Genomic DNA, 56,100 nt, shown 5'->3' with positions numbered 1-56,100 from the left:
AGTTTTGTTAATATTTATTTATAATGAATAGTTAAGATGTATGGCATTATATTTAATTATTCATTCTCGAAAATTCCATAGCTAACCGCATTCACGTCGTGCTTGCTGTTAAGTCCAGTCTATGGGATTAGCTGATCACACGTAAACGGTGCCGGAGTGGTCGCTGGAGGCTCTCGCGCTGCAATGTGCTGTTGATGGTGGAATGGCAAGCGATGAGCAACTTAATCTAAACGACTGATATTAAATAAATCTTATATTTTACAATTATGTAAAAATTCTGATAGTATACCCCCCTATAGTATCTGGAGGGCGCATGCCACATTCACCTGAAGATAAGAAACGCATTCTCACCCGTGTACGCCGTATCCGCGGCCAGGTTGATGCACTTGAGCGCGCGCTGGAGTCCGGTGAGCCGTGTCTGGCAATCCTGCAACAAATTGCCGCCGTGCGCGGTGCATCCAATGGCCTGATGGGCGAAATGGTTGAGATCCACCTGAAAGATGAACTGGTCAGCGGGGATACAACCCCAGACCAGCGTGCTGTGCGCATGGCTGAAATCGGCCATCTTCTGCGCGCTTATCTAAAATAACACCATCACCTCGCAATAATGGGAAGAGACAAATGAAATCACGTGCAGCAGTTGCATTCGGCCCCGGTCAGCCGTTAAAAATTGTCGAAATCGACGTCGCACCGCCAAAGAAAGGTGAAGTGCTGGTTAAAATTACCCACACAGGCGTGTGCCATACTGACGCTTTTACGCTCTCTGGCGACGATCCGGAAGGTGTGTTTCCGGCGGTACTCGGCCATGAAGGCGGGGGTATCGTGGTTGAAGTGGGTGAGGGCGTCACCAGTCTGAAACCGGGTGACCATGTCATCCCGCTGTACACGGCAGAATGTGGTGAGTGTAAGTTCTGTAAGTCTGGCAAAACTAACTTGTGTCAGGCCGTACGTGCTACCCAGGGCAAAGGCCTGATGCCGGATGGCACTACGCGTTTCTCATATAATGGCGAACCTATCTATCACTATATGGGTACCAGTACCTTCAGTGAATACACCGTTTGCGCAGAGATCTCGCTGGCGAAGGTTAACCCGCAAGCGCCGCTGGATAAAGTGTGTCTGCTGGGCTGTGGCGTAACCACCGGGATCGGGGCAGTACATAACACGGCGAAAGTGAAAGAAGGCGATACTGTGGCCGTATTTGGCCTGGGCGGCATTGGTCTGGCAGTGATCCAGGGGGCAGTACAGGCGAAAGCTGGGCGTATTCTGGCGGTTGATACTAACCCGGAAAAATTCAAGCTGGCGGGTGAAATGGGCGCGACCGACTTCATCAACCCGAATGATTACGATAAACCGATTCAGGATGTGATTGTTGAGCTTACCGACGGTGGTGTGGACTTCAGCTTTGAATGCACTGGTAACGTAAATGTAATGCGTGCGGCGCTGGAATGCTGTCATAAAGGATGGGGTGAAAGCATCATCATTGGTGTGGCCGGTGCGGGACAGGAAATAAAAACCCGTCCGTTCCAACTGGTAACCGGACGCGTGTGGCGCGGGTCGGCGTTTGGTGGTGTGAAAGGGCGTACGCAGCTGCCTGGAATGGTTGAAGATGCGATGAGCGGGAAAATCCAGTTGGACCCGTTTATTACCCATCGCTTACCGCTGGAGCAGATCAACGAAGCGTTTGATTTAATGCATCAGGGTAAGTCCATTCGTACCGTTATCCACTTTGGCGATAACTGATTCATTGGCCAGCGGAATTTACCGCTGGCACTTTCCTGAATTTCTTTGAATGATGTTGTGAAAGTGTGACGAATCTTGCGCTTTTCACGGTAAGCAAACTTTATGAATTGCCGATGACTATCTAATGGGCGTGTTTTCACGCATAAACCCTACAAGAGAGTCGACGGTCATGGACAATACAATATCGATGCAAGCCCAGAATAAACTGGGCTTTCTGCATCAAATCAGACTGGTTCCGCTGTTTTCCTCCATTCTCGGTGGCATCCTTCTGCTGTTTGCTTTGAGTTCCGGGCTGGCAAGCTATTTTCTTATGCAGGCCGATCGCGATCAGCGCGATGTGACCGATGAGATTCAGGTCAGGATGGGGTTATCTAACAGTTCTAATCACCTACGTACAGCCCGTATCAATATGATCCACGCCGGCGCAGCGAGTCGCATTGCTGAAATGGACGATATGAAGGCCAATATTGCAGAAGCGGAAAAACGCATTAAGCAATCTCAGGATGGTTTCACTGCCTATATGTCTCGCGTGGTGAAAACGTCGGAGGACGAAGCCTTAGACGCTGAACTGAGCGCCAGTTTCAAAGCATACATCGACGGTCTGCAGCCGATGCTGAAATATGCCAGAAACGGGATGTTTGAAGCGATTATCAACCATGAAAATGAGCACGCCAGGCCGCTGGATACGGCTTACAACAAGGTGCTGCTGAAGGCCATAGAAATTCGTACTTCAAGAGCCAACCAGCTCAGCGAGCAGGCCCACCATCGTACCCAAATCGGCATGGCCTTTATGCTGGGTGCATTTATTCTGGCACTGGTGCTAACCGTGATGACGTTTGTTGTCCTGCGTCGTACCGTGATTCATCCACTGTTGCGCGCGGCCCAGCGTATTGAGCAAATTTCTGTGGGCGATCTGACCATGCAGGATGAACCAACCGGGCGCAGTGAGATTGGTCGTCTGAGTCGCCATCTTCAGACGATGCAACATTCACTGGAGAAAACCGTAGGCACGGTACGTCAGGGGGCGGAAGAAATCTATCGCGGCACCAGTGAAATCTCGGCGGGTAATACGGATCTGTCATCACGTACCGAAGAACAGGCCGCGGCGATTGAACAAACGGCGGCCAGTATGGAAGAACTGACTGCTACGGTGAAACAAAACGCGGACAACGCACACCATGCCAGTAAACTGGCGGAAGATGCCTCCGGCAAAGCCAGTCGCGGTGGGCAGATGGTCTCTGGCGTGGTGAAAACCATGGGGAATATCTCGACCAGCTCGAAAAAAATCTCTGAAATTACCGCTGTCATCAATAGCATTGCCTTTCAGACCAATATTCTGGCGCTGAATGCGGCGGTGGAAGCGGCGCGAGCAGGAGAGCAAGGGCGTGGATTTGCCGTCGTCGCCAGTGAAGTTCGCACGTTGGCAAGCCGCAGCGCCCAGGCAGCGAAAGAGATTGAAGGATTGATCAGTGAGTCAGTGCGGTTGATTGACCAGGGGTCCGGTGAGGTTGTGGCTGCGGGTAATACCATGACGGATATTGTCGATGCGGTAAAACGTGTCACCGATATTATGCTGGAAATTGCAGCGGCCTCTGATGAACAGAGCCGGGGTATCGTGCAGGTAAGCCAGGCGATTTCAGAGATGGATAAAGTGACGCAGCAGAACGCCTCACTGGTCGAAGAAGCCTCGGCTGCAGCGGCCTCCCTGGAAGAACAGGCTGCGCGTTTAACGGAGGCGGTCGGTATATTCCGCTTACAGGGTGCCAGTGCTGTAAAGCGCGTGCCATTTGCCAAAAACTCGGGACATGCGCTGCCGCAGACTGCGGGAACCAGCGGTGATAACTGGGAAACATTTTAATGAAATAAGGGACCGAATGGTCCCTTATTTTTTACCTCAGAATGGTACGGTTTTGCGTATTGCGGCAATGAGGACTTGCGCTGCGGAGGGTAATTGCACGTCCACGCGGGTAAGTATCCCAATGGGCTCTCCCGCACCATGCGTAGGTACCGGTAATGACACCAGCGTTGCCTGGCGTAAATCTTCCCGCACTGCGCCTGAAGGCACAAACCAAACATAGTCGTAATCCACCGTCAGTTGCCGGGAAAGCGATGCTGACAGCGTTTCGATACATCCAGAGGGCATTTTACAGCCCTGGCTTTGCAGCAAGGCTTCCGCGTGCTGTCGTGGGGCTGTCCCTTTGGGGGACACCACGACAGGCCATTCCATTACCCGACTCAGTGTGATGGTCTCTTGCAACAGCGGGTGATTAGGTCGCACAACCAGCTTGAGCGATTCGAGAAATAACAGTTCGTAGTTCAGACCAACCATCAATTCCGGATCGGCCATACGGCCAATACCGAGGTCGATCTCCCCGGATTTTAAGCCAGCCAGAATCATGGGATTACTCATGGTGGCAACCTGCAACGTTGTTTCCATTTGCTGCTTGTGATACTGACCAATTACTGCAGGCAGAATACCCAATGCAGCTGTTGGCAAGGCACCAATACGAACAACATCAGTCTGCGACTCTTCACGATGATTTAACGCCTGGCCGGCAGTGTTGAGTGCATCAAGCACTCTTACCGCATGGGTAAGAAACTGTTCGCCGGGCAAGGTTAACTGTGCACCAAGACGACCGCGTTCAAAGAGTCGGGTTCCGGTCAGTTGCTCCAGTTCGTTCAGCGTTTTGGAGAGGGCTGGTTGACTCAGGTTAAGGGTTTCGGCCGCGCGCCCCAAAGTTCCCTGTTGGGCAACGGCGACAAAAGTATGAAGATGGCGCAAGCGAATGCGCTGATTGAACAGAACATTTTTTTCCATAAGCGATGTTAAAAACAGAGCCGTATCGGTGACAAGTGAAGTTGTTTGTTTTTGATAACTTGATAGCAAAATATTATTAACATTTAACGCCTTTTACTTACAACTGATTTATTTTGCTTATGTTTTGTACAGTGTGACCGCGTGGTGGGATCATGGAAGGGAATGTAGCCAGTCGTTATACTCTGACAATTGTTCGCTTTTTCATCATTCATCATCACAGGGCACTGACCAATGATCCATGTAATAGGACACCTTAACCCCGATAGCGATGCCATTTGCACCGCGGCAATGACAGCTCGCTGGCTTACGTTACGAGGCCAGCAGGCGACGGCATGGCGTGCGGGGGAACCTAACCGTGAAACGCAATTTATCTTTGCGCATGCAGGATTGGACATGCCCGAACGACTCACGTTTCCGCTGACCGATCTGGATGTTTGGGTGGTAGATTTCACCGAACCGACACAAGGACCAGAATCGCTGTCTGAGAGCAATGTCGTCGGTATCATCGACCATCATCGACTCGGCGGATTAGTGACACGTCTTCCTCCGGAGGTTTGGGTTAAGCCTGTTGGCAGCAGTGCGACGCTGTTGTGGCAATTGATGACGGATGACGAGCGCAGCCAGGTGTCGTCTGCGGAGGCTGTTTTGCTACTGGGGGCTATTTTAAGTGACACTGTCACGCTTCGTTCGCCTACTACCACGCCGGATGACAGCCAGGCGGTGGGGGCTCTGGCCCAAAAAACGGGTGTGGATCTGGACGCTTTCAGCCGTGATCTTCTGTCGGCCAAAACCAGCGTCGAAGGCATGAGTGCCCGTGAACTGCTGCATAAAGACATTAAAACGTTCACCATTCATGGGCATAAAGTCTGCGTGGCGCAACTCGAGCTGTATGCACTGCGCCAGGTTGACGGTGTGCTGGACGATCTCCGCGAGGAGATGACCCGTTATGCTGAGGAAAATCAAGCTGCTCTGGTGGTACTGATGCTGACGGACATCAATCTTGGCGATACCAGTCTGTGGTTCGCTGGCTCTGAGTTGTCAGAGTTACCGCAACCCTGCAAGGTCGAAGGCATGCTCAGTCGTAAAAAACAGATGCTGCCATGGCTGGAAAGCCATTTAAAAGCACGTCAGTAAGTTTCGGTTCACTGTCCTGGTGGGAGGGGGAATTTATGCGGGATCACAGTTTGTAAATTCTTCCCACCGGACTCACCGGTGTTTTCTACACTCCAGGTAATATTCACTGGAGGCATGACATTATGGCGAACACCATCACGGCAGATGAGATTCGGGAACAATTTTCGCAGGCAATGTCAGCAATGTACCAGCAGGAAGTCCCGCAGTATGGCACGTTGCTGGAACTTGTCGCTGATGTGAATCTGGCGGTACTGGAAAATAATCCGACGCTGCATGAAAAACTGGCCAATGCGGATGAACTGGCACGGCTCAATGTTGAACGCCATGGGGCTATCCGGGTCGGTACTGCGCAGGAGTTGTCTACACTGCGACGGATGTTTGCCATTATGGGCATGTATCCGGTCAGCTATTATGATCTTTCCCAGGCGGGCGTCCCCGTCCATTCCACGGCGTTTCGTCCCATCGACGATGCCTCGCTTTCGCGCAACCCGTTTCGGGTATTTACGTCACTATTACGCCTCGAATTAATCGAGAACGTGGTATTGCGCCAGCAGGCAGCGGACATCCTCGCAAAGCGTGATATTTTCACGCGTCGTTGTCACGAATTGCTGGATGAGTTTGATGCACAGGGCAGTTTCACACCCGCACAAGCCCAGGAGTTTGTGAATGAAGCACTGGAAACGTTCCGTTGGCATCAACACGCCACCGTAGATGAGCAAACGTATCATGCCTTGCATAACGAACATCGACTGATTGCAGATGTGGTCTGTTTTCCTGGGTGCCATATCAACCACCTGACGCCGCGCACGCTGGATATTGATCGGGTACAGTCGATGATGCCGGAGTGCGGGATTACACCGAAAATTCTCATTGAAGGCCCACCACGGCGTGAGGTGCCCATCTTGCTTCGCCAGACCAGCTTTAAGGCGCTGGAAGAACCGGTGTTGTTTGCCGGCGAAATGCGTGGAACACACACAGCGCGTTTTGGAGAAATCGAGCAACGTGGTGTGGCGCTGACGCCAAAGGGCCGGGCGTTGTACGACGAACTGTTGAGTAAAGCGGGGACGGGGAAAGATAACCTGACGCACCAACTGCATCTTCAGGACGTGTTTAAGGCGTTCCCGGACAGCGAGTTTCTGCTGCGCCAACAGGGACTGGCTTGGTTCCGTTATCGCCTGACGCCGTCGGGCGAAGCGCATCGCCAGGCTATTCGCCCGGATGACGATCCACAACCGCTCATTGAGCGGGGCTGGCTGGTTGCTCAGCCTATCACCTACGAAGATTTCTTGCCGGTGAGCGCCGCAGGGATTTTCCAGTCTAATCTGGGTAATGAAACACAGGCGCGCAGCCACGGTAATTCCAGCCGCGATGCCTTTGAACAGGCGCTGGGCTGCGCGGTATATGATGAGTTTGCGTTGTATCAGGATGCAGAAGAGCGCAGTAAACGGCGGTGTGGTTTGCTTTAACGGAATTTACACGGGATTCGGTCTGTTCTCATCGACATAAAATATTTTCGATTTTGTACAGATAATCGGCGACCAACAATTGGATTATTAATGAATTTTGTCTAGAGTGAGCGGTCAGAAATGTGCACTCTCTTGCCGCAGATTTTGACCGGCGCGGGACCATTTACACGACCAGAAGGACTCACTTTCAGGCATGAATCGCAGACGATTTATTAAAGGTTCAATGGCAGTGGCCGCCGTGTGCGGAACCAGTGGTATTGCATCACTCTTTTCCCGCGCCGCTTATGCGGCAGAGTCTGACATTGCAGACGGAAAAACCGTACGTTTTGATTTTTCCGTTCTGCAGTCGATGGCCCATGATTTAGCACAGAAGCCGTGGGGCGGTGCGCCGCGCGCATTGCCGGATACGCTGGCGAAACTGACGCCGCAGGCTTACAACAGTATTCAGTACGACGCAGAACAGTCACTGTGGAACAACGTTGAAAATCGTCAGCTTGACGCACAGTTCTTCCATGTGGGAATGGGCTTCCGTCGCCGCGTACGCATGTTCTCGGTTGATGACAGTACGCATATGGCGCGTGAGATCCACTTCCGCCCGGAGCTTTTCAAGTACAACGATGCCGGTGTGGATACCAAACAGCTGGAAGGGCAAACTGACCTCGGTTTCGCCGGTTTTCGCGTGTTCAAAGCGCCTGAACTGGCCCGTCGTGATGTCGTGTCCTTCCTGGGAGCCAGCTATTTTCGCGCCGTAGATGACACCTATCAGTACGGTTTGTCGGCGCGCGGTCTGGCGGTTGATACGTATACCGACAGCAAAGAAGAGTTTCCTGACTTCACCGCATTCTGGTTCGAAACGGTTAAACCGGGCGCCACTTCATTTACTGTTTATGCACTGCTCGATAGCCCAAGTGTGACTGGCGCGTTTAAGTTTGTGATCCACTGTGAGAAAACGCAGGTGATCATGGATGTGCAAAATCATGTCTATGCGCGTAAAGACATCAAGCAACTCGGCATTGCGCCGATGACCAGCATGTTCAGCTGTGGTAACAATGAGCGCCGGATGTGTGACACCATTCACCCGCAAATTCATGACTCCGACCGTCTGGCTATGTGGCGAGGCAATGGTGAGTGGATCTGCCGTCCGCTGAATAACCCGCAAAAACTGCAGTTCAATGCCTACACCGATAACAACCCGCGAGGGTTCGGCTTACTGCAGCTCGATCGTGACTTCTCTCATTACCAGGACATCATGGGTTGGTACAACAAGCGGCCAAGCCTGTGGGTTGAACCACGAAACCAGTGGGGTAAGGGGACCATTGGTTTAATGGAGATCCCGACTACCGGTGAAACGTTGGATAACGTCGTCTGCTTCTGGCAGCCGGATAAAGCAATCAAAGCCGGTGACGATCTGGAATTCAAATATCGCCTGTACTGGAGCGCACAACCACCGGTACGTTCGCCGCTGGCCCGTGTGATGGCAACCCGCACCGGTATGGGTGGCTTCCCGGAAGGATGGGCTCCGGGCGAACATTATCCAGAAAAATGGGCACGTCGTTTTGCCGTTGATTTCGTGGGGGGGGACCTGAAAGCGGCAGCGCCGAAGGGAATTGAACCGGTCATTACGCTCTCCAGCGGCGAAGCGAAGCAGATTGAAATTCTCTACGTGGAGCCTATCGACGGCTACCGAATCCAGTTTGACTGGTATCCAACGTCTGATTCAACCGACCCGGTCGATATGCGCATGTTCCTGCGCTGCCAGGGCGATGCTATCAGTGAAACCTGGCTGTATCAGTACTTCCCGCCTGCACCGGATAAACGTCATTACGTTGACGACCGGGAAATGCGTTAATTGCTCTTCTGATGGCTCTCCTTCCGGGGAGCCATTACTGAAACCTCTACCGTAACAATCTGTACACTATTTACTCGATCCTGTTCGCATTTTTCCCTGACCTAACCGGGTAAGCTGATCATGTGTATTTCTTATACACATTCTTTACCACTAACAGGGAGAAAGTATGTTTCCAGAATATAGAGACCTTATTTCCCGACTGAAATCCGAGAATCCTCGTTTTCTGTCCTTATTCGAAAAACACAACAGCCTTGATCATGAGATTTCCAGACTGGAAGGTTCGGATGGTCGGGGATACAGTTTGGACATTGTTCGTCTTAAGAAACAGAAACTCCACCTGAAGGAAGATTTGCTCAAAATTTTGCAAAGAGAGAGTGTCAGTGAGAGCTAAATAGTACTGTGCTCACTGTGTAAAAGGGCTTCCAGCGAGAAAAGGAAGCCCTTCCTGTTTCAGGCGTTAATCGACCATCACACGTTTGTTTGTCGCCCCCCAGAGGATCGACATTTCAGTGAACAGCGCGCCGCTAATTTCTTCGACCTCTTCTGCGCTCACCTGCGCATTTCCCTGTTTTCCGAATAACACCACTTCATCGCCGGATGTAACCTGCGGTAGATCGGTCACATCAACAATCACGGTATTCATGGATGTTTTACCCAGCACAGGAACCCGCTGGCCGTGGATCAGTACGTGCCCCGCGTTACTGAACACACGACGATATCCATCAGCATAACCCGTCGGAATATTGGCAAGAACGGAATTACGTTTAAGGGTATAGGTTCTGTCATACCCGACGGTATTTCCTTTGGGGTAATGGTTTACCGACGCGATTGCGGATTTAAACGTCATGACGCGTTTATATTCGGTGCTGGCAATGGTATCGCCATAAAAAATACCGCCAACACGCACCATGTCGAGCCAGGATTCAGGGACGGTCAGGGTGGCGAACGTATTCGCGACATGCAGGGTGACATTTTCGCGCTTAAGCCCGGTAATGTTGAGTACCTGGGCCGATTGCGTATTGAAACGGGCCAGATCGCGTTTCACCACCGCCGCATCTTCTTCCGGGAAATGCGACATGATGCCAACAATTTTCAGACCGGGTAACGCGGAAATGGCGCGGGCCTCTTCCAGACCTGACGCGGTGCTGACTTCCAGACCGTTTCGTGACACACCGCCAGAGTTCAGAGCGAGATGGATACGAATCGTTTTCCCTTTCTCCAGGGCAATTGCACTCAGACGTTTAGCCATATCCAGATTACCAATCAGCTCTTCGGTATCAAAATCCGCCGCCTGGCGCATCTCTTTTTCCGTTGCGTTGCGAACGCGCATTAGCTGCGATGTATAACCTGACTGACGAACGGTGCTAATTTCCTCGTTGCTGGCGATGCCAATACACTGCACACCGTTTTGCATCATCACCGGCGTAACCAGTGAGAGATCGTGGCCATACGCATCGCCTTTAAGAATGGCGCACATCCGGGTTTTGTCTCCCAGCAGTTGCTGAACTTTATGAATGTTATATTCCAGCGCGCTACGAGAAATTTCCAGCGTGGTATTATCCACAACCTGCTGTTTGTTTACGGCAAAGGGGACAGGACCCGCTTGCGTGGTGGGGGCGGGTTGGTGACAGGCGGTAATCAGTAAAAGCGGAATAAGTGCTAAACGACCCAAAGGTGCTGCCATGCTTGCTCCTTAGCAATAGAATGAAAGTGTTGTTGTCATCATTACGGCCTATCCATGCATCGGATAACCGGACATCCAGAGTAACGGCTTCCGCACCAGAGATTGTTTCTAAGTGATTGCTGTGACAGCATAAAAATATGACCTCCCCGGCGATAAACAGATTAATATCGGCTAGTGCCAGTCAGAAATTCCCCGTTTACAATCGCAAAGGAGATAAACATGTCAGAAATTATTACCGTCAGTGACACGCTGGAACTGCGGGCAGTGGAAGAACAACACGTCACGCCTTTGCATCAGTTGGTGCTCAAAAATAAAGTTTGGCTCCAGCGGTCGCTGAACTGGCCGCAGTTTGTCGAATCTGAGGACGATACGCGTAAGAATGTGCAGGGGAATATGATGTTGCACCAGCGTGGCTACGCCAAAATGTTCCTTATCTTCAAACAAGGTGAAGTGGTTGGTGTTATCTCGTTTAACCAAATAGAACCGTTGAACAAAGCGGCTTATATCGGCTACTGGTTGGATGAAGGTCATCAGGGACAGGGCATGATGTCCCGGTCGCTACAGGCATTGATTCATCATTATGCCCAGCGTGGCGAGATCCGTCGGTTCATTATTAAATGCCGCGTGGATAACCTGGAAAGCAACCAGGTGGCGCTGCGCAACGGTTTTCAGCTGGAAGGATGTTTAAAGCAGGCGGAGTTTCTCAATGATGGCTATCACGATGTGAATCTCTATGCCCGTATCATTGATAGCGTTTCAGAATAAACCGGCGAGGGGGGTGCGCGTAATACGCTGTTCGCCGTTGATAACTTTTGGCCCGCGCAGATGGATTGCATCGCCATCAAAGGCTTCAACGTGGGCCTGACCGGTTATCTCAATATGATGCTCGATCAGCACTTCCCCCAGAATACAGGCGTGACCTTCAATCAGGATGTGACCATCCAGCAAGAGTGGCCCGCCGCGTAATTTTGCATGCCCCCCGACCAGCACATGGTGTTTCAGGACACAGTTACCTTCAACCACCGCATGCTCAGCCACTTGTGAGCTATAGCGCAGGGTCGGTATCGCATCTTCATCGGTGCCAGCGATGATGCGGGCGTTACCGTATACCTTCGCACAATCGCAGATCCAAACGTTATTTTCCTCATTACCCTCGATGCGAGCACAATCAAAAACTTCGGCGCGGTGTTCAATAAAGGCGTAGTCAATGGTCGCATCGCCATAGATCTGCACCTGATGCACAATGCGTGAGTGGTTTACGGTTGCGCGATCATATATTTGTAGGGGCTGGTCACTTTCACGGGTTAACCCTTTGGCGGCGATGACTTCGGAGCCTCCCAGAACACGTGCATCACCCGACAGAAGACACTCGCCACGTACAACAGAGTCCTGAATGGTGACGTTGTCACGTATTTGTGCGCCATGGCTAATTTCAGCCCGATCTATCCATACGGCACCGCCAATCTGTGCGCCTTCTCTGACCACGCTGGCCTGCGTAATACGGGCATTTCCTGAAATGGTTGCCCCCGCAAATGCCATCGCATTCACATCGTAAATCCAGCAATTACCGCACTGCGCCAGTACGGCTTCATCATCAATCCAGCCTCCAGGCGTGCCAGCCGGAACATCATTAAAATCAATCAGTGCAATTATCTGGCGTAGTAATACGCTTCTTTTGTTGCCATTATCCTGATAGCTGAAGGAGCGAGGCTCGTCGCTCAGACGGTATTTGGTCATAGCTCATTTCCGTGTTGCGCACCTTAGTTAAACGTAGCAAAGTTTTCTGTACTGGCTAAATCGCCATAATTTCCATAAAATGCATTTCAAATATACTTTAAAAAATAAACAAAATGAGTAATAACAAGCATAGTGATCGGGTCCTTAATCTTCCGGCCGGTTATTTTGGCATGGTACTGGGCACCATAGGCATGGGATTCGCCTGGCGATATGCCAGTCAGGTATGGTCGGTGAGCCACTGGATTGGCGATGGGTTAGTCATCCTGGCGATGGTTATTTGGGGTCTGTTAACGTTGGCTTTTCTGACCCGTTTAGTCCGTTTTCCCCAGAGTGTGCTGGCAGAAATTCGCCATCCGGTGATGAGCAGTTTTGTCAGCCTTTTTCCGGCAACCACAATGCTGGTCGCGATTGGTTTTGTTCCCTGGTTTCGCCCGTTAGCCGTCGGGCTATTTAGCATTGGCGTGGTGATACAGCTATCGTACGCGGCCTGGCAAACGGCAGGCCTGTGGCGAGGTTCGCATCCCGAGGAGGCAACCACGCCGGGGTTGTATCTGCCAACCGTCGCCAATAACTTTATCAGCGCGATGGCCTGCGGTGCACTCGGCTATAACGATGCCGGACTGGTATTTTTAGGGGCAGGGGTTTTCTCCTGGCTTAGTCTTGAACCGGTGATCCTGCAGCGTTTACGCAGTTCTGGTGAGTTGCCCGCGGTATTACGTACGTCGCTGGGTATTCAATTGGCACCCGCGTTAGTGGCCTGTAGCGCATGGCTTAGCGTCAACGGCGGGGAAGGCGATACGCTGGCGAAAATGCTGTTCGGCTATGGCCTGCTGCAACTGCTGTTTATGCTTCGGCTGATGCCGTGGTATCTGTCCCAGCCGTTTAATGCGTCTTTCTGGAGCTTCTCGTTCGGTGTGTCGGCACTGGCAACCACAGGGCTACATCTGGGACATGCCAGTGAATCGGGATTTTTCCATACGCTGTCAATTCCACTGTTTATTTTTACCAATTTTATCATTGCGTTATTACTGGTACGTACGTTTGCATTGCTGATGCAGGGGAAACTGCTCATCCGCACGGAGCGTGCTGCATTACTGAAATCTGAGGATAAATAATGACCCTTTGCGACGAAAACTACTTTACTGAAAAATACGATCTCACCCGGACCCATTCCGAGGTTGTTGAAGCGGCCAACATTGTCCCGCCAGGTAAAACACTGGATCTGGGCTGTGGCAATGGCCGTAACAGTCTGTATCTGGCGGCAAACGGCTATGACGTCACTGCGTGGGATAAAAATCCCATGAGCATCGCTAATCTTGAGCGCATCAAAGCGGCTGAAGGGTTGACCAATTTGCAGACGAACGTCGCAGATCTGAATGCACTCAGCTTTGATGGCGAATATGACTTTATTCTGTCTACCGTGGTGCTGATGTTCCTGGAAGCGAAAACGATCCCAGGGCTTATCGAAAATATGCAACGTTGCACGAAACCGGGTGGATATAATTTAATCGTAGCGGCAATGGATACCGAGGATTTCCCGTGCACCGTTGGTTTCCCGTTTGCATTTAAAGCAGGTGAATTACGTCACTATTACAGTGGATGGGATCTGCTGAAATACAATGAAGACGTGGGTGAACTTCATCGTACAGATGAAAATGGCAACCGCATTAAACTGCGCTTTGCCACCATGCTGGCGCGTAAAACTGCCTGAACATCCCGTCTGGCTTAACTCTTTCTGCGTTCAGCATTTTTTTGTGCTGAGCGCAGAGAAAAAATTGTGCGGTCGTTACCATTTTTAGTACATCCAAAATGAAACTGTTTTGCTATCCTTTTTATGCATCATTGCGAAAACTAAAGGGATCGTTTCATGCGTACTCAAACTTTATTTAAAGTTGCAGTGCTTACTGGTCTGTTGGCATTATCGGGCTGTGCGTCAAAAGTGACGCAGCCGGATAAATATTCTGGGTTTTTAAAAAATTATTCTGACCTGAAGGAAACAAAATCAGCAACGGGACAACCGGTACTTCGTTGGGTTGACCCGAACTATAATGAATCCAAATATGACAGTATCGTGTATAACCCGATAACGTATTACCCGGTTCCTAAACCTACTACGCAGGTAGGACAGAAGGTTCTTGACCAACTGTTGAACTACACCAACACGCAGATGAAAACGGCCATCAGCAAGCGTAAACCTCTGGTGGCAACGCCAGGGCCACGCAGTCTGATTTTCCGCGGGGCAATCACCGGTGTTGCGACCAGTAAAGAAGGTCTGCAATTCTATGAAGTGATCCCGGTTGCGTTGCTCGTTGCAGGAACACAAATGGCGACGGGTCACCGTACCATGGATACCCACCTTTATTTCGAAGGTGAGCTGATCGATCCGGCAACCAATAAACCTGTGATTAAAGTTGTGCGTCAGGGTGAAGGTAAAGACCTGAACAACGAAAGCACGCCAATGGCGTTCGAAACGTTGAAGAAAGTTGTTGATGACATGGCGACAGATGCCTCCATGTTTGATGTGAACAAAAAATAATAATGAAGAACGCACCATCTGCGGATGGTGCGTTTTTTTATGCCACTCGCCGACGGTACAACAGTTTTCCCATCAAGGCTTCCGGCCGTGCAAACATCACCAGATTTCCCAGTAAAATCAGCACTAAACCGGCAATTGCGTTAGCCTGCCAGACATACCCTTCATACAGAGTTGACAGCGTGAGCGCCACCAGAGGGAAAAGCAACGTACTGTAAGCGGCCTTACTTGGACCGATGCGTCCTACCAGTGTGAAATAAGCGCCGAAGGCAATCACAGAGCCAAAAATAGCCAGATACAACAGTGCGCTAAGGTAGCTAAACGTCCACTGCGGTGTGAAGTCATCACCGCGAACCAGTGCAATGGTGGCAATCAGCAAGGTACCGTACAGCATGGCCCAACTGTTGGTGGTCATCACCTCCAGTCCTTTTTTCTGATGACGCAGGCTTATCATATTGCCCAGGGAAAAACCAAACGTTCCCAGAGCGCTTAAACCAATACCCAGCAGAAGCGAGTGATTCAGGCCGCTATTGACCAAATCCTGCCAGAACAGGGTGATGATACCCGTCAGCCCCAGCGCCGCGGCGAAATAAAAGCGTACCGGTGGTTTTTGACCAAAAAATACAAAACTATTCACCGCATTGAACAGCACGGCCATCGAGAAAATTACTGACTCCAGACCGGTGTTAATCCAGGCCGCTGCCGTGTAAAAACACCAGAAATTGAAGCAAAAAACACATCCGCCCTGTAGCAGACAAAACAGATGGTCGCGTCCGGAGAGTTTACGCAATTTGCCGCTGAACAGCAGGAGAAGAATCATCACCGAGCTGGCGACCGCAAAGCGCCAAAAGATAGAGACCGGAGCAGCAACTGGCCCTTGCTGCAGGTAAATGGCAATCCATGTCGTTCCCCATATCACGACTACCAGGCAGTACAACAATGCGTTCATACATCTCTCTCATTTTTGTATTTAATTGCACACAGTGTCATGACTGGCCGGGGTTGGCTTTCATCTGATTGCGGTCGACTTGCAAAATCTTGCGCTTTTTTTCTCGCAAACATGAAAAGGAGGCTGTTAACAACATGTAGCTGATATAGACTGAAAGCCTGCTAACTTATTCTGAATGTGATGGTATGTCTCAGCCCTATGGCGCCTTTGAAAACTTACGCAAACATAATGCCGTGCTGCATGAGTCGGTTGCGTTACATTCAGGTATCCAACTGGCGGCGTGGTCAAACAAACGCGACACCATTACCCAATATTGCGATCACCACACACTCAGCTTATATGTCGCGGATGGCTACGAGAGCTATCACAAGACGGCTGGGGGCTGGAAAAACGGCGGCGGCCCGGATCGCTTCTGCCTGATGCCGAAAGACAGCGAATCCAGTTGGGATATTCGTGACGATCTCTCCTTTGTACATCTTTATTGTACCGACGCGCATCTACGGGAAGTGGGTGAGAAAGTGTGGGACAAAAGCCCTTATAGCTTCACGCTGGACGAACACACGTTCGGCAGCGATCCGGGGATCACGGCGGTTTATCGTCAGTTTTTACTGGGTAATGACTGGCAGCAACCGGCTAATCACCTGACGCTTAGCGCGGCATCTTCGCTGTTACTGACGCATCTGATTCAGCATTACAGCAATGTTCAATGGCGGCCGCCGGTGGTAACCGGTGGGCTTGCGCCAGCCACATTGCGCAACGTGCTGGCCTATATTGACGCGCATCTGGCCTACCCAATGACCCTCAGCGATTTGGCAACTGAAGCGGCACTGAGTGATTTCCACTTTGCCAGAATGTTTCGCCAGTCGATGAATATGGCCCCGCATCAGTATGTTATGCAGCGTCGTATGGCGCTGGCGCAGCAACTGGTCCGTTATTCTTCACGTAGTTTGTCAGATATCGCAATGGCTTGCGGATTCAGTTCAGCAAGCCATTTTAGCAACCGGTTTAAGCAGGTGACGGGCAAGACGCCAACGCAATTACGTGCGTCGCGATAACCTCAGCACGGCATAACATATCCCTCCGGCGATTAATCCCCAGAACGCAGAACCGATCCCCAATAAAGTCAAACCACTGGCAGTAACCAGAAAGGTGACGATGGCAGCATCTCGCTCCGCTTCATGGAGCAATGCCTGATACAGACTACCGCTAATCGTACCGAGCAAGGCCAGCCCAGCCAGCATCTGGATCCAGCTTGCCGGTAGAGCGGCCATCAATCCGGTTACCGACCCACCAAACACGCCGGCCAGAAGGTAGAACATCCCGGCAGCGGCAGCGGCTAACCAACGTCGTTGGGCATCCGGATGCGCATCCGGGCTTTGGCAAATTGCAGCGGTAATGGCGGCAATACAGATCGAGTAGACGCCAAAGGGAGAAAACAGTAACGCCAGCAGCCCCGTGAAAATAATCAGCGGTGAAACGGGCAAGGAGTAACCTGACGCTTTCATGGTGGCAATGCCGGGGGCATTTTGTGACGCCATGGTGACCAGGAAGAACGGCACTGCGATGCTGATACTGTGTGCAAGAGAAAAGTGAGGGGCAATGAATTCAGGCATCACCGGAGATAAGTTAATGTTATTGGTGACAACGTCACCTTTTAGCAATGCGATGGCAATACCCACCAGCATGGCAGCAATGACGGCGTACCTGGGGGCGACAACTTTTAACACCAGCCACGCCAGCAGCATGCTGGCGCACAGGAGAAGCTCATTATTAAGGCTATTGAATGCCTGCAAACCAAAACGCAGCAGGATCCCGGCCAGCATTGCCGACGCCAGTGAGTGTGGGATTATCTGCATCAGACGTGCAAACAACCCCGTCACACCACACAGGACTATCAACGCGTTAGCAACAATAAAAACGCCGACAGCATCCTGAATGGTCACGCCTTGCAGACCCGTAACCAGCAGCGCAGCACCAGGCGTAGACCAGGCGGTCAGGATGGGAGCACGATACCACACTGATAATGCCAGCGTACTCACGCCCATCGCGATTCCCAGTGCGGTCATCCAGCCAGCAATCTGCCCGGTCGTTGCGCCTGCGGCTATCGCCGCTTGCCAGATGATGGCTGCTGAACTGGCATAGCCGACCAGCACGGCAACAAAACCGGATAAAACGGTGGGCAAAGGGATTGATAATGTGCGCATAGCGACTCCGCGTGCGTTATAACGGTCATTCACTGTAGCACTGTGCGTTATAGCGTACAAGTGATAAGCTGATGGACAGAAACAGGAGATAGAGGAAGGTGACAATGGACAATTTAACCCACTATCTGGCTACCACGCTCCGGACATTACGTCACCAGCGGGAATGGAGTCTGTCGCGTCTGGCAGAAGAAACGGGTGTATCTAAGGCCATGTTGGGACAGATAGAACGCAATGAATCCAGTCCAACAGTGGCGACGCTATGGAAAATTGCCACCGGACTGAACGTGCCGTTTTCGACGTTTATTTCACCACCAGAGTCAGCAGTCACAGCGACGTTTGATCCCCAACAGCAGGCAATGATAGTGACACCGCTGTTTCCATGGGACCCACAACTCTGCTTTGACCATTTTTCAATATTGCTGGCACCGGGGGCGTTGAGTGAATCTACACCGCATGAAACCGGTGTGATTGAGCACGTAGTGGTGATTAGTGGCCTGCTGGATATGTGCATTGATGGGCAGTGGCGAACCATCAAATCAGGTGAGGGTGTCCGTTTTGCGGGTGATACTGCACATAGTTACCGTAACAGTGGAGAACAGACGGTTCACTTTCATTCCCTGATCCATTACCCACGCGGTTAATCGGGAAAACTATTCCGAAATGCCGCGCTTCTGACTACAATAGCCGCCATTTTTACCGCTTGTGGATGGTAACAACTGTATGCGCCAGCAACCTCATCACCTTGAATTGTTAAGCCCGGCTCGTGATACCGCAATTGCGCGCGAAGCCATTTTGCACGGCGCGGATGCCGTATACATTGGCGGCCCCGGTTTTGGTGCGCGTCACAACGCCAGCAACAGCCTGAAAGACATCGCTGAACTGGTGCCATTCGCTCATCGATATGGGGCGAAAATCTTTGTGACGTTAAACACGATTTTGCATGATGATGAGCTGGAACCTGCTCAGCGGTTAATTACCGATTTGTATCAGACGGGTGTTGATGCGCTGATTGTGCAGGATATGGGGATTATGGAACTGGATATCCCGCCGATTGAACTGCATGCCAGTACCCAGTGTGATATTCGCAGCGTTGAGAAGGCGAAGTTTCTTTCTGACGTCGGATTCACGCAGATTGTACTGGCGCGCGAACTGAGTCTTGAGCAGATTCACGCGATTCATCAGGCGACGGACGCGACGATCGAGTTTTTCATCCACGGTGCGTTATGCGTTGCTTATTCAGGCCAGTGTTATATCTCTCATGCGCAAACCGGGCGCAGCGCTAACCGCGGCGACTGTTCACAAGCCTGCCGACTACCGTATACCCTGAAAGACGATCAGGGCCGGGTGGTGTCGTATGAAAAACACCTGCTGTCGATGAAAGATAATGATCAGACCGCCAACCTCGGTGCGTTGATTGATGCCGGAGTACGTTCCTTCAAAATTGAAGGTCGCTACAAAGACATGAGCTATGTGAAGAACATCACTGCACATTATCGGCAGATGCTGGATGCCATCATCGAAGAACGCGGCGATCTGGCACGTTCATCAGCAGGTCGCACTGAGCATTTCTTCACACCATCTACAGAGAAAACGTTCCACCGCGGCAGCACTGACTATTTTGTCAATGCCCGTAAGGGCGACATCGGCGCATTCGACTCACCTAAATTCATTGGCTTGCCAGTGGGTGAGGTACTGAAGGTGGCGAAGGATTATCTTGATGTCGAGGTGACGGAGCCACTGGCAAACGGGGATGGCCTGAACGTATTGATTAAGCGTGATGTGGTTGGATTCCGTGCCAATACTGTAGAAAAAACGGGGAATAACCGTTATCGGGTATGGCCGAATGAAATGCCATCGGACCTGCACAAAGTGCGGCCGCACCATCCGCTCAATCGCAATCTCGATCATAACTGGCAGCAAGCGTTAACCAAGACATCCAGCGAACGCCGTGTCGCGGTTGATATTGAATTAGGTGGCTGGCAGGAACAGTTGATCCTGACGTTGACCAGTGAAGACGGCGTGAGTATCACCCATACGCTGGATGGCCAGTTTGAAGAAGCGAACCATGCCGAAAAAGCGTTGAGTAATTTGCAGGATGGTCTGGCAAAACTTGGACAGACGCTGTACTACGCCCGTGATATTCAGGTGAATCTGCCGGGGGCGCTGTTTGTTCCGAATGGTCAACTCAATCAACTTCGCCGCGAAGCCATCGACATGCTGGATACCGCGCGTCTGGAAAACTACCAGCGTGGCAGTCGTAAGCCTGTTGCCCAGCCGGCACCGGTCTATCCGCAGACGCATCTGAGTTTTCTGGCAAACGTCTATAACCATAAAGCGCGTGAGTTTTACCACCGTTATGGTGTCCAGTTGATTGATGCAGCATATGAAGCGCATGAAGAAAAGGGCGATGTTCCGGTGATGATTACCAAGCATTGCCTGCGTTTTGCATTCAATCTGTGTCCGAAACAGGCAAAAGGGAATATCAAAAGCTGGAAAGCCACACCGATGCAATTGGTGAATGGTGATGAAGTGCTGACGCTGAAATTTGATTGCCGACCGTGCGAAATGCACGTTATCGGCAAGATGAAACACCACATTCTGAAAATGCCGTTGCCGGGCAGCGTAATGGCTTCTGTCAGCCCTGATGAGCTGATGAAAACACTGCCGAAGCGGAAAGGCTAACTCAGATGTGTATCTGGCTTGCGTGATTTTTGCCAGTGATGGTGTTCGCGTAGATCGGCGGCGGATTCTTCCGCCGTCACTCTTAGCTCATCGCTGTCTGCCGTGTGGCGTAATAAATGATCGGCATCCTGTACCTGAAGATATTCATGTCCCTGATGAGTAGCGAAAAGCTGGCCGGAGAAAAGCGCGCTGGCAAGCAATAACACCGTTAACCCTTTCTTAAACATCATGCACCCTCTGGCACGTTAGCTGTGGACGTGGCGATAATTTCGCCGGGTGACTATTCAATAATTTAATCGCTGTAAAGGCAATCGTCCGTTGCATAAAATCGAGAGCTATTGCGCGTTTGTTTAATTAACGTGGGCAGTGAGTTCGCCGGGAAGTGCAGGCACCGCCCGGCTTTTATTCATGTTTATCAGGATTTAAAGCCTGCCGCGGTCATCAGCAGGCGAAAGAACATACCGACGGCGGCCAGCGCTAATACGCTTCCCCCCCACAGGATCACCAACCACATCAGACGTTTCCAGATTGATTGTTCCATCAATGATACCCCTCACCATGTTGAACTTTGCCGCGAAAGACGTAGTAGCTCCAGAAGGTGTACACCAGAATGATTGGGATAATCAGTAGCGCTCCCACCAACATAAAGCCCTGGCTTTGCGTCGGCGCCGCGGCCTGCCAAAGGGTAATAGACGGCGGAATAATATGTGGCCAGATACTGATCCCCAGACCGCTGAAACCGAGGAAAATTAAACCCAGCGTCAATATAAATGGCAGGGCATGACTATGTTGCTGACCCAGAGAACGCCACAGCCACAGGCTGATGAGTGCGACCAGCAGCGGAACCGGCATCAGGAACCACAGATTTGGCAGGCTAAACCAACGATCGGCAATCGCACTGTGTGCCAGTGGTGTCCACAAACTGATAATGGCAATGACGACCAGCAGCGCCAGCAGCAGTTTTTTTGCCACATTGCGCATTTTATCCTGTAGCGGGTTTTCGCTTTTCATTACCAGCCATGTTGCGCCAAGCAGCGCGTAGGCCACGACCAGCCCCAGCCCGCAAAACAGCGTGAAAGGCGTTAGCCAGTCAAACGGTCCACCGCTGTAGCTGCGGCCAGTAACGGAAAATCCATTGAGGACCGCCCCCACGACCACACCCTGGGTAAACGTGGCAAGAATTGAACCGCCCAGAAAGGCTTTATCCCAGAACGGTCGGTGTGCAGGCGTGGCTTTGAAACGAAACTCAAAGGCAACGCCGCGAAAAATCAGGCCGATCAGCATCAGGGTGAGTGGGATCGTCAGTGCATCGACAATGACCGCATAGGCCAGAGGAAATGCGCCAAATAATCCTGCGCCGCCCAGTACCAGCCAGGTTTCATTCCCATCCCATACTGGTGCGACACTGTTGACCATCACGTCGCGGTCATCAGCATCCTGAATGGCGGGGAATAAGATGCCGATCCCAAGATCAAAGCCGTCCATCACGATATACATCAGCGTGGCGAACACGATAATAACAAACCAGATAACTGATAAATCAATACCCATTAGCGATGAGCCTCAGTTTGAGAATCAAGGACGGCAGCGGAAAGTGGCCGTGCAGGTGTGCCAGTTGGCGGAAGGGTCGGATCATCTTCCTGTGGCCCTTTACGGATCAGGCGAATCATGTAGCTATAGCCCACACCGAAGACCGAACTGTAAACCACAAAGAAGGCCAGCAGACTGATGCTCATATGCAAATCACCATGTGCGGAAACCGCGTCCGCTGTGCGTTGCAAACCGTAAACTACCCACGGCTGACGACCAACTTCAGTGGTGACCCAACCGGCCAGAATAGCGATCAGACCAGAAGGTCCCATCCACAGCGCGAAACGCAGGAAGGGACGTGAGGTATACAGGCGTTGCTTGTAACGTAACCACAAGGCGAATGTGCCCAACAGGATCATCAGCATGCCAAGCCCCGCCATGATGCGGAACGACCAAAACACCATGGTGGAATTGGGTCGGTCTTCTTTAGGAAACTCTTTTAGCGCCGGGACCTGTTTATCCAGACTGTGGGTCAGGATTAGGCTTCCCAGCGCCGGAATTTCCAGCCCATAGTGGGTACGCTCTTGCTCCATATCTGGCCAACCGAACAGTAGCAACGGAGTGGGTTCGCCGGGCGGGTTTTCCCAGTGCCCCTCGATGGCGGCAATTTTGGCAGGCTGATGCTTAAGCGTATTCAACCCGTGCATATCGCCAATCAACGCCTGCAACGGGGCGACGATTAACGTCATCCACAGCGCCATAGAAAACATGGCGCGAATAGCCGGGGTGTTATTCCCGCGTAATAAATGCCATGCCCCTGACGCTGCGACAAACAGCGCGCTGCTCAGGAAGGCGGCGACCGACATATGCAGCAGGCGATAAGGGAATGACGGGTTGAAAATAACGGCAAACCAATCCACAGGAACGACCTGTCCATTGACGATTTCATAGCCCTGTGGGGTCTGCATCCAACTGTTGGAGGCCAGTATCCAGAAGGTCGATATAATTGTCCCCAGCGCAACCATGCAAGTCGCGAAGAAGTGCAGGCCTGGCCCCACACGGTTCCAGCCAAACAGCATTACCCCGAGGAAGCCTGCTTCGAGGAAGAAAGCGGTTAACACTTCATAGGTCAGTAGTGGCCCGGTGATGCTCCCGGCAAACTCGGAAAAACCGCTCCAGTTAGTACCGAACTGATAAGCCATCACCAGCCCGGACACGACGCCCATACCAAAGTTTACGGCGAAGATTTTGGACCAGAAATGATACAGCGAACGCCAGGTTGGATTTTTGGTTTTCAACCAGAGACCTTCCAGCACCGCCAGATAGCTGGCAAGACCGATAGTAATGGCCGGAAAAATGATGTGAAAGGATACCGTAAACGCGAACTGGATCCTCGCCAGGTGAAACGCGTCAAGACCGAACATGCTTAACTCCGCAGGCAAAATTGATTTGGCGCAATTCTAAGCCGCGCCACATCTGGGTTGCAGAAACAGAACCAGTCTTTTTTCCCATAACAGTTACCCGACTGTTATGGGCCTTCCCCAAAATCTCCCCAAAACTCCGCCCCAATAATGGCTAAAATTAAATCGCCAAAATCACCCAACCATCATTCCTTTCATCGTGATATTTCTCGGTCATTTTGGCCGATTTATGCCCCAGCAATTCCTGAGTATTGATCCCCTGAGCAGAGTAGAGGCGTTCTGCCAGGGAACGCTGTTTGTGAAACGAAACAGGCGTTTTGCCTTCTGGCGGAGTAATGCCTGCTGCGTCCCGGCATCGGGCGAACATGGTGCTGGCGGTAGCCTTGTTTATTGTCGCGCCAGATTTAATCGTCGCAGTCGTCCTGGAGTGATGAACCAGATAGGGGCTTAACGCACGATCATGGCACTGATTTATGACGTCCTCCAGGGAAAGCCCGACTGCATCACAATGAAGCGTTAAGGGAAGGGCAATTTTGTTGCCAGTTTTACCCTGAACAACCCATAAATATCCGTCTCTGACATCCCTGAATTTCATGCTCAGAATGTCGGAAAGACGCTGACCAGTGACGAGGGCGAGTTGCAGTGCGTTCACAGCCCACGGTGAGTATCGTTCTCGGGCCACTTCCGTAATTTTTCTCCAGTCATCGTGTTGCAGTCGGGCGCGGGTGACTTCAACTTTTGGCTTGCGGGTAGATAATGCCGGGTTGAACCCCGGGGGAACCTCACCAGCAAATTGAGCCTCTTTAAACAAATCTATCCAGTTTGAACGCACGTGTTTAGCCATAGTGTTTTTGCCTTCATCTACGTATTCTTCAAGAATTGCAGCCATTTCACGAGAACCAACGGATGCCAGCGGCGTATTAGCTATGCGGTCGCAAAGCACGCTCGCAGCATGCCGCCGTTCATACAGCGTTGAGCTTGAAATAACGCCTTTGTCTTGTCGCTTCTCCAGCATTGATATGCATCTCTTTACCCAATCTTTGAACCTCAATTCTTCGGCTTGCTGCGGTTGATGCCTTTTTTTAGCAATGTCAACGAGCTTGTAGCTTTGCTCAACCTGCTGTACAGCAAAAAGGCGGTTTAACTCAATGGCTGCAGCTTTCGCAGCAGCTTCATCTGAACCAAAACTTTGCCATTTTTGAGTAAGGGGATCTTTATATTGCCAGTAGACTTTGTTGTTACGCTTATCCAGCTTTATATATAGGTTTTCGATATCGATATTATGTTTGCGTGGAGCGCTCATTGATTGCTCTCTCAACCAGTAATTTTGCTTTTTCCGGCAGATTTCGGGAAATAAGTCTTTGTCCGCCGCAACCAATAAAAGTGGCATCTTCATCGACAACCCATTTTTTTCCGTCTTTTATAGGGCGTGGGTATATCTGTCCGGTTTTTGCCAGGTGATTAAGGCGAGATCGCTTCTGCGGGTAGCTGGTGACAAATGAAATTAAACGCCCCGGATTTCCCCGTCTGTTTTGCGAATTTTTCGTAAACGGGATTTATCGTTATTTCGACGTTCTGAGCGGCTGGCGCCAGCAGGTCATACATGATCTCGGCAAATTTCTGGCGCTGCTCTGTGTTGAATAGGAGGTGCTGTTTAGCAAAGTTAGTGAACGATTCGGACCAGCGGAGGATCTCTTCATGGACAATTGCCAGGGCTTCTTCATCTCTGGTTTCTGGTGTGATGCGCTCTTTAACGGCAGGGATAACAGGGCCAGCCACCATCTTCAGGTGCTTCATCATTTTTTCCAGCCCGGCAGAGTTATCAGCATCGTGCTGCGCGATCATCTCCAACGCTTCGGTGTGGTCCGCTTCTAACATTGCTGCAGTAATACGAGCAATAACCGGGGCTGTGTAGAGCTGGTGGAATGAATACCCGGCACGCACATAAAAGCGCATTTCACCAGTTGAAAGCATTACCGCCTTGTACACATTGCCCTTGTTACTAATTAATTTTTCCATTTTTAGAATCCCCATCGTGGCCTTATCGCGCTATGCGAAAGACAAGCAGGTTGCGCGATGTGGTAACGCGGTGCCGCCTCCATTCGCTGAGGCGCTTGTGAGAGCTAACTTGCCTGAGCTTTGCATCTCTCGGGAGTTCGATCTGACGTTCAAATACCAGACGCAGATTTGCGAGGCAGTGTGGAACACCTACGCCTCTGATCTTCCGCGAGGGTTACTGAGGAAAACCCAAAAACGCCTGATTTCGCTTGTCTGGCTCGCGGTGCAAGAGGTGGCAGTACAACACCTGGCAGTACAACACCTGGCAGTACAACACCTGAATGATACCTATAAAACGCATGCTGGCGCGCTGCTCGCCTCTCGTTTGGGCGTATCGCGATCTACCTGGTGCGAGGTTTACGCAGAGCACTGGCAGGGATTGAAAGCTGTCGTTGAATCACTGGATATGTGCGCGCTTGGGGAGGTTTTAAAGCGAAAGCAATGTAGCAATTTTGACGATGATGGTGGCGAACTATTACAAAACCGAACAAAATAGGCCATATTTGACGCTAATTTGATATGTTGTCAAAACTGTAAAACCCGCTTAACTGCGGGTTTTTGCTTTCCGGCGATCCGACAGGGGTATTCGCGAACGTGCTACGGCACAGTACCCCTGTCAGATCGTCGCTTGGTTAAATTTGCCCCGCTACAGATTGCGCGTGAATTGCAAGCTAGTGACGGATTGCACTTTCCATGAGCCGTTTTCCTTAACCATGCAGTCGCTGACGATGTGGTTTTGTTTCTCCCCAAATGCCACGTAGACATTCACACAAATGGGGTCTGTATCTCCTGCAATAGCGGTCACATGGCCTGGCCAATCCTCGCCGATATCCTGCGCTTTGAGGAAAAAATCTGCAGAATAGAAAACGCCGTCGTAATCAGGATCTTGAGTTCGTCTAAGTTTCTGCATGGTCGCGGCGGTGACGTATTTATCAATAGTCTTGTCGTCTGTGATCGGAAAATTGTTCTTATCAATTTGATCCACATACCACTTGTTGAATGCGACAGCTTGGCTGACGGGGTCGGAACCACCCGCCATCGCTGAAGTCGCTATTAATAACAAAAGCAGTAATTTTTTCATCAATTATGCCTGTATATAGTAATTGCGGGCTGTAGTTCTCTGTATTGAGGGCCGGGATATAGACTGCGTTGCACAAAATCTGAATACCAGGTACCCGTTCCGTCGTAAATACATGCGTGTCCATACTGGTTTGGCCCTGGCAGGGCTTCGATGACCGCCACGTCACCTTCCAGCAGGGTGCCGTATGCTCTGGTAAAACCGGCATTCTCAAGTGATCTAGCGAAATTGTTGGCGTTAGCGCCTTCTATTCTTATTCCACCAGCTCGAATTGCTGCCGCTACTGCCCGGGCACAATAGCCTCGGCTTTGTTGGCTTGCGTGAGTTCTTGCGTAAGACACCGCGGCGTGCTTGTTCCATGACATAAGATTTCCTTATTATTAGAGCGAGGTAAAAGGAAAACATTACGCCGACAGTTAATTAAAAATTGTATCTTATGGTGAGGTTTAATTAACCAACATAAATATCAATGATATTAATTTCGAATTAATAAATATGACAGTGCATTGTATTAGCAATATTTCCCGCAAATCCCATAGTTAACCTTATTCACTCTGTGCCTGTTGTTAAATCCAGTCTGTGGGATTTGCAGAAAAGCATTGCTATTGCTCCGTTTCCCCGGTCACTTCCGGGGTTTTTTATTCGAATACGCGCCCGCCCAATCAATCGCACCTGTCGCTGTGGGCGAGGCGCTAACTATCAATGGATTGTCCATGAAATTACCAGAACTTAACTGGCCGCTGGTGGCCTACCTGTGGGGCGGTTGTATCTGGCTGGGCTCTATCGCTCACTCGGCGTTTCGTTCTCTGTGTGGAGACGACGTGACTATCGTTAGTGTCGTGCTCCAGCTCATAGTTGCCTCGTTTGCTGGTCTGCTGGTTATTTTGATTGCTGTTCGCTGCAGCTGGGGTGCTGAGACAACCGGAATTGTCTGTTCCGTGGCCGGTTAGGCTGGTGGTCGATTCGTCCAGGTAATTGAGCGTCGTGTGATGAGTGGCATTGCCGAAAAGTGATTTTATAAAATTCTACAAAACGACGCTGTCCAACCTGCAAAACTAGTGAATTATGCTGATTTAGCAACTGAGCAGTCGGCCGTTTTTCGGGGTGAATATTTTCCTACGCAACATAAAACTCTGATTGAGGTAGTCCCAATGAAAAAATCTCTACTCGCAATTATCGCGGGGGCTTCGCTGTGCGCGTTGTCTGCCTGTTCCCACTATACCGAAGCAACCGGCCCTAACGGCACCACTGTAAAGCACGTCGCTATCGCTCCAGGTACCAGCGTCACTACGCAGAACGGCTGTATTAACTCCGCTGGCAGCACTTGCACCCAGCAGACCACCACCAGCGATGATGCAACGCAGTAACCACTACAGAGCGTCATTGCAATGGCGCTCGATAGTGAGCACTTGAACATAAAAAAAATTGTTAAATTAAGGAGATACTTATCTGGCGGAATAATCCGCTATAAAGTAAGGCATTGCAATGTTGGAAAATTATTACGGTAAAGGTGCTGCAGATAAAGCAACCCCAGAACAACGTCAGCGCTTAATCGCTGTAGAGGCGGCTCTGGCTATAGCAATTGCTGCCGCACCTAAAAGCGGCGTGCACGAATCATTCGTCGGCCTGGAAAATCTGCTTGATAAAGCTGCTGATGCGATACAAGGCGCTTTAAAAAAATAAAATGAATGGGAACATTCTGCAGGGTCGCTAAGGCGACCTTTTTTATTGCCAGTAATCAGCACTCAGCGCTATCGCTGTGTAGTGATTATTAGGAAGGTGGGCGACCGCCGCCAGTTACGACCTGGCGACAGCCATTCATACCCACACCACGCCGTGAATACGAACCGAGGCCCACTTGCTCGCGCGAGCGGGGCTAAATATAGGTTGAAACATTCGTGGCTGCAAAGATAAAGATCATTTTTAAAGCACTAACCGAGATTTTCGGTTACGTGAAGAACACCCGAACCCATTCAGAAAGCCAGATCGCGCAAATCGCTGCCAGTATTCAGGAATACGGCTGGACTATGCGGCTCAGGCCGCGCTGAATATAACCACTCTACAGGCAGGGATCGCCAGTAATCGCACCTATGACGGCGACAGTGACGCGCTGACGGAGTGGCAAAAATATCTCTGTGATCTGCGAGATATGACCCTGGAGCAATTGCAACAATCGCCAGCAGTTTTCCCGGTAATTCCAGCACCTATTCTTTAAAATCGTTCCCCAAAACACTTTCTATCTACCTGAGATTTAAGGAGATTATCTAAGCCATTTAAGCGAGTAAAAACATGTTTGATTATCACCTAACTTACTGATTTTAAATAAATTCCTATATGCGTGTCTTATCTGGATCCTCGCCAGGTGAAACGCGTCAAGACCGAACATGCTTAACTCCGCAGGCAAAATTGATTTGGCGCAATTCTAAGCCTCTGGCGAAATGTGGGGCAGAAACAGAACAGTTCTTTTTAACCATAACAGTTGTGCTGCTGTTATAGGTCGCACGATCTGATATGCAATCTGGTCACCGCATTTGAATGTTACTTCGACGATAATGAGTTTATCCCGTGGCCTGCGGTGGTTGACGGTGCTGATGACTCTGTGAACATCACCTGTTTATTCGCCTTAAAGCACACCCCGAAAATTGATGCTGTACAGATAGCTGCCCGGGCCTTAGGCAAAGAGCTCTCGCTAACGATGTTGTAAAATTGTTAACTATAACAGTTCTTAAAATATCGTTATTTATGTAGACTGATATATACAGAGGTTGTCACCGATACCGAATATCAGGACGAAAAATGAAGAAGTACCAGCGACTGGCGGAGCAAATTCGCGATCAAATCGCGTCTGGCGTATGGCAACCAGGCGATCGGTTGCCCTCTTTGCGTGAGCAGGTGGCAAGCAGCGGGATGAGTTTTATGACCGTGGGGCATGCCTACCAACTGCTGGAAAGTCAGGGGCGGATCATCGCCCGGCCGCAGTCGGGCTATTATGTTGCCGCACGCCCCGAACGCGAAGCCGCCGTGCCGCAGGTACAGGTCATGCGCGATGAAGCCGTGGATATCAACACCTACATCTTTGACATGCTGCAGGCCAGTCGTGATGCTTCCGTGATGCCGTTTGCATCCGCTTTCCCCGATCCGCGCTTATTTCCGCTTCAGCAGCTTAATCGTTCGCTGGCTCAGGTGAGTAAAACGGCTACCGCCATGAGTGTTATCGAAAACCTGCCGCCCGGAAATGATGAACTGCGTCATGCGATTGCCCGTCGATATGCACAACAGGGAATGGCCCTTTCTCCGGATGAAATTGTAATCACCACCGGCGCGCTTGAAGCGCTTAACCTGAGCCTGCAGGCCGTCACTGAGCCGGGGGACTGGGTGATTGTCGAAAACCCGTGTTTTTACGGCGCATTGCAGGCTCTGGAGCGATTGCGCCTGAAGGCGTTGTCCGTTGCCACCGACGTGAAGGAAGGAATCGACCTTGTCGCACTGGAGCAGACGCTACAGGAGTACCCGGTCAAAGCCTGCTGGCTGATGACCAACAGCCAAAACCCACTGGGTTTTACGCTCAGCGCAGAGAAAAAAGCCCATCTGGTCGCATTATTGGAAAAATACAATGTGATGCTGATTGAGGATGATGTTTACAGCGAACTCTATTTTGGCCGGGAGAAACCGCTGCCGGCTAAAGCCTGGGATCGAGGGGACAGGGTGTTGCACTGTTCATCGTTCTCGAAATGTCTGGTCCCCGGCTTTCGCATTGGTTGGGTTGCTGCCGGGACACATGCCCGTCGAGTTCAGCGGCTCCAGTTGATGAGCACCTTATCCACCAGTTCCCCCATGCAGCTTGCGCTGGTGGACTACCTGTCGACCCGGCGTTATGACGCGCATTTGCGACGGCTGCGTCGTCAGCTGGCGGAACGCAAACAGCAGGCCTGGCAAACGTTGCTGCGTCATCTTCCGGCAGAGGTCAAAATACACCATAACGACAGCGGTTATTTTCTGTGGCTCGAACTGCCAGAACCGCTGGATGCGGGAGAGCTCAGCACCCAGGCACTGGCACACCACATCAGCATTGCGCCAGGTAAGATGTTTTCAACCTCAGGGACATGGTCACGTTTCTTTCGTTTTAATACCGCATGGCACTGGGGTGAACGCGAAGAACAGGCGGTTAAGCAGCTTGGAAAATTAATTCGCGAGATGATGAAATAAAACGGAATGTGCTATTCAATATAAAAGAATAGCGCATTCTTATTTTAGAAATAGTGAATGTTAAACCCTGATGTTATTTATATCAGGTGCCACCATACGAAATATCAATAGTTCTTCCAGGTGCCACCCTGGCACCTAACTCCTTGTCTATACTCCAGAAGATTAAATCACCTTGCTAAACCCGTGGCGTAATGAGCGTTAGCTCACAACCTGATTAAATTTCCTTGCGCCAGCAGGAACGCTTTTAACACCCCGACTATTTTTAGGAAAGGACATATATTTACGGCAAGGCTGCCGCTCAATATTTTTTCGACAGGAGTAAGACGTTATGAGCAAGCAATTTGCCCTCAGTAGCTTGTGTGCACTCAGTATGACGCTGATGACAGCCCAGGCAGCCGAACCCCCAACATCATTAGATAAACCGGAAGGGCGCCTGGATATTATTGCCTGGCCGGGTTATATCGAACGTGGACAAACCGATAAACAATATGACTGGGTTTCACAGTTTGAGAAGGAAACCGGTTGTGCCGTCAATGTTAAAACAGCGGCCACATCAGACGAAATGGTGAGCCTGATGGCGAAAGGCGGCTATGACCTGGTGACGGCGTCTGGCGATGCGTCACTGCGCCTGATTATGGGCAAACGTGTCCAGCCTATAAATCCTGCGCTTATCCCAAACTGGAAAATTATCGATCCGCGTGTGGTTAAAGGGGAATGGTTTAACGTCGGGGGGAAAGTTTACGGCACTCCGTATCAATGGGGCCCCAACTTGCTGATGTATAACACCAAAATTTTCCCAACACCGCCAGATAGTTGGAACGTGGTGTTCGTCGAGCAAAAACTTGAGGACGGAAAAAGCAATAAAGGGCGAGTCCAGGCGTACGATGGCCCGATCTATATCGCCGATGCGGCGCTGTTCGTCAAAGCCACTCAGCCGCAGTTGGGTATCACCGATCCCTATCAGCTCACCGAGAAACAGTATCAGGCGGTCATCAAAGTCCTGAGCGATCAGCACGCACTGATCCATCGCTACTGGCATGACACCACTGTACAAATGAGTGACTTTAAAAACGAAGGTGTGGTGGCATCAAGCGCCTGGCCTTATCAGGCTAACGCCCTGAAAGCAGAAGGCCAGCCAATCGCCACGGTTTTCCCGAAAGAGGGCGTCACCGGTTGGGCTGACACCACCATGCTGCATAGCGAAGCAAAACATCCTGTTTGTGCTTACAAATGGATGAACTGGTCCTTAACCCCGAAAGTTCAGGGCGATGTCGCTGCCTGGTTTGGTTCTCTGCCGGTAGTCCCTGAAGGTTGTAAAGCCAGCCCGCTGCTGGGTGAAAAAGGCTGTGAAACCAACGGCTATAGCTATTTCGACAAAATTGCTTTCTGGAAAACGCCAATCGCAGAAGGTGGAAAATTCGTTCCTTACAGTCGCTGGACGCAGGATTACATCGCCATTATGGGCGGTCGTTAATTCCGCTGGGGGTTTTATGACGTACGCAGTGGAGTTTCATAATGTCTCGCGTCTGTACGGGGATGTTCGTGCAGTTGATGGGGTAAGTATTGCAATTAATGATGGTGAGTTTTTCTCTATGCTGGGGCCATCCGGCTCCGGCAAAACGACCTGTCTGCGCATGATTGCAGGGTTTGAACAGCTTTCGGGCGGTTCAATTAAAATTTTTGGTAAGCAAGCCAGTGAATTACCGCCCTGGGAACGGGACGTCAATACGGTGTTTCAGGATTACGCACTATTCCCGCATATGTCGATTCTCGACAACGTGGCTTATGGGCTGATGGTGAAAGGCATTGATAAAAAGCAGCGGCATGCCAGGGCGCGAGAAGCGTTAGATAAGGTTGCGCTCGGCTTTGTCCATGAGCGCAAGCCATCACAACTCTCTGGTGGACAGCGTCAGCGTGTAGCGATTGCCCGTGCGTTGGTCAATGAGCCTCGCGTTTTACTGTTGGATGAGCCACTCGGTGCGTTGGATCTCAAGCTACGTGAACAGATGCAGTTGGAGCTGAAAAAACTCCAGCAGTCTCTCGGCATCACCTTTATCTTTGTCACCCACGATCAGGGTGAGGCGCTGTCGATGTCCGATCGTGTAGCGGTATTTAACAATGGTCGTATCGAGCAGGTGGATTCACCACGCGAACTCTACATGCGTCCGCGTACGCCGTTTGTGGCGAGTTTTGTGGGGACGTCAAACGTCTTTGACGAAGCGATGTCGGCAAACGTCTGTGGGTTACAGGGGATGTTCTCGCTGCGCCCGGAACACATTCGGTTAAATGATATGGCGGGCGAGGTTCAGGCTCGGGGTGTCATTCAGGCGGTGCAGTACCAGGGGGCGGCGACGCGTTTTGAGCTGAAACTTGCGGGCGGTGAAAAATTGCTGGTGAGCCAGGCGAACCTGACGGGAGAAATGCTGCCGTCGACGCTGTCGCCGGGTCAGCAGGTGATGGCATCGTGGTCACGCGATGTCATGGTTCCGCTTATAGAGGAGAGGTGAATGGCTATGAACGTCATACATTCGCCCGCACAGCCGACAAAGCTGAACCGTATCTCGGGGTTCTTCTGGCGTAATCCAGGGCTTGGGTTGTTTTTGCTGCTGCTCGGGCCGTTGATGTGGTTTGGCATCGTCTACTTTGGATCGTTGCTGACGCTGTTGTGGCAAGGTTTTTACACCTTCGACGATTTCACCATGTCGGTGACGCCAGACCTGACGCTGGCGAATCTGCAGGCGCTGTTTAATCCGGCCAATTACGACATCATTGTACGAACGTTGACAATGGCAGTGGCGGTGACGATTGCCAGCGCCATTCTGGCGTTCCCGATGGCATGGTATATGGCGCGCTATACCAGTGGCAAAATGAAAGCCTTTTTTTACATTGCCGTCATGCTGCCGATGTGGGCGAGCTATATCGTCAAAGCCTATGCGTGGACGCTGTTGTTAGCGAAAGACGGCGTGGCGCAGTGGTTTTTAACCCATCTCGGGCTGGAGCCACTGTTGACCGCTTTCCTCACTTTGCCTGCTGTCGGCGGTAATACGCTGTCAACATCGGGATTAGGGCGCTTTTTGGTTTTTGTCTACATCTGGCTTCCCTTTATGATCCTGCCGGTTCAGGCTGCTCTGGAACGGCTTCCACCCTCGCTTTTGCAGGCATCGGCTGATTTGGGCGCGCGCCCTCGTCAAACCTTCCGCTATGTGGTTTTCCCACTGGCAATACCCGGTATAGCCGCTGGTTCTATCTTTACGTTCTCACTGACGCTGGGTGACTTTATTGTGCCGCAACTGGTGGGACCGCCGGGATATTTCATCGGCAACATGGTGTATTCGCAACAAGGGGCTATCGGCAATATGCCAATGGCGGCGGCATTCACTCTGGTGCCCATTGTCTTAATTGCACTGTATCTGGCGTTCGTGAAGCGTCTGGGAGCTTTCGATGCACTCTGAACGCGCACCCTGGTTACTCAAACTGGCAGCATGGGGAGGGGTTCTTTTTCTGCACTTTCCCATCCTCATCATTGGCACCTATGCTTTTAATACAGAGGAGGCTGCTTTTAGTTTTCCGCCGCAGGGACTGACACTGCGTTGGTTTAGCGTGGCGGCGCAGCGTAGCGATATTCTTGAATCAGTGACGTTGTCACTTAAAATCGCTGCGTTGTCGACAGCAATCGCTCTGGTACTGGGTACGCTGGCGGCGGCTGCGCTATGGCGCAGGGATTTTTTCGGTAAAAGCGCAATATCGCTGTTGCTGCTGTTGCCGATTGCGCTGCCGGGCATTATTACCGGCCTGGCACTGCTGACGGCATTTAAGACCATCAACCTGGAGCCGGGTTTTCTCACGATCGTGGTGGGCCATGCGACGTTTTGCGTGGTGGTTGTCTTTAACAACGTCGTGGCGCGTTTTCGCCGCACCTCATGGAGTCTGGTTGAAGCGTCTATGGATCTTGGCGCCAACGGCTGGCAAACCTTTCGTTATGTCGTGCTGCCCAATCTGGCATCAGCACTGCTGGCGGGCGGTATGCTGGCGTTTGCCTTGTCGTTTGATGAAATCATCGTGACAACGTTCACCGCCGGACATGAAAGAACACTTCCTCTGTGGCTGCTCAATCAACTGGGCCGTCCACGGGATGTGCCTGTTACCAACGTTGTGGCATTGCTGGTAATGCTGGTAACAACACTGCCAATTTTAGGGGCCTGGTGGCTAACGCGTGAAGGCGACACCGTCGCCGGAAACGGTAAATAAACGACGATATGGGAAATTGCTATGCAACATCAATTACTGATTAACGGTGAGCTGGTCAGCGGTGAAGGTGAAAAGCAACCAGTTTATAACCCTGCCACTGGTGAACTTATTCTGGAAATTGCTGAGGCGTCAGCCATGCAGGTTGATGCCGCAGTGCGCGCGGCAGACAACGCGTTTGCCGCCTGGGGCCAAACCACGCCGAAAGTGCGTTCGGAGCTGTTGTTAAAGCTGGCGGATACCATTGCAGATAATGCACAGACCTTCGCGGAGCTGGAATCGCTCAACTGCGGTAAACCGCTACATTGTGTGCTTAATGATGAAATTCCGGCCATCGTGGATGTTTTCCGTTTCTTTGCGGGGGCAGCGCGCACCCTGCAAGGACAGGCCGCCGGGGAGTATCTGGAAGGGCATACTTCCATGATTCGTCGCGATCCGCTGGGTGTGGTGGCTTCCATCGCGCCCTGGAACTATCCGCTCATGATGGCGGCATGGAAGCTGGCTCCTGCGCTGGCCGCCGGCAACTGTGTGGTGATTAAACCTTCAGAAATTACCCCGCTGACGGCGCTTAAACTGGCGGAATATGCGAAAGATATTTACCCGGCAGGCGTGATTAACGTCCTGTTTGGCCGGGGTAAAACGGTGGGCGATCCGCTGACTGGCCATGAAAAAGTCCGTATGGTTTCACTGACCGGCTCAATTGTGACCGGAGAACATATTATCCAGCATACTGCGCCTTCGATTAAACGCACGCATATGGAACTGGGCGGAAAAGCCCCGGTGATTATTTTTGATGATGCCGACCTTGATGCGGTGGTCAGTGGTGTACGGACCTTTGGGTACTACAACGCTGGACAGGATTGCACTGCGGCGTGTCGAATCTACGCGCAAAAAGGCATCTATGATGCGTTGGTCGAAAAACTCGGCGCCGCCGTTGCCAGCCTGAAAATTGGCGCACCGAATGATGAAACGACAGAACTGGGACCGTTAAGCTCACAGGCGCATCTTGACAGGGTAGCTAAAGCGGTCGATGACGCGAAAGCGCTCGGACACATCAAGGTCATCACCGGCGGCAAAAAAGTGGAGGGTTCTGGCTACTATTTTGCGCCAACGTTGCTGGCGGGCGCGAAACAGGAAGATGCTATTGTGCAGCGTGAGGTCTTTGGTCCGGTGGTCAGTGTTACCGTCTTTGATGATGAAGATCAGGTCCTGGCGTGGGCCAATGATTCGAAGTATGGACTGGCATCGTCAGTCTGGACGCGGGATGTTGGTCGCGCGCACCGACTGAGCGCCCGCCTGCAGTATGGCTGTACCTGGGTCAACACCCACTTCACGCTGGTGAGTGAAATGCCGCATGGGGGACAAAAACAATCAGGCTATGGCAAGGATATGTCGGTCTACGGACTGGAAGATTACACGGTGATTCGCCATGTCATGATCAAGCATGAGTAATATCTTAAACCGCTGACGGTAAAAGGGGCACGGATAGCTAAATATCGTCAAACGTGTCTCTATACTATGCGCGCCACTGGCCTCGTCGCCATCGGACGGCGGTAAGTTGGAAATATCCGCGAGGTCAGGCTAATTTGCACATAATCAGGCCCCGGCACAATGTCGGGGCCTGAATATTTAGGTGAGTGTTCTAACGACGGCACAGGCTACATAGCCAGGCGATGAACGCACAGACAGTCAGAACCAGTCCCAGTTGCTGCACGATACCCGCTAACCCTAACATCATTCCCAATAACAGGTAGTAGCATAATCCGAACAGAGCCCCCGCGGCCCCGGCCTGTTCACGATAGTGATGCAGAGCCTGACTCAGCACATTGGGGATCGCAATGCCATAGGCAACAACAACCCCAACCACAGGCAGCAGAATCCAGACTGAATGCTGTAGCCACCATGCTGCGAGACCAGACAGCAGAGCTAAAGCACAGGCATGGCGCACCAGATATTCCGATGACAAACCGATCATTAACAGCTTGCGATTCAGCAGGCTGCCTGAGAGTGACGCGAGGGCAAGCAAGAATCCCGTCCATCCAAATGCTCTGGAACTCCATCCTAACTGTCCGAAAAGAAACGGGGCCAGGCTGTAATAGCTGAATAGCATGGTATTCAACAGTGCAACCAGCATGGCATTTTTCCACAGTGTACTGTCCCTGACCATGCGGGAGACCAGTCCCGTTAATTGCGGTCGGCGCGTCGTCTCCGGCCGTGTTTCCGGCAATAAGGCTGCGGTTAGCATTAGCAACAGTATCGCCAGCAATACCAGCGCAGTAAAAACGCCCGTATGACCGTATAGACTGACTAACCAACCTCCGCTCACCAGACCAAAAACCGGGCTGATTGCCAGTGCTGCGCCCATAATGGAAAAAATGCGGGACAGTGTTGTTGATTCATAACTGTCCCTCAACATAGTCTGCACCACCACAGACCCGGCGGCCGCGCCAATGGCTGATACCATACGGGCCAGCAGCAAGATGCTGAAATCAGTGGCAATAACCGCCATTACGGAGCCTGTCCCGTAACAGAGGAGTCCAGCCATCATTGCCCTGCGCCGTCCAATGCAGTCGCTAAGCCAGCCCCACAGTGCAACCCCCACGGCAAAGGCGACAAAATAAACGGAAAGTGTTTGAGCAGCACGTTCACTGCTTATTTGAAAAAACGTGGCGATATTTGGCAATGCCGGGCTGTAAATGGTTTCCACCAGTTGTGGAAACATAATCAGTAATGTGAGAAGCCATAAGGGCGGTCGATGAGTCATATTCATAGCAATATCCAGAGAAACAAAAAACTTGGGGGGATTATTGCTGAATAGAAAATGTCTAATTACCATTATCAGGACTTTATATATCAAATATCGGACAGATGATGAAAATTGCGCCTGATGATGTCTTCGACCCGGATGGTTTTAAGGAAACAGTCGTCGGTATTGCCTCTGATATGGGCGTACATGATTCAGGTCGGCACAGTCATCTTCGCCATCAGTTACTCTTTTCGGCGGCGGGGTGCATCACCATTGAACTGGAAAATACCCTGTGTCTTCTTCCGCCTCGCCGTGCGGTCTGGATCCCCGCGGGTACGGTTCACCGGGCCATCATGCGAGGGGTGATGGCTTATCGGTCATTATATTTTTCAACCATTCTGCCGACGTTATCCGCCTTGCCCCTACAGGTTGTCGAAGTGAACCCGCTCTTTTTTGAAGTCATAGAACGGATGGCATTCTGGCCCTGGCAGATGACAGAAACGCAGCAGGCCAGCCTCATCACTGTTTTTTGTGAAGAAATCAAGGCCGCACGTCGTGAAAACTGGACGTTGCCGTTTCCCTCAGATATCCGGCTGAATCTGTGGCTGGAAGGGGTTCGAATGGGGGCGTTACCGCCCCGACTGAATCAGTTGTCCCGCCAGGTCGGTGCTTGCGAACGAACAATCAGCCGCATCTTTATCAGGGATACCGGGATGAACTATCAGACCTGGCGGCAGCAATTCAGGTTGTTAAAAGCGATGGAGATGTTGGCGGAGGGGGACTCAATCAGCCAGGTGGCGCAACAGCTGGAATTTGTTAGCGACAGTGCTTTCATCGTGTTTTTTCGGCAGCTAACAGGTACAACACCGACCCGCTATCACGGGGGAATAATGCCGCAGAAGGATTAGGGGTATTACATATTAAGGATAATTTACCGGGCAGTGGCGGAGTGGGAAGATCGTTTACTAATGGCAGAGAGAAGATTTTCTCTCTGCCAGCAGGCGCTGCAATTCATCAAAAAGAGTCACATCAAGCAAACCAGCCGAACCTTACGGATATCAGGCTGAAAAGTCCTACAGCAGCAAATATATTTATCAGCACCACAGTCTTACTGGAAACATTCATTTTTGCCACCTTTCGTTTTAACCCCTTTGGGTATAGTACGGCTTATAACTATCCGCAATAGTACGAAATCTGAACATATTGAAAGTGGGCTGTTATTTAGGCGGTTTTCTTAAATAAATGAATAAAACTTGATGTGGGTCATAAAAGAGAGCATATTGCGCGCGATTTTCCCTTCTGGCCTGGATGCCCTAAATGTCTCTGTACCAAAAAATGTTGATTTTTTATGCGGTGATGGCCGCTATTGCGGCAATCATCACCTGGTTTCTGTCGCGTGATAAAAAACGTATTCGCTTTCTGAGCGCGGTATTAGTCGGGGCGACATGGCCGATGAGCTTTCCTGTCGCACTCCTGTTTTCTCTTTTCTGATGGCGCGGTCAATGCCGTATCAGGGGGTTAGCAGAGCGACTAAGCGCAGTCTGTCGTCTTTGGTTACGTCCAGAGGATGCTGGTATCCCACGTTTTCATTTGCACGAGTGTACAAAGCAACCAGCCAGTCGTAAACGTGTCGGCTTGCACCGTGCTGCGGCTGCTCATCCAACTGAGTCAGGCGCGACATCGGTTGTTGTACTGGCGCACTGAAAATAGCCGCGCCCTTGAGGACTCTGCTGGCAGGGCGTTGATCCTCTGCAACGTTGGCGTAGCCAAGCCAGGTAATAAAATCACCGATATCGGCGTGTAACTGCGCCCCGCAGACATTCTCTCGCTGCATAATCTGCTGAAGCCGCTGAGGCATCTCGAGCCGATAGCTGGTAGTGATAAGAATATCGGCTACCTGCCTAAGCGTTCGCGGATCAAGCCGCAATCGGCGCGCATTATTGTCATCACGACACCACTGACGCACATGGTTGATCCACATTTTGTGCGCTTGATACCCGGTCTCTTTGCTTTCGGATGAGTGCAATGGCTCCCGGATATCGGCAAACAGGTCAATCTCTTCATTAAAGAGTCCACTGACTTGTTCTTCGCGTGGCTGCTGGATACGCAGCAACGACTCAAAGCAGCGCATCGGTGGTAGTAACCCCTCCAGAAGTTCACCATGCTTTGCTGCCTGGGCCTGAAGCTGGCGGATCACTGTCTCGCTGGAGTCTGGCACGCTTTCGCTGTCGTTAAGCCAACTCATCAGCGTTTCCCGAACATGCTGTTGATGCTGTTCATGCAGGGACGTTAGCCGAGACTGGCGTTGTTGCGCTGATGTCGCCTGCGACAACCATTCAGCAAGGCGCAACAAGCTGTGTTTATCCAGTGCCTGCAATGTCCCCCAGCGCAACCCGGGCTTGCCCATTAATTGCTGCACGGCCTCATCAAGGTTTTGCTGTGTGCTAAAACGAGCATCTTGTGGCGTAATGGCCCACACAACCCCCGGTAATGCCGCATCATGTACGGGTTGGGTATCGTTGGCCCAGCTCATTAATTTGCGCGTGATGGCCGGTGTCTGCGAGCGTGAAGACACTGCGTTGCAGATCAGCAGGACATCGGGTTGCAGATGCTGGCGGTAATGTTCCAGCATCCAGCCTAATTTGGCCCGCCACAGCGGGTTGGGGTGAGCATCAGGTGCGAGGGGGATATCGAGCAGGTCGACGTTTTCCAAAACTGAGTCTTCAACAGTCAGCACCAGTTCACGCGTCAGCAGTGCCAGCGATTCCAGCGACAGACTGACCGCGTTAAGCAACTGATGGTTTTCAACAGGATGAACCACCACATCGCTTTGCGCGTCGTTCCCGGTTAATGCGACCTGGGTCAGGAAGCTTTCGGCAGGCAAGCCAAAATGATCGACCAGCAAACTCAGCGGTGCGGCTAGCTCGTGTGCCTGTCCGGTTTGTTGCAAAGTGTGCGCTAATGCCAGCCATTGCTGCGTTAACTCTGGTTGTTCTCCCCACAACAGCGCCCAGGCGTGAGCGCGGGTGGTCAGATCCAGTGCCGGCAGCAACGTAGCAAACTGATGCCATAGCGCATCATCAATTTGCTGCTGGTTCGCAGGAACGCAAGAGCGCCAGAAACGGCCGATGGCGGCTACGTCATCTGCCGTGACGCCCTGAACCGGATGACGCTGACGCAGCGTTTGCCATTTTTCTAACCGGGCTTCAATAATCGATTTTTCAACCTGGCGGCTGTCAGGCATTGCGCAAAACTGTGTGATAAACAGCTGTACCAGTTCCGCTTCACTCAGTAAGCGCAGACGCAGAGGCCACTCGCTATCAACGGGATTGTCTTCACGCGTAAAGCGGATCGCCATGTTGGTCGGCGCATGGCCCGGATTGATATGCGAAAAGTAATCAAAGCTGCGATCCGGTGTAGCAATATTCAATTTCCCACTGGTGTTGCTGCACAGTGCGGACAACAGATGTGCTTTTGCTGGCTGTGAATGACCGTACAGACCCACACAGCCACGTGATGAGAACGCCGTGTTCAGCGCAGACTCAGTAACCGCGGCGATGGTGAGCTGAGCAAGCAGAGAATCCGCTTCATCATCAAGACGCGCTGCACGCTGGCGTGTGTCATTCACCCATTCGATGGCGGCATGTGCTGTGTTAAACATCTTACTCATTTCAGGTACACACTCCCGCTATCAATCCAGTAATGGCTGCCGCTATGGCGACGATCTGCCAGTGTATTCAGTTTTAACGTTAGGGCATTGGCAGCAACGGGCGTGCCATCCTGTAGCCAGGCATCACTGAGAACGAAAAATTCCGGTCCCGTCTCTTTGCTGCCGCCGCGCAGTTGCAGCCGTACATTTAGTACACCGTCACCGGCAATTGTTTTTGCCAGCTCAGCAGAATTGATGCTCAGTGTATACAGCGGAGTGGCTGGCCAGCGGCTGTTTGCTAACTGGCGAAAGCCCAGTGTCACGTTACCGCGCAGCGGGAAGTGCAAACGGGTATCCAGTTTTGCTCCAGGTTTATCCAGATCGATGTCGTGATACCAGATATTTTCATCGCGCAATGTATTGACCGTATTATCCAGTACACCGAGGTAGCGGACCGTCGAGTACGCGCCGATATCCGCAGCTTTAAAGTTAAAGCGCGGCAGGCGTAAATCCAGCGCCAGGCTACACAGCATCGCGCCAACGGCAGCGGTAGATTTTGGATTGCCGATACGCCCTTGCTGGCTGAACGGATACCACTCATGTACGCGATAGCTGTCCATCCAGATCATGCGGTTGACCGGAACGGGTTGCAGATGGCGGATTAGCGCCTGAACTCCCGGCAAACAGGCGGGTCTGCCAGTGACTAACAAAATATCGCAACGATAGTGGGAAATCGCTTCACAAACGGCGTGCAGAGGGGATGTCAGGGTAAATTGCCCTGCCAGCAGCGCTTCTTGCAACTGTCTGAACTGCACCTGCAACGGAACGCTCAGCACATCAAAAGCCGGTGAACCAGACGGTAATGCATGATCGATAGCCTGTTGGATATAGTTCATCACATTGCGCGTTGGACGCTGTGAAAGCAGTTCGCCAAAGGTGGCGTGCAACCCCGCTACGGGATCGTTAATATCGCTTTGCTCCCAGGCACTTAGCACCGCATGACCCAGTGGCATAAAGAGTTGTAATGCGGTTTGTTGTCGCAAAATAGCCTGAGTATCGATTCTCCCGGAATCACCAAACAGTGTGGCTAGCAGGGCGGCGGCATCGGTCACGCCAGCCTGTTGTAAGCGGGTTTGCAGGGCGGGCAGTATGCAGCGTTGTATGACATCCAACAACATGTCATCCCCAGCGACTTTGAAGCCTTCACGAAACAGCAAATGCGGGGTGATTTTGACATTCGCCCCAACGCCGTCATCCAGTTGATAATGGACCACGGCCATATCCGTCGTACCGCCGCCAATATCGATGGAGGCGACGCGCAGCGCACGACCTTTAACTTCACCGGGTTCTGGCTGGCGGTCCGGACGGGCGAGGGCGTTGAAGAACGATTCTGTGTGCCCGTCATAGTGTGAAATCGCTTCGTTATACAGCCAAACCAACTGCCCGCAGCTGGCCTCATCCCACTCCATTTGGATCTCAGGTACGGGAACGACGCTTTTTTCTTGCTGTTTGCGGGTGGTAAAGTCTTCGTCCTGCGGGTGCCAGCCCATTGCTTTCCAGACCAGCGCAATGGCTTCAAACATACGCAGACGGAAGATCTCACGTTCCTGTTTTGGCATGGCTGACGGCAGCGTGAGGATCAGCGTACGCAATTGGCGTGGAGAGGCCGGGAAACCGAGACGCAGCCGTGTCGCTACGCTGTTAATTTGTCCCAGCGCCTGGGCCAGAATCTCGCACAACATATGTGTCATCAGCGTGCTGCGGCTGTATTGTGGTGAGAACACTGGCAGCCGGTCATCTTGCGGCAGGCTGAACAGCGGCTGACCGTCATCGTTCATCAGATTCATCAGCGGGAAGGCGGTAGCCAGCGGCTCGCGCTGCGTTTTACTGTTCATCTGGCTAAAGCGCCAGTCGTGTAAAACGGGGGTTTCATCCCATAAGTACCGACGTGGGCTGGAGATCCCACTGCTGCCTTCCGTTCCCATTCGCTGCATCGCCAGCTTACGGGCTTCATCCCCAACGCGGACAATCGACGGCCAGATAAATGCATCATCGCGACCGCTCTCAACGGAGAAATGTTGCTTTCCAAAGCGCGCCTCGGAAAACTCCAGTCGGCTGGTGAACAGGGGATCGTTGAGGAACTGTGGTTCGCTTAATGAACGCACCTGTAATTCGGCCGTCTGACGCAAACCGTCATTGGCATCGCCATGATCTTCAATCAACACGCCGCAGGTATGGGTATTGCCAATATCCAGAATCAGATCGACAGGAATCGCGGGTGTGCTGAGCGTATGGGTCACCAGCTTCACTTCCGGGACGGAAAGTTGTTCGCCTAGCAGGGTCAACAAATTCAGCCAGTGCGCCTGGTATTCAAAGTTTCGTAGCGCTTGTTGGATCTCCTGCTCTGAACGGTTTTCTTGCTGCGTGACGTGCTGCAAAAAGGACTCGCGTAGCCAGCCATCAATCCACGTCTGGTCGAGGAAATCTGCGATCTCATTATCGTGCCAGGCCAGCGCAAATCGCGTGCCATTCAGCAGATCGTTCTCATTGGGCGTCAATGCTGCCGGGGCTTCAGTCAACTGACTGTCCAGCGCCACCGTGACACGGTGAGTATTGCCGGCACTGTCCGGTTGTGCGAGTTTTCGCACCTGCACGCGCGCCCAGTTATCCGGGCCTTCAACAAATGTGCGGGGCGGGTTAAAACGCAGGAACGGCAGCGGCAACCAGACACCGTCAAGAACGTCCAGAGAATAATGCAGCGTCTGCGTGCTTTCCGGTTTCACTACTTCGGGTTGACCACCGGTATTGCCCGGCAGGGTATAGCGTCCCGACGCCAGATCGAAATCCAGACGCAGAAGGGGACCGTTTGCCGTTTTACGCACAAAACGACCGTGGTGCGCAGATTCCTGTGGTGTCAGCCCAAAATCCAGAAATTGCACACCGCTATTGGCGATGAGCGTTACGCTCTGTTTGTAATCACACAGATTCACCAACATAAAATCAGGCACCTATCTTTTTGATCGTCAAAGGGATATCCGCGTGTTCGTCATAACGCGCGGTACAAGCTGCGACGTCGTTTGTCCCTGCTTTACAGGTGATTTCGGGCATGGGGTATCGCGAACCGTCCGTGCAACGGGCATTCCCGCGACTCTTAATCATTAATTCGCCCGATTGATGCAAACCAGAGAAAATCTCGGCGCGACAAACGATATTGTCGCCATGCACCACGCGCGCAGTGCCTTTATTGGCCTGAATTTGATAACGCAGCGACGGGGCCTTACCACTGACCGGATCTTTTATATCGACCAGCACACGCCAGTTGCCGTTAAGAAAACGTGTTGTACCAGCCTTCATCTGGTTGGCATCCATTACCAACGCATCTTTCGGGATGGCGGCAATTACCACTGGTCCTTCTACGGGCTTCTCTTTTTTCACCGGCGGAATAACTTCAGCCCGATGCAGCGGCAGCGAAGGTGTCAGCTCTGGCAGGGGTTTACTGTCACCCTTTGCAACGTCAATGGGGACAACCGCAGGTGCGGGAGATTCTGCGTGCTGTTTCCACAATAGCGGCCCTGCAATGGCGGCAATCACTGCCGCAGCGACGGGCAGGCCCCATAGCGGTAGGCGACGTGTGGGCTTACGCTGAACTGGCGGCGGCGCGATCTCTGGCTCACTCACGATGACCGGGGGGGAGGGTTCGGGATCCGCGGGTTTCGGTAGCTCAATAGCCGTTGTCAGCAGCGGGGTATCGGCCTCGGCGAAAGTGATTTCCGCCGGGATTTCTTCGGCTTCCGGCTCCGGTTCAGGTGCCACTACAACTGGCGGAACATCGGTATGACGCAGGCAATCGAGTACATCGTCACGGGTGTTTTCATTTAGATTGACGAAGCCCCAGAACGTAATGACGGGTTTGCCATCAACCAGGAACACGTGGTTCTCACCTGGAAACTGGATGGCTTTGTCGAGTAGTGAACCAAACAGTTGCAGGGAAGTTTTACCTGATTGCAGGCTTTTTCGACTCAGGGCCGCGGCATTCTCCAGCGTACTGGACAGATAGCGCAGAGCCCGAAAACGCGCATCTTCATCAGCGGCTTTCCACGCGACAGCCTTTCCTTCAATCGGGGAGTACCAGTCCACCCGATCGCCACTGTCGTTAACTTGTGGGATTGCCAGACAATCCGCCATCGCCTGTTGTTTACGCAGACGAAGCGTTTCACGAATTTGTAGTGCTGAATCAAACACGGCCTGACCACCGCCACCCACGGCCTGATAGTCATCCAAATTGCCGCTGCGCAAGAGAGTTTTTGCCACGTAATTGCCCCTTAGACTTCTTCACACATCTACTTTACGGGGAATAAAAGTAAGCAAACGTCGGAAGAGAGGCAAAAAGGGGCGAATTTTCATGGCATAGAGTATCGGGAAAAATCTTGACGTTTTGAAAAAGACTTAAGGTAAATTATTTCGCCTGCGATGATGAATTAATCAGCGAAAACCACCAGATTAGAATAACCTGATAGAGATTTGTTATTAGTGCGTCTTTGCCAGCTATGCTCTGATAGACGAGTAAATAATAAAAGAAGAAGGCTTATAACCATGATTGCAAGGAAAACGCTGCTCGCGCTGGCACTTAGCGCCGTCTTACCAACAGGCGCTGCCTATGCCGCCAGTACTGATACCATTGTTTACTGTTCTGAAGCATCGCCGGAATCATTTAACCCCCAAATTGCCAGTTCAGGTCCGTCGTTTGTCGCCAGTTCACAGGTGTTGTACAACCGATTGATCAACTTCGATCCGGTCAAAAATACCCCGGTTCCGTCTCTGGCAACGGAGTGGACAATTTCCCCCGACGGCAAGACCTACACATTTACCCTGCGTCAGGGCGTGAAGTTCAATAGTAATAAGTTCTTTAAACCTACCCGTGATTTCAATGCCGATGACGTCGTTTTCTCGGTATTACGCCAGAAAGATGCTGATCATCCGTACCATAAGGTTTCACAGGGTAGCTATGAATATTTCAACGATGTTGGCCTGGACAAACTGATTAAAGAGGTTAAGAAGGTTGATGATTATCATGTTCAGTTTGTCCTGAACGAGCCCAACGCCGCATTTCTTGCTGACTGGGGGATGGATTTTGCCTCTATTCTTTCGGCAGAATATGCCGATGAGATGCTGAAAAAAGGCACGCCGGAAAACGTCGATAACTGGCCGATTGGTACCGGGCCTTATGTCTTGCAACAGTACAAGCAGGATTCACAAATCCGCTATCTGGCAAACCCGAACTACTGGGATGGTGCGGTGCCAACGAAACATCTGATTTTCTCCATCACACCAAACGTACAGACGCGACTGGCGAAACTGCAAACCAACGAATGCCAGATTATTCCCGCGCCAGCACCGGTGCAGTTTGATGAAATCAAAAAGAACAAGGATCTGACGCTGCATTCGGTCGAAGCGTTGAATGTCGGTTATCTGGCGTTTAATACGGAGAAAAAACCGTTTGATAACGTACTGGTGCGCCAGGCGCTGAACTATGCGACAGATAAAAAAGCCATTATTAACGCGGTCTTTTTAGGTTCCGGCACGGTGGCGAAATCGCCAATCCCGCCGAACATGATGGGCTTCAATAAAGGCCTGAAAGATTATGATTACGACCCACAGAAAGCGAAAGAACTGCTGAAGAAAGCAGGGCTGGAAAACGGTTTTGAAGCGACATTGTGGTCTATGCCAGTGCAGCGACCCTATAACCCGAACTCTCGTCGTATTGCTGAGATGATTCAAAGCGACTGGGCAAAAGTCGGTGTGAAAGCGAAAATCGTCTCCTGGGAATGGGGGGAATATCTTTCCGGGATGCGCAAAGGCGAGCACGATACTGCGTTGTTTGGCTGGATGTCAGATAACGGTGACCCGGATAACTTTGCTGATGTTCTGCTGGGTTGCGACAGCATTAAAACCGGATCAAACGCCGCGCGCTGGTGTGATAAAGAGTATAATTCACTGGTTCAAAAGGCGAAACTGGTGAGCAAACCGCAAGAGCGCGCCGCGCTTTACCAGCAGTCGCAGGAAATTTTCTATCAGCAGGCTCCGTGGATTGCGCTGGCGAATGGCAAAACTTTCTATGCCACACGCAGTAACGTCAGCGGATACAGCGTTAGCCTGATGGGCAGTGATTTTTCAAAAGCGAAATTAAATTAATACGTTAAGGAGGGAGTATGTCGCATCTGGATGAGGTCAGCGCACGTGTTGATGCTGCCATTGAAGACAGCGTCATTACGCATATGAATGAATTGCTGATTGAACTGAGCGATGATGTTGCGCTGAGCCGGGAAGATCGTTACACCCAGCAACAACGTTTGCGTACAGCAATCGCACATCATGGGCGGCAACATAAAGAAGATATGGAAGCGCGTCGTGAGCAACTGACCAAAGGCGGCTCTATTCTTTGATATTTCCTTGCCGGATGGCGGTGTTCACACCTTATCCGGCGTTCCGTAGGCCTGATAAGCGAAACGCTATCAGGCAATTAAAATGAGCGCCTCGCCACCAGCCAGGCGCCCACTACCAGCAATATCGCACCGCATACCGGACCCACCAGCGCGCGAAGCGGTACACCCTGGTTACGCAGAATATCCAGCACCAGACCGCCAATAAGCTGGCTGGCGACCAGCACCGCGATGGTGGTGGCGGCACCTACGTTTTGGTATCCGCTGATACTGGCAAAAACAAAGAACGATCCCAGTAAACCCGGGATCAATGTCCACCAGCGCACGCTGGAAACCAGTTCGCCAAACCCCGCCGCACCTTGTTTAAACCACAGTATGCTGACAAACAGGACGATCCCGACCAGTGAGTTAAGCAGCATAGCAATAAGGATTGTCGAAGACGTCTGGGTAATGCGCACCATCAACGTGTTTTGCACCACCAGACCAATACCTGCGGCAATCAGAAACGAGAGGGTCAGCGTCTGATTCATCCACGCGCATCCGGTTCGCTGCGGTCATCTAACTGCAGCTGCATAAAAGTCAGATCCAGCCAACGACCAAATTTAGTCCCGACCTGGGGCATCTGCGCGGTAATATTGAAGCCCAGCGTGCTATGCAGGTGGAGCGATGCCTGATTTTGCGACTCAACTCCTGCCACCATGACATGCTTGCCACACGCGCGCGCTTCTTCAATGAGTCTGCTGAGCAGCTTGCGCCCCAGCCCTTTTCCCTGATGTTCCGGGTGCACGTACACTGAATGTTCGACGGTATGACGGAAACCATCAAAGTTGCGCCAGTCGCCAAAAGAGGCGTACCCCGTAACGACACCATTCTCTTCACTTACCAGCACCGGATACCCCAGCAGTTGACGAGCTTCATACCAGGAGATGCGGTTTTCGGCATCGACCGTTTGATCGTTCCAGATAGCGGCCGTATGCAGTACGGCGTGATTGTAGATTTCTGCGATGGCGGCGCAGTCGTCTTTGCTGGCAAATCGAATTGACATGTTGAACCTCAGGGGTTGTTCACTATAGTATTACAATATGAATACTATTGAAGACAGCATAAATCAACGGATCAGTGCAAGAATTCGCATTGAGCGGGAATCTCGCGGTTGGTCGCTGACGGAACTTGCCGAACGTGCAGGGGTGTCGCGGGCGATGATCCATAAAATAGAACGCGGAGAGAGCAGTCCAACGGCGACGCTACTGGGACGGCTTTCCGGTGCGTTTGGTATCAGCATGTCCACGCTGATTGCCCGGGCCGAAATGCAGGAGGGTAAACTGCTGCGTTTTGCCGATCAGCCGGTCTGGCACGATCCGCAAAGTCACTATTTGCGCCGCCACGTTTCTCCGCGCAGCGATCTGCCTATCGATCTGGTGCAAATCGAATTACCGGCGGGCAGTGATATCCCGATGCCCGCCTCTTCCTACGTGCAGGCCCGACAGCTTCTCTGGTTGCAGCAGGGAGAATTGGTGTTTGTGGAAGGTGATACACGCCACGAAATGAAAGCCGGGGATTGCCTGGAGCTGGGGCCGCCAAACGACTGTCGGTTTATCAATGAAACCGCACAGTCCTGCGTTTATCTGGTCGTGCGGTTAAACCATGCTGGCAATTAATGTGAAAGCATCACAGAGATAGCGCGTCTACTATTGATGGATTCATGCCAAAAGCAGAGGAGAACATCAATGGGTCAACAAATGCAACGCAATCGTCGCTGGGTTCTGGCGTCACGCCCGCATGGCGCACCGGTGCCCGGTAACTTCCGTCTTGAAGAAGAGGCCATCGCGACGCCCGGTGACGGAGAGGTACTACTGCGTAACGTCTACCTCTCACTCGATCCCTATATGCGTGGACGTATGAGCGACGAGCCGTCTTATTCGCCTCCGGTTGAGATTGGTGCCGTGATGGTGGGTGGCACGGTCAGTCGGGTCGTGGCATCGAATCATTCGGATTTTAAACCCGGTGAATGGGTGCTGAGCTATAGCGGCTGGCAGGACTTCGCCATCTCTAATGGTTCTGATTTGGTAAAGTTAGGCGATCACCCTGAGCATCCTTCCTGGGCGCTTGGTCTGCTGGGGATGCCGGGTTTTACGGCGTATATGGGGCTGCTGGATATTGGCCAGCCCAAAGCCGGTGAGACACTGGTTGTTGCTGCGGCAACCGGACCTGTTGGCGCAACCGTGGGCCAGATCGGCAAGCTGAAGGGCTGTCGGGTCGTTGGTGTGGCAGGTGGGGCTGAGAAATGCCGCCATGCTACCGACGTGTTGGGCTTTGATATTTGTCTCGATCACCATGCCCCCGATTTCGCACGCCAACTGGCACAAGCCTGTCCGCAGGGTATCGATATCTATTATGAAAACGTCGGCGGCAAAGTTTTTGACGCCGTTTTGCCGTTACTTAACACCTCCGCGCGTATTCCGCTGTGTGGCCTGGTGAGCGGTTATAACGCCACATCACTGCCGGCGGGCCCAGACCGTTTACCGCTGCTTATGGCCACGTTACTGAAAAAACGTATCCGCTTGCAGGGCTTTATCATTGGTCAGGATTATGGTCACCGCATTCATGAATTTCAGCGAGAAATGGGGCGCTGGGTTCAGGAAGGCAAGATCCACTATCGTGAGCAAGTCACTGAGGGGCTGGAAAATGCACCGGAGACCTTTATTGGTCTGCTGACCGGTAAAAACTTTGGCAAGGTCGTGATTCGTCTTGCTGAAGAGTGATACGAAGGGGTTAAAGGCGGTAACAGCCTGATGGCACTTCGCTTATCTGGCCTACACAGTACTCAAATGTAGGCCGGATTTGGCGTCAACGCCGCCATTCGGCACGGGGTATAGAGTCAATCTGTTGTAACATTGATTTCGCCGCAAGCGAGTATTCATGGAGAAAATAAGAAGGTTTTCACCGAAAGTGAATAAACACTCCACTTTGCGATAAATAATGATTACTATTCTCATTCCTAAAAAGGCAAAACCATGATTTTGCTCATTGAAGCTATGTGAAGCAGTAACAACTGAATTTATCAAAGGGAGTCGTCATGTCTTTACGTCATCTGTTTTCACCGCGCCTGCGTGGTTCTTTACTGTTAGGTTCACTGCTCGTTGCATCATCATTTAGCACACAGGCTGCGGAAGAACTGCTGCGCAAAGGCGTAGGTAAAGGTGCCTACGAAATGGCGTATAGCCAGCAGGAAAACGCACTGTGGCTGGCCACCTCGCAGAGTCGTAAGCTGGATAAAGGTGGGATAGTTTACCGTCTTGATCCGGTGACGCTTGAAGTGACTCAGGTTATTCATAACGATCTCAAACCGTTTGGCGCGACCATCAATAACGCGACGCAAACGCTGTGGTTTGGTAATACCGTGAATAGCGCGGTGACGGCGATTGATGCGAAAACCGGTGAGGTGAAAGGGCGCCTGGTACTGGATGCGCGTAAACGTTCTGAAGACGTCCGTCCGCTGCAGCCTCGTGAGCTGGTCGCCGATGACGCCACCAACACGGTATACATCAGCGGAATTGGTAAGGATAGCGTGATTTGGGTCGTGGACGGTGAGACTGTCAAACTTCAGGACACTATTCCAAATACCGGTAAAATGAGCACTGCACTGGCCGTCGACAGCAAGGCTAAACGCCTGTATACCGCCAATGCCGATGGCGAATTCATTACCATTGATACCGCCACCAACAAAATTCTTAGCCGCAAAAAACTGCTGGACGATGGCAAAGAGCACTTCTTCATTAACCTGAGCCTGGATACGGCCGGTCATCGTGCGTTTGTCACTGACTCCAAAGCGGCGGAAGTGCTGGTTATCGATACCCGTAACGGCAATGTGCTGGCAAAAGTTGCCGCACCGGAATCTCTGGCCGTACTGTTCAATCCGACACGCAATGAAGCCTATGTAACCCACCGTCAGGCCGGTAAAGTCAGCGTGATCGACGCGAAAAGCTATAAAGTGGTTAAAACCTTCGATACCCCGACGTTCCCAAACAGCCTGGCGCTCTCTGCCGATGGCAAAACCCTGTACGTGAGTGTGAAACAGAAATCCACACGCGAACAGGAAGCGACTCAACCGGACGATGTTATTCGTATCGCCCTGTAATTCTTCGGAGGGGGCAACCCCTCCTGTCATTTCTCTATACGCCACGATACGCCTCGTTACACCCCATCGGTAGCCTGACAAACTTCAGCGACTTACACTACGCCCTCAACGGCTAACTGAATAACACAGGAATACCATGAAAAAGCCATTAATCTGTCTTTGTGCGGGCGTAATGCTGTTTACGCTGGCTGGCTGTACCACCGATTACGTCATGACGACGAAAAGCGGACAAACTATTACCACCCAGGGCAAACCAAAACTGGATAAAGATACGGGAATGACCAGCTATACCGATCAGGATGGGAATGCGCGGGAAATTAACAGCAATGATGTTGCTCAGCTAATTGAAGCAAACTAAGTCGCTCAAATGGGTAGGTCAGAAATCTGACCTACCTTAAAGCGTTACGGCGCGGTACGGTGGATTTCCGCGACGCGTTTACGTACACCAAACCAGCCAGCGACCAGCAGAATGGCAATCAGCGGTAATGAGGCGATAGTGTAGGTCCCATTCGGATAGTCAAACGCCATCAGCACCAGCACAGCCAGTAAAAAAAACAGTGTTAGCCAGGACGTAAACGGCGCACCAGGCAGTTTGAAGTGAACGTCTGCCGCTTTGCCATCTTTAATGGCCCGACGCAGACGCATCTGGCACACCATAATGAATGCCCACGATGCAATGATGCCCAGTGAGGCAAAGTTAAGCACGATCTCGAACACCTGCGAGGGCACCAGGTAGTTGAGAAAAACCCCGACGACGTACACGACAAGCGTGGCAAGTATCCCGGCATAAGGTACGTGTTGACGGCTCATTTTGGCCATAAATTTTGGCGCGGAACCGCCCATCGACATTGAGCGCAAAATACGACCAGTGCAGTACAACCCCGAGTTGAGGCTGGAAAGCGCAGCGGTAAGCACCACGATATTCATAATACTGCCAATATAGGGAACGCCGAGTTTGGAAAAGAAGGTAACAAACGGGCTTTGACCTGCCTGATAGGCATTCCACGGCAGCAGCATGACCAGCAACACCACTGAACCCACATAGAACAGGCCAATTCGCCAGATAACGCTGTTAATCGCTTTTGGCACCATCGTCTGCGGATCTTTGCACTCACCAGCTGCTGTGCCTACCAGTTCAATGGAGGCAAATGCAAAGACGACACCCTGGACCAGTACCAGCGCTGGCAGCAGGCCATGCGGGAAAAAACCACCATTATCGGTGATCAAATGAAAGCCCGTGGCGTTACCATCCAGCGGTTTTCCCGTGCCCAAAAAAACAGTCCCGACGACCAGGAAGATAACGATAGCCAGCACTTTGACCAGTGCAAACCAGAACTCCATCTCTGCAAACCACTTTACGCCGATCATGTTCATGGTGCCGACAATGGCCAACGCGCCGAGGGCAAACACCCATTGCGGTACATCACCAAATGCGCCCCAGTAGTGCATATACAAGGCTACGGCCGTGATATCCACGATTCCGGTCATCGCCCAGTTGATGAAGTACATCCAGCCAGCTACATAGGCTGCTTTCTCACCTAAAAATTCGCGGGCATAAGAGACAAAGCTGCCGCTGGAAGGGCGGTGTAAAACCAGTTCACCGAGTGCCCGCAGAATGAAGAATGAAAAAATACCGCAGACCAGATAGACCAGTGCTAAAGCGGGTCCGGCCATTTGTAAACGTGCGCCAGCCCCTAAAAATAACCCGGTACCAATAGCACCGCCAATGGCGATCATTTGTACCTGCCGGTTACCCATCGCTTTGTGATACCCCTCTTCGTGAGCATTCAACCAGCGTCGTTTCGCCGCGTGTTGTTCCGCGGCTTGCGTGTTGTGTGTGTTCATTACGTTTCCTGTTAACCTGACTAATTTACAAAATCCTTTTTGCCGCAGCAGTTGCGGCGAAAACAGCGTTACCCTTCATTGTGTTACCGCGGGAAAACTGTCGGCCGAGCATCCTACATTCAATTGATAAGTGACGCAAAGCCTGGACACAGGGGAAGTGTTTTTTTTCTGCGGCCTGAATTGACGGGATGTGGACTCGATTCAGTAAAAATAGAGGCGGTGGGCGATGTGAAAGAAGGCGCTCATCCTGATCGTCAGCAGAATGAGCGCTGTTTGCCTTACGCCGACACGCCAAAGACCTGTACGGCCTGTTGCAATCGCGATGAGCGCTGCGTTAAATCGGCAGTCGCGTCAGTGACACGCTCCACCATCTCGGCATTATTGTGTGTCATGGTACCGACACGCGAAATGGAATCATTAATCAGATCCAGCGCCTGAGTTTGCTCCCGCGTTGCCAGACTAATGTCTTTAATCATCATCGACATCTGTAACACATCGCTGATCATCCCAGTGAGATGCGTCTCCGTCTGTTCAACCATTTTTACGCCGGTATTGACGTTAGCGACGTTCTTCTCAATAAGCTGTTTGATCTCTTTTGCCGCTGATGCAGAGTGTTGCGCAAGATTGCGCACCTCCGCGGCCACGACGGCAAAACCGCGCCCGGATTCTCCGGCACGTGCCGCCTCAACAGCCGCGTTGAGCGCCAGAATATTTGTCTGGAAGGCGATGCTATCAATTACGCCAATGATGTCGACAATCTGACCATTATCACGAGAGATCGCCTGCATCATGGCGATAGTTTGTTTCATAATATCGCCGCCTTCAGCGGCATTGGTGCTGGTTTTATCGGCCATCGTCATGGTGTGAGCGGCCGTTTCTGCAGTTTGCTGCACTGCACTGCCAATTTCTTCGATGGCGGCAGCGGTTTGCTGAAGGTCTGCGGATGTTTCTTCAGAACGTGTATGTAACGCGATACCTTCTTTTGAAACGCGTTGGCTGATGGCCCGAATTCCGGATATTTGCGTACTGACATCATCAACCAGTGAATTTAGATTAAGTCCGGATTGATTAACCAGTCGCATTAACATGCCAATTTCATCTACACGATTTAAATGGCAGTTATCGGGTTTTCGTCCGGATACGACTTTCTTCATTTGAGTCAATAGTGTATTAACTGGCTGACAAATTTGGCACTTAAGGTAAATGGCGAATAACAGAAATAACGCCAGTAAACCGCCGGATTGAATAAAGTGATTTACGGGGGTGAAGATTAATAACAAAGAGAGCAGGGCAACGACTCCCAAAGCATAATTGACGCGTTGACTAATGCTCAACCATTTAAACATTGAAGTCCATGCCAATATGCCACGGCGAATGATAATACCCTTAAAAAGACGGAATCCGCTAAGTTGTTGATTATTTATTTTTTCATACAGCTGCGCACTCTGAGATATTTCGTCTCGCGAAGGAACAGTACGCACTGAGATGTAGCCCGTTAACTTTTCATTGTGCCAAACGGGCGTGACGTTGGCGCGTACCCAGTAGTGGTCGCCGTTTTGACGCCGGTTTTTCACCATTCCCGTCCAACTGTCACCCTGCTGCAACGTGTACCACATGTCAGCAAACGCGGCTGGCGGCATATCCGGATGGCGAATAATATTATGCGGTTCACCCATTAATTGACTTTCGTTAAAACCACTGGCATCGATAAACGCGGAGTTTGCATAGGTAATATGACTCTCTTTATCTGTCGTCGATAGCAGCGTCGCTTTACCGTTAAGTGTGTGCTCAATTTGTGTAACGGGCATGTTACTTTTCATAAAGGCCCCATGATGGTATGTATAATTCATACAAAGATCCCCGTAATAATGCCAGGGGATATTAAAAAGCTGTTTTAAACCATTTTAATAAGAAACGCTGCATTCTCTACTAATCATCAGTTCTGTGA

Annotated in this window: 53 protein-coding genes and 1 pseudogene; 33 read left to right on the top strand and 21 right to left on the bottom strand. The window is 51.5% G+C overall.

Features of this window, described 5'->3' with window-relative positions; translation table 11 throughout:
* Nucleotides 1-313: 313 nt before the first annotated feature.
* From NNN64_RS13135 to NNN64_RS13125, 3 genes are all read left to right on the top strand, one after another.
* Nucleotides 314-589 (top strand): metal/formaldehyde-sensitive transcriptional repressor, encoded by a 276-nt coding sequence (locus NNN64_RS13135; protein ID WP_012132328.1) that lies wholly within the window; start codon nucleotides 314-316, stop codon nucleotides 587-589.
* Between the two features lie 32 nt (nucleotides 590-621).
* Nucleotides 622-1,740, top strand: coding sequence for an S-(hydroxymethyl)glutathione dehydrogenase/class III alcohol dehydrogenase (locus NNN64_RS13130; protein ID WP_271441660.1), 1,119 nt, complete (start codon nucleotides 622-624; stop codon nucleotides 1,738-1,740).
* 169 nt (nucleotides 1,741-1,909) lie between these two features.
* Complete coding sequence (locus tag NNN64_RS13125; protein ID WP_271441659.1) at nucleotides 1,910-3,598, top strand: methyl-accepting chemotaxis protein; 1,689 nt, start codon at nucleotides 1,910-1,912, stop codon at nucleotides 3,596-3,598.
* A gap of 36 nt (nucleotides 3,599-3,634) precedes the next feature.
* Here the strand turns inward: NNN64_RS13125 and NNN64_RS13120 are convergent, their stop codons facing one another.
* Nucleotides 3,635-4,558 (bottom strand): LysR substrate-binding domain-containing protein, encoded by a 924-nt coding sequence (locus NNN64_RS13120; protein WP_271441658.1) that lies wholly within the window; start codon nucleotides 4,556-4,558, stop codon nucleotides 3,635-3,637.
* Nucleotides 4,559-4,789: 231 nt separating this feature from the next.
* Between NNN64_RS13120 and NNN64_RS13115 the strand changes: the two genes are divergently transcribed.
* From NNN64_RS13115 to NNN64_RS13100, 4 genes are all read left to right on the top strand, one after another.
* Nucleotides 4,790-5,692 (top strand): manganese-dependent inorganic pyrophosphatase, encoded by a 903-nt coding sequence (locus NNN64_RS13115; protein ID WP_271441657.1) that lies wholly within the window; start codon nucleotides 4,790-4,792, stop codon nucleotides 5,690-5,692.
* A gap of 122 nt (nucleotides 5,693-5,814) precedes the next feature.
* On the top strand, nucleotides 5,815-7,158 hold the full coding sequence (gene hglS / locus NNN64_RS13110; RefSeq protein ID WP_271441656.1) for a 2-oxoadipate dioxygenase/decarboxylase HglS: 1,344 nt from the start codon (nucleotides 5,815-5,817) through the stop codon (nucleotides 7,156-7,158).
* Between the two features lie 193 nt (nucleotides 7,159-7,351).
* Nucleotides 7,352-9,007 (top strand): glucan biosynthesis protein D, encoded by a 1,656-nt coding sequence (locus tag NNN64_RS13105; RefSeq protein ID WP_271441655.1) that lies wholly within the window; start codon nucleotides 7,352-7,354, stop codon nucleotides 9,005-9,007.
* A gap of 166 nt (nucleotides 9,008-9,173) precedes the next feature.
* Nucleotides 9,174-9,398: a YdcH family protein gene (locus tag NNN64_RS13100; RefSeq protein WP_003020276.1), complete on the top strand. Its 225-nt coding sequence runs from the start codon at nucleotides 9,174-9,176 to the stop codon at nucleotides 9,396-9,398.
* Between the two features lie 66 nt (nucleotides 9,399-9,464).
* Here the strand turns inward: NNN64_RS13100 and alr are convergent, their stop codons facing one another.
* Complete coding sequence (gene alr / locus NNN64_RS13095) at nucleotides 9,465-10,691, bottom strand: alanine racemase (RefSeq protein WP_271441654.1); 1,227 nt, start codon at nucleotides 10,689-10,691, stop codon at nucleotides 9,465-9,467.
* 219 nt (nucleotides 10,692-10,910) lie between these two features.
* Between alr and rimL the strand changes: the two genes are divergently transcribed.
* The gene (gene rimL / locus NNN64_RS13090; protein WP_271441653.1) at nucleotides 10,911-11,456 is read left to right on the top strand and encodes a 50S ribosomal protein L7/L12-serine acetyltransferase; all 546 of its coding nucleotides are present in this window, start codon (nucleotides 10,911-10,913) and stop codon (nucleotides 11,454-11,456) included.
* On the opposite strand, the gene ydcK is transcribed toward rimL, so the two are convergent.
* On the bottom strand, nucleotides 11,448-12,428 hold the full coding sequence (gene ydcK, locus NNN64_RS13085; RefSeq protein ID WP_271441652.1) for a YdcK family protein: 981 nt from the start codon (nucleotides 12,426-12,428) through the stop codon (nucleotides 11,448-11,450). The genes rimL and ydcK overlap by 9 nt on opposite strands.
* Before the next feature lie 113 nt (nucleotides 12,429-12,541).
* Between ydcK and tehA the strand changes: the two genes are divergently transcribed.
* The 3 genes from tehA (at nucleotide 12,542) to NNN64_RS13070 (ending at nucleotide 14,964) form a co-directional block, all read left to right on the top strand.
* The gene (gene tehA / locus NNN64_RS13080; RefSeq protein ID WP_271441651.1) at nucleotides 12,542-13,543 is read left to right on the top strand and encodes a dicarboxylate transporter/tellurite-resistance protein TehA; all 1,002 of its coding nucleotides are present in this window, start codon (nucleotides 12,542-12,544) and stop codon (nucleotides 13,541-13,543) included.
* Nucleotides 13,543-14,139, top strand: a complete 597-nt coding sequence (tehB, locus tag NNN64_RS13075; protein ID WP_271441650.1) for a tellurite resistance methyltransferase TehB — start codon at nucleotides 13,543-13,545, stop codon at nucleotides 14,137-14,139. Before tehA ends, tehB begins: the two co-directional genes overlap by 1 nt.
* A gap of 156 nt (nucleotides 14,140-14,295) precedes the next feature.
* A complete protein-coding gene (locus NNN64_RS13070) occupies nucleotides 14,296-14,964 on the top strand; it encodes a DUF3313 domain-containing protein (RefSeq protein WP_137381800.1) in 669 nt (222 codons plus the stop codon).
* A 37-nt stretch (nucleotides 14,965-15,001) separates the two neighbouring features.
* Here NNN64_RS13070 and NNN64_RS13065 read toward each other — a convergent pair whose 3' ends face one another.
* On the bottom strand, nucleotides 15,002-15,910 hold the full coding sequence (locus NNN64_RS13065; RefSeq protein ID WP_271441649.1) for a DMT family transporter: 909 nt from the start codon (nucleotides 15,908-15,910) through the stop codon (nucleotides 15,002-15,004).
* Nucleotides 15,911-16,095: 185 nt separating this feature from the next.
* On the opposite strand from NNN64_RS13065, the gene NNN64_RS13060 reads away from it, so the two are divergent.
* Nucleotides 16,096-16,965: a helix-turn-helix domain-containing protein gene (locus tag NNN64_RS13060; protein WP_271441648.1), complete on the top strand. Its 870-nt coding sequence runs from the start codon at nucleotides 16,096-16,098 to the stop codon at nucleotides 16,963-16,965.
* Here the strand turns inward: NNN64_RS13060 and NNN64_RS13055 are convergent.
* A complete protein-coding gene (locus NNN64_RS13055) occupies nucleotides 16,948-18,114 on the bottom strand; it encodes a benzoate/H(+) symporter BenE family transporter (RefSeq protein WP_271441647.1) in 1,167 nt (388 codons plus the stop codon). The genes NNN64_RS13060 and NNN64_RS13055 overlap by 18 nt on opposite strands.
* 104 nt (nucleotides 18,115-18,218) lie before the next feature.
* Between NNN64_RS13055 and NNN64_RS13050 the strand changes: the two genes are divergently transcribed.
* Nucleotides 18,219-18,755 (top strand): helix-turn-helix domain-containing protein, encoded by a 537-nt coding sequence (locus NNN64_RS13050; protein WP_271441646.1) that lies wholly within the window; start codon nucleotides 18,219-18,221, stop codon nucleotides 18,753-18,755.
* 79 nt (nucleotides 18,756-18,834) lie between these two features.
* Nucleotides 18,835-20,796 (top strand): peptidase U32 family protein, encoded by a 1,962-nt coding sequence (locus NNN64_RS13045; RefSeq protein ID WP_271441645.1) that lies wholly within the window; start codon nucleotides 18,835-18,837, stop codon nucleotides 20,794-20,796.
* Here NNN64_RS13045 and NNN64_RS13040 read toward each other — a convergent pair.
* The 6 genes from NNN64_RS13040 to NNN64_RS13015 all read right to left on the bottom strand — a co-directional run bounded on the left by NNN64_RS13040 (nucleotide 20,793) and on the right by NNN64_RS13015 (nucleotide 25,766).
* Nucleotides 20,793-21,023, bottom strand: a complete 231-nt coding sequence (locus NNN64_RS13040) for a DUF2554 family protein (protein WP_005126741.1) — start codon at nucleotides 21,021-21,023, stop codon at nucleotides 20,793-20,795. The two genes, NNN64_RS13045 and NNN64_RS13040, sit on opposite strands and share 4 nt — an antisense overlap.
* Nucleotides 21,024-21,211: 188 nt before the next feature.
* Nucleotides 21,212-21,337 (bottom strand): DUF2474 domain-containing protein, encoded by a 126-nt coding sequence (locus NNN64_RS13035; protein WP_124021191.1) that lies wholly within the window; start codon nucleotides 21,335-21,337, stop codon nucleotides 21,212-21,214.
* Entirely contained in the window at nucleotides 21,337-22,347 is a 1,011-nt protein-coding gene (gene cydB, locus NNN64_RS13030; RefSeq protein WP_271441644.1) for a cytochrome d ubiquinol oxidase subunit II, read from the bottom strand. Before cydB ends, NNN64_RS13035 begins: the two co-directional genes overlap by 1 nt.
* Nucleotides 22,347-23,750, bottom strand: a complete 1,404-nt coding sequence (locus tag NNN64_RS13025; RefSeq protein WP_271441643.1) for a cytochrome ubiquinol oxidase subunit I — start codon at nucleotides 23,748-23,750, stop codon at nucleotides 22,347-22,349. Before NNN64_RS13025 ends, cydB begins: the two co-directional genes overlap by 1 nt.
* A 157-nt stretch (nucleotides 23,751-23,907) precedes the next feature.
* A complete protein-coding gene (locus NNN64_RS13020) occupies nucleotides 23,908-25,143 on the bottom strand; it encodes a tyrosine-type recombinase/integrase (protein WP_271441642.1) in 1,236 nt (411 codons plus the stop codon).
* A gap of 65 nt (nucleotides 25,144-25,208) precedes the next feature.
* Nucleotides 25,209-25,766, bottom strand: coding sequence for a hypothetical protein (locus NNN64_RS13015; RefSeq protein ID WP_271441641.1), 558 nt, complete (start codon nucleotides 25,764-25,766; stop codon nucleotides 25,209-25,211).
* 109 nt (nucleotides 25,767-25,875) lie between these two features.
* Between NNN64_RS13015 and NNN64_RS13010 the strand changes: the two genes are divergently transcribed.
* Entirely contained in the window at nucleotides 25,876-26,301 is a 426-nt protein-coding gene (locus NNN64_RS13010) for a bacteriophage antitermination protein Q (protein WP_271441661.1), read from the top strand.
* A gap of 150 nt (nucleotides 26,302-26,451) precedes the next feature.
* Here the strand turns inward: NNN64_RS13010 and NNN64_RS13005 are convergent, their stop codons facing one another.
* Nucleotides 26,452-26,886, bottom strand: coding sequence for a DUF3828 domain-containing protein (locus NNN64_RS13005; protein ID WP_271441640.1), 435 nt, complete (start codon nucleotides 26,884-26,886; stop codon nucleotides 26,452-26,454).
* Nucleotides 26,887-27,596: 710 nt separating this feature from the next.
* On the opposite strand from NNN64_RS13005, the gene NNN64_RS12995 reads away from it, so the two are divergent.
* The 10 genes and pseudogenes from NNN64_RS12995 (at nucleotide 27,597) to patD (ending at nucleotide 36,786) form a co-directional block, all read left to right on the top strand.
* Nucleotides 27,597-27,833, top strand: a complete 237-nt coding sequence (locus tag NNN64_RS12995) for a hypothetical protein (RefSeq protein WP_271441638.1) — start codon at nucleotides 27,597-27,599, stop codon at nucleotides 27,831-27,833.
* A gap of 201 nt (nucleotides 27,834-28,034) precedes the next feature.
* A complete protein-coding gene (locus NNN64_RS12990) occupies nucleotides 28,035-28,250 on the top strand; it encodes a hypothetical protein (RefSeq protein WP_271441637.1) in 216 nt (71 codons plus the stop codon).
* A 118-nt stretch (nucleotides 28,251-28,368) separates the two neighbouring features.
* Nucleotides 28,369-28,566, top strand: a complete 198-nt coding sequence (locus NNN64_RS12985) for a hypothetical protein (RefSeq protein ID WP_271441636.1) — start codon at nucleotides 28,369-28,371, stop codon at nucleotides 28,564-28,566.
* Nucleotides 28,567-29,488: 922 nt separating this feature from the next.
* A pseudogene (locus NNN64_RS23365) lies at nucleotides 29,489-29,587 on the top strand (type II toxin-antitoxin system HicB family antitoxin); the annotation flags it as partial.
* Between the two features lie 92 nt (nucleotides 29,588-29,679).
* On the top strand, nucleotides 29,680-31,089 hold the full coding sequence (locus NNN64_RS12980; protein WP_271441635.1) for an aminotransferase-like domain-containing protein: 1,410 nt from the start codon (nucleotides 29,680-29,682) through the stop codon (nucleotides 31,087-31,089).
* A gap of 328 nt (nucleotides 31,090-31,417) precedes the next feature.
* Complete coding sequence (gene ydcS / locus NNN64_RS12975; RefSeq protein ID WP_271441634.1) at nucleotides 31,418-32,563, top strand: putative ABC transporter substrate-binding protein YdcS; 1,146 nt, start codon at nucleotides 31,418-31,420, stop codon at nucleotides 32,561-32,563.
* Nucleotides 32,564-32,579: 16 nt separating this feature from the next.
* The gene (locus tag NNN64_RS12970) at nucleotides 32,580-33,596 is read left to right on the top strand and encodes an ABC transporter ATP-binding protein (RefSeq protein WP_137381810.1); all 1,017 of its coding nucleotides are present in this window, start codon (nucleotides 32,580-32,582) and stop codon (nucleotides 33,594-33,596) included.
* The gene (locus NNN64_RS12965) at nucleotides 33,597-34,541 is read left to right on the top strand and encodes an ABC transporter permease (protein WP_005126750.1); all 945 of its coding nucleotides are present in this window, start codon (nucleotides 33,597-33,599) and stop codon (nucleotides 34,539-34,541) included.
* Nucleotides 34,531-35,337, top strand: a complete 807-nt coding sequence (locus NNN64_RS12960) for an ABC transporter permease (RefSeq protein ID WP_005126751.1) — start codon at nucleotides 34,531-34,533, stop codon at nucleotides 35,335-35,337. The genes NNN64_RS12965 and NNN64_RS12960 overlap by 11 nt, the downstream gene beginning before the upstream one ends.
* 21 nt (nucleotides 35,338-35,358) lie before the next feature.
* The gene (gene patD / locus NNN64_RS12955; protein ID WP_271441633.1) at nucleotides 35,359-36,786 is read left to right on the top strand and encodes an aminobutyraldehyde dehydrogenase; all 1,428 of its coding nucleotides are present in this window, start codon (nucleotides 35,359-35,361) and stop codon (nucleotides 36,784-36,786) included.
* Between the two features lie 190 nt (nucleotides 36,787-36,976).
* Here the strand turns inward: patD and NNN64_RS12950 are convergent, their stop codons facing one another.
* Nucleotides 36,977-38,104 carry a multidrug effflux MFS transporter gene (locus NNN64_RS12950; protein ID WP_271441632.1) on the bottom strand — a complete coding sequence of 376 codons (1,128 nt, stop codon included), beginning with the start codon at nucleotides 38,102-38,104 and terminating at the stop codon, nucleotides 36,977-36,979.
* 101 nt (nucleotides 38,105-38,205) lie between these two features.
* Between NNN64_RS12950 and NNN64_RS12945 the strand changes: the two genes are divergently transcribed.
* The gene (locus tag NNN64_RS12945; RefSeq protein ID WP_271441631.1) at nucleotides 38,206-38,988 is read left to right on the top strand and encodes an AraC family transcriptional regulator; all 783 of its coding nucleotides are present in this window, start codon (nucleotides 38,206-38,208) and stop codon (nucleotides 38,986-38,988) included.
* 121 nt (nucleotides 38,989-39,109) lie between these two features.
* On the opposite strand, the gene yncL is transcribed toward NNN64_RS12945, so the two are convergent.
* Nucleotides 39,110-39,205: a stress response membrane protein YncL gene (gene yncL, locus NNN64_RS12940; protein WP_071828932.1), complete on the bottom strand. Its 96-nt coding sequence runs from the start codon at nucleotides 39,203-39,205 to the stop codon at nucleotides 39,110-39,112.
* Nucleotides 39,206-39,397: 192 nt separating this feature from the next.
* Here yncL and NNN64_RS12935 point away from each other — a divergent pair, with 192 nt between their 5' ends.
* Nucleotides 39,398-39,571 carry a GhoT/OrtT family toxin gene (locus tag NNN64_RS12935; protein WP_137381813.1) on the top strand — a complete coding sequence of 58 codons (174 nt, stop codon included), beginning with the start codon at nucleotides 39,398-39,400 and terminating at the stop codon, nucleotides 39,569-39,571.
* 19 nt (nucleotides 39,572-39,590) lie between these two features.
* Here the strand turns inward: NNN64_RS12935 and NNN64_RS12930 are convergent, their stop codons facing one another.
* From NNN64_RS12930 to NNN64_RS12920, 3 genes are read right to left on the bottom strand one after another with little or no spacing between them, the layout of a single operon-like run.
* Nucleotides 39,591-41,750: a virulence factor SrfC family protein gene (locus tag NNN64_RS12930; protein ID WP_271441630.1), complete on the bottom strand. Its 2,160-nt coding sequence runs from the start codon at nucleotides 41,748-41,750 to the stop codon at nucleotides 39,591-39,593.
* Complete coding sequence (locus tag NNN64_RS12925) at nucleotides 41,747-44,725, bottom strand: virulence factor SrfB (protein ID WP_048212586.1); 2,979 nt, start codon at nucleotides 44,723-44,725, stop codon at nucleotides 41,747-41,749. The genes NNN64_RS12930 and NNN64_RS12925 overlap by 4 nt, the downstream gene beginning before the upstream one ends.
* A gap of 4 nt (nucleotides 44,726-44,729) precedes the next feature.
* Entirely contained in the window at nucleotides 44,730-46,040 is a 1,311-nt protein-coding gene (locus NNN64_RS12920) for an SrfA family protein (RefSeq protein WP_271441629.1), read from the bottom strand.
* Between the two features lie 282 nt (nucleotides 46,041-46,322).
* Here NNN64_RS12920 and NNN64_RS12915 point away from each other — a divergent pair, with 282 nt between their 5' ends.
* The gene (locus NNN64_RS12915; protein ID WP_271441628.1) at nucleotides 46,323-47,921 is read left to right on the top strand and encodes an ABC transporter substrate-binding protein; all 1,599 of its coding nucleotides are present in this window, start codon (nucleotides 46,323-46,325) and stop codon (nucleotides 47,919-47,921) included.
* Between the two features lie 17 nt (nucleotides 47,922-47,938).
* The gene (locus tag NNN64_RS12910; protein ID WP_005126760.1) at nucleotides 47,939-48,172 is read left to right on the top strand and encodes a YdcY family protein; all 234 of its coding nucleotides are present in this window, start codon (nucleotides 47,939-47,941) and stop codon (nucleotides 48,170-48,172) included.
* A gap of 77 nt (nucleotides 48,173-48,249) precedes the next feature.
* On the opposite strand, the gene NNN64_RS12905 is transcribed toward NNN64_RS12910, so the two are convergent.
* On the bottom strand, nucleotides 48,250-48,699 hold the full coding sequence (locus tag NNN64_RS12905; protein ID WP_271441627.1) for a DMT family transporter: 450 nt from the start codon (nucleotides 48,697-48,699) through the stop codon (nucleotides 48,250-48,252).
* Complete coding sequence (locus NNN64_RS12900; protein WP_271441626.1) at nucleotides 48,696-49,214, bottom strand: GNAT family N-acetyltransferase; 519 nt, start codon at nucleotides 49,212-49,214, stop codon at nucleotides 48,696-48,698. Before NNN64_RS12900 ends, NNN64_RS12905 begins: the two co-directional genes overlap by 4 nt.
* 37 nt (nucleotides 49,215-49,251) lie before the next feature.
* On the opposite strand from NNN64_RS12900, the gene NNN64_RS12895 reads away from it, so the two are divergent.
* The 4 genes from NNN64_RS12895 to NNN64_RS12880 all read left to right on the top strand — a co-directional run bounded on the left by NNN64_RS12895 (nucleotide 49,252) and on the right by NNN64_RS12880 (nucleotide 52,665).
* Nucleotides 49,252-49,827 (top strand): helix-turn-helix domain-containing protein, encoded by a 576-nt coding sequence (locus NNN64_RS12895; RefSeq protein ID WP_048211614.1) that lies wholly within the window; start codon nucleotides 49,252-49,254, stop codon nucleotides 49,825-49,827.
* 69 nt (nucleotides 49,828-49,896) lie between these two features.
* On the top strand, nucleotides 49,897-50,931 hold the full coding sequence (locus NNN64_RS12890) for an NADP-dependent oxidoreductase (protein WP_271441625.1): 1,035 nt from the start codon (nucleotides 49,897-49,899) through the stop codon (nucleotides 50,929-50,931).
* A 314-nt stretch (nucleotides 50,932-51,245) separates the two neighbouring features.
* Nucleotides 51,246-52,307 (top strand): 7-bladed beta-propeller protein YncE, encoded by a 1,062-nt coding sequence (gene yncE / locus NNN64_RS12885; RefSeq protein ID WP_271441624.1) that lies wholly within the window; start codon nucleotides 51,246-51,248, stop codon nucleotides 52,305-52,307.
* Between the two features lie 136 nt (nucleotides 52,308-52,443).
* A complete protein-coding gene (locus NNN64_RS12880; protein ID WP_043016274.1) occupies nucleotides 52,444-52,665 on the top strand; it encodes a YgdI/YgdR family lipoprotein in 222 nt (73 codons plus the stop codon).
* Between the two features lie 44 nt (nucleotides 52,666-52,709).
* Here the strand turns inward: NNN64_RS12880 and ansP are convergent, their stop codons facing one another.
* Nucleotides 52,710-54,152: an L-asparagine permease gene (gene ansP / locus NNN64_RS12875; RefSeq protein ID WP_271441623.1), complete on the bottom strand. Its 1,443-nt coding sequence runs from the start codon at nucleotides 54,150-54,152 to the stop codon at nucleotides 52,710-52,712.
* 278 nt (nucleotides 54,153-54,430) lie between these two features.
* Nucleotides 54,431-55,972, bottom strand: a complete 1,542-nt coding sequence (locus NNN64_RS12870; protein WP_271441622.1) for a methyl-accepting chemotaxis protein — start codon at nucleotides 55,970-55,972, stop codon at nucleotides 54,431-54,433.
* Nucleotides 55,973-56,100 lie beyond the last annotated feature (128 nt).

This window comes from Citrobacter sp. Igbk 14, from assembly GCF_028069825.1.
GTDB lineage: Bacteria > Pseudomonadota > Gammaproteobacteria > Enterobacterales > Enterobacteriaceae > Citrobacter.
The sequence above is the reverse complement of the archived record's forward strand: the minus strand, read 5'-3'. Positions and strand labels throughout refer to the sequence as shown.

Excerpts from the sequence above, each read along its gene's own strand:
- NNN64_RS12935 (WP_137381813.1), top strand. The coding sequence starts at position 39,398 with ATGTCTCTGTACCAAAAAATGTTGATTTTTTATGCGGTGATGGCCGCT.
- NNN64_RS12990 (WP_271441637.1), top strand. The coding sequence starts at position 28,035 with ATGAAAAAATCTCTACTCGCAATTATCGCGGGGGCTTCGCTGTGCGCG.
- rimL (WP_271441653.1), top strand. The coding sequence starts at position 10,911 with ATGTCAGAAATTATTACCGTCAGTGACACGCTGGAACTGCGGGCAGTG.
- NNN64_RS13045 (WP_271441645.1), top strand. The coding sequence starts at position 18,835 with ATGCGCCAGCAACCTCATCACCTTGAATTGTTAAGCCCGGCTCGTGAT.
- hglS (WP_271441656.1), top strand. The coding sequence starts at position 5,815 with ATGGCGAACACCATCACGGCAGATGAGATTCGGGAACAATTTTCGCAG.
- NNN64_RS13135 (WP_012132328.1), top strand. The coding sequence starts at position 314 with ATGCCACATTCACCTGAAGATAAGAAACGCATTCTCACCCGTGTACGC.
- NNN64_RS12985 (WP_271441636.1), top strand. The coding sequence starts at position 28,369 with ATGTTGGAAAATTATTACGGTAAAGGTGCTGCAGATAAAGCAACCCCA.
- tehB (WP_271441650.1), top strand. The coding sequence starts at position 13,543 with ATGACCCTTTGCGACGAAAACTACTTTACTGAAAAATACGATCTCACC.
- yncE (WP_271441624.1), top strand. The coding sequence starts at position 51,246 with ATGTCTTTACGTCATCTGTTTTCACCGCGCCTGCGTGGTTCTTTACTG.
- ydcS (WP_271441634.1), top strand. The coding sequence starts at position 31,418 with ATGAGCAAGCAATTTGCCCTCAGTAGCTTGTGTGCACTCAGTATGACG.
- NNN64_RS13125 (WP_271441659.1), top strand. The coding sequence starts at position 1,910 with ATGGACAATACAATATCGATGCAAGCCCAGAATAAACTGGGCTTTCTG.
- NNN64_RS12895 (WP_048211614.1), top strand. The coding sequence starts at position 49,252 with ATGAATACTATTGAAGACAGCATAAATCAACGGATCAGTGCAAGAATT.
- NNN64_RS12945 (WP_271441631.1), top strand. The coding sequence starts at position 38,206 with ATGAAAATTGCGCCTGATGATGTCTTCGACCCGGATGGTTTTAAGGAA.
- NNN64_RS13050 (WP_271441646.1), top strand. The coding sequence starts at position 18,219 with ATGGACAATTTAACCCACTATCTGGCTACCACGCTCCGGACATTACGT.
- NNN64_RS13020 (WP_271441642.1), bottom strand. The coding sequence starts at position 25,143 with ATGAAGATGCCACTTTTATTGGTTGCGGCGGACAAAGACTTATTTCCC.
- NNN64_RS13055 (WP_271441647.1), bottom strand. The coding sequence starts at position 18,114 with ATGCGCACATTATCAATCCCTTTGCCCACCGTTTTATCCGGTTTTGTT.
- NNN64_RS13035 (WP_124021191.1), bottom strand. The coding sequence starts at position 21,337 with ATGGAACAATCAATCTGGAAACGTCTGATGTGGTTGGTGATCCTGTGG.
- NNN64_RS13100 (WP_003020276.1), top strand. The coding sequence starts at position 9,174 with ATGTTTCCAGAATATAGAGACCTTATTTCCCGACTGAAATCCGAGAAT.
- NNN64_RS12965 (WP_005126750.1), top strand. The coding sequence starts at position 33,597 with ATGGCTATGAACGTCATACATTCGCCCGCACAGCCGACAAAGCTGAAC.
- NNN64_RS12900 (WP_271441626.1), bottom strand. The coding sequence starts at position 49,214 with ATGTCAATTCGATTTGCCAGCAAAGACGACTGCGCCGCCATCGCAGAA.
- NNN64_RS13130 (WP_271441660.1), top strand. The coding sequence starts at position 622 with ATGAAATCACGTGCAGCAGTTGCATTCGGCCCCGGTCAGCCGTTAAAA.
- NNN64_RS12905 (WP_271441627.1), bottom strand. The coding sequence starts at position 48,699 with ATGAATCAGACGCTGACCCTCTCGTTTCTGATTGCCGCAGGTATTGGT.
- NNN64_RS13025 (WP_271441643.1), bottom strand. The coding sequence starts at position 23,750 with ATGTTCGGTCTTGACGCGTTTCACCTGGCGAGGATCCAGTTCGCGTTT.
- NNN64_RS12870 (WP_271441622.1), bottom strand. The coding sequence starts at position 55,972 with ATGAAAAGTAACATGCCCGTTACACAAATTGAGCACACACTTAACGGT.
- ydcK (WP_271441652.1), bottom strand. The coding sequence starts at position 12,428 with ATGACCAAATACCGTCTGAGCGACGAGCCTCGCTCCTTCAGCTATCAG.
- NNN64_RS13065 (WP_271441649.1), bottom strand. The coding sequence starts at position 15,910 with ATGAACGCATTGTTGTACTGCCTGGTAGTCGTGATATGGGGAACGACA.
- patD (WP_271441633.1), top strand. The coding sequence starts at position 35,359 with ATGCAACATCAATTACTGATTAACGGTGAGCTGGTCAGCGGTGAAGGT.
- NNN64_RS12880 (WP_043016274.1), top strand. The coding sequence starts at position 52,444 with ATGAAAAAGCCATTAATCTGTCTTTGTGCGGGCGTAATGCTGTTTACG.
- ansP (WP_271441623.1), bottom strand. The coding sequence starts at position 54,152 with ATGAACACACACAACACGCAAGCCGCGGAACAACACGCGGCGAAACGA.
- NNN64_RS12950 (WP_271441632.1), bottom strand. The coding sequence starts at position 38,104 with ATGAATATGACTCATCGACCGCCCTTATGGCTTCTCACATTACTGATT.
- tehA (WP_271441651.1), top strand. The coding sequence starts at position 12,542 with ATGAGTAATAACAAGCATAGTGATCGGGTCCTTAATCTTCCGGCCGGT.
- NNN64_RS12915 (WP_271441628.1), top strand. The coding sequence starts at position 46,323 with ATGATTGCAAGGAAAACGCTGCTCGCGCTGGCACTTAGCGCCGTCTTA.
- NNN64_RS13015 (WP_271441641.1), bottom strand. The coding sequence starts at position 25,766 with ATGGAAAAATTAATTAGTAACAAGGGCAATGTGTACAAGGCGGTAATG.
- NNN64_RS13040 (WP_005126741.1), bottom strand. The coding sequence starts at position 21,023 with ATGTTTAAGAAAGGGTTAACGGTGTTATTGCTTGCCAGCGCGCTTTTC.
- NNN64_RS13060 (WP_271441648.1), top strand. The coding sequence starts at position 16,096 with ATGTCTCAGCCCTATGGCGCCTTTGAAAACTTACGCAAACATAATGCC.
- NNN64_RS13070 (WP_137381800.1), top strand. The coding sequence starts at position 14,296 with ATGCGTACTCAAACTTTATTTAAAGTTGCAGTGCTTACTGGTCTGTTG.
- NNN64_RS13115 (WP_271441657.1), top strand. The coding sequence starts at position 4,790 with ATGATCCATGTAATAGGACACCTTAACCCCGATAGCGATGCCATTTGC.
- NNN64_RS12930 (WP_271441630.1), bottom strand. The coding sequence starts at position 41,750 with ATGAGTAAGATGTTTAACACAGCACATGCCGCCATCGAATGGGTGAAT.
- NNN64_RS12960 (WP_005126751.1), top strand. The coding sequence starts at position 34,531 with ATGCACTCTGAACGCGCACCCTGGTTACTCAAACTGGCAGCATGGGGA.
- NNN64_RS13005 (WP_271441640.1), bottom strand. The coding sequence starts at position 26,886 with ATGAAAAAATTACTGCTTTTGTTATTAATAGCGACTTCAGCGATGGCG.
- NNN64_RS13120 (WP_271441658.1), bottom strand. The coding sequence starts at position 4,558 with ATGGAAAAAAATGTTCTGTTCAATCAGCGCATTCGCTTGCGCCATCTT.
- alr (WP_271441654.1), bottom strand. The coding sequence starts at position 10,691 with ATGGCAGCACCTTTGGGTCGTTTAGCACTTATTCCGCTTTTACTGATT.
- NNN64_RS12980 (WP_271441635.1), top strand. The coding sequence starts at position 29,680 with ATGAAGAAGTACCAGCGACTGGCGGAGCAAATTCGCGATCAAATCGCG.
- yncL (WP_071828932.1), bottom strand. The coding sequence starts at position 39,205 with ATGAATGTTTCCAGTAAGACTGTGGTGCTGATAAATATATTTGCTGCT.
- NNN64_RS12995 (WP_271441638.1), top strand. The coding sequence starts at position 27,597 with ATGAAATTACCAGAACTTAACTGGCCGCTGGTGGCCTACCTGTGGGGC.
- NNN64_RS13105 (WP_271441655.1), top strand. The coding sequence starts at position 7,352 with ATGAATCGCAGACGATTTATTAAAGGTTCAATGGCAGTGGCCGCCGTG.
- cydB (WP_271441644.1), bottom strand. The coding sequence starts at position 22,347 with ATGGGTATTGATTTATCAGTTATCTGGTTTGTTATTATCGTGTTCGCC.
- NNN64_RS12925 (WP_048212586.1), bottom strand. The coding sequence starts at position 44,725 with ATGTTGGTGAATCTGTGTGATTACAAACAGAGCGTAACGCTCATCGCC.
- NNN64_RS12970 (WP_137381810.1), top strand. The coding sequence starts at position 32,580 with ATGACGTACGCAGTGGAGTTTCATAATGTCTCGCGTCTGTACGGGGAT.
- NNN64_RS12890 (WP_271441625.1), top strand. The coding sequence starts at position 49,897 with ATGGGTCAACAAATGCAACGCAATCGTCGCTGGGTTCTGGCGTCACGC.
- NNN64_RS12910 (WP_005126760.1), top strand. The coding sequence starts at position 47,939 with ATGTCGCATCTGGATGAGGTCAGCGCACGTGTTGATGCTGCCATTGAA.